Here is a 57671-nt window from a genome sequence, read left to right on the forward strand (position 1 = left end):
CCCGGGCACCCTGGCGGGTTTTTGCTTTTGCGCGGCAGTAAGATGAATGACTGTCCACGACGCTATACCCAAAAGAAAGCGGCTTATCGGTCAGTTTCACCTCTTCAACGAAAACCCGCCAGTGCAAACTGGCGGGTTTTTGCTTTTGCGCGGCAGTAAGATGAATGACTGTCCACGACGCTATACCCAAAAGAAAGCGGCTTATCGGTCAGTTTCTTTTTTTCAGTATAAATACTCTTTTTTCGTCACCCTTTTTGTCTCCCGAGATTACTTACCTGCAAATATGAATTATTAGTTTTGTGATCATCAACACAAAATGCTATCCGTGCATTATGATGACAGCAGAAACCATGGAAAACGATTGCATTCACAAAATGACATCCTGCTATGATGGTAAAAATTGACGTTAATAAATTGTTCGAGATGATCAATATCTGTATTCGACTTTTTAAAATATTGATAAAATAAATGTTTTGTGACCAACAAATTCCGCGAAAAAATGTGACGCGGCGCATTATTTACCTGTAAATATGATTTGTTTATAATAAAATTTGATAACTTGCTCATTAAATTTAACTTAAAATTCGACTGAGAAATACACGATATTTGCTTGAAATATCGTCGCAGGGCATTTTTAATAAGTTATATAAAGCGTGTTGTTATCGCCATAAAATATGGTTATCCCCCCCTTTGTTTTTTGATAAAAGTCAGGCTTTACGCGGATTTTATTATGTTAACTTATTGATATTAAAGATTTATATTGATTTAAGTAGATACCTGGAAAGCAATTGAAAGTTAATTTGTGAGTGGTCGCACATATCCTATTCATTCCATTTTGATACACTTCATGTCGTCAATGAGGTAATTAATGCAGGCCGATATGAGCACTATTCTTCTTCCTAAAACGCAGCACCTGGTAGTCTTTCAGGAAGTCATCAGAAGTGGCTCTATTGGCTCGGCTGCAAAAGAATTAGGTTTAACTCAACCTGCTGTAAGTAAAATCATTAACGATATTGAAGATTATTTTGGCGTGGAATTAGTGGTACGGAAAAATACCGGTGTAACGCTGACGCCAGCCGGTCAATTGTTGCTCTCACGTTCCGAATCCATTACCCGCGAAATGAAAAATATGGTTAATGAGATAAGCGGTATGTCCTCTGAAGCCGTGGTGGAAGTCTCATTTGGTTTTCCTTCGCTAATTGGCTTTACCTTTATGTCCGGGATGATCAACAAATTCAAAGAGGTGTTCCCGAGAGCGCAAGTCTCAATGTATGAAGCACAGTTGTCCTCGTTCTTACCTGCTATCCGCGACGGACGCCTCGATTTTGCGATTGGTACGTTAAGTGCAGAGATGAAGCTTCAGGATTTGCATGTTGAGCCGCTGTTCGAGTCCGAGTTTGTGCTGGTGGCCAGCAAGTCCCGAACATGCACCGGCACTACCACGCTGGAGTCGTTGAAAAACGAACAGTGGGTGTTGCCGCAAACTAATATGGGATACTACAGCGAACTTCTCACCACGTTACAAAGAAATGGCATCAGTATTGAAAACATCGTTAAAACCGACTCAGTCGTGACAATTTATAATCTTGTTCTCAATGCTGATTTCTTAACCGTTATTCCTTGTGATATGACTTCACCTTTTGGTTCTAATCAATTTATTACTATTCCGGTTGAAGAAACGTTGCCCGTGGCGCGATATGCCGCGGTATGGTCAAAAAATTATCGTATTAAAAAAGCAGCATCGGTTTTGGTTGAACTAGCCAAAGAGTATTCATCTTATAATGGGTGTAGACGAAGACAATTAATAGAAGCTGATTAGTTATTTGTTTTTCTCAAACATAAATAATCCACCTGTCTTTTCTCGGGTGTCGGTTACGGTTACCTACATATTTAATTCAGGTTAAGAGGTTTATCATGCATATTACATACGATCTCCCGGTTGCTATTAATGACATTATCGAAGCAAAACAACGATTGGCTGGGCGAATTTATAAAACAGGCATGCCTCGATCCAATTATTTTAGTGAACGTTGCAAAGGTGAAATATTCCTTAAGTTTGAAAATATGCAGCGTACTGGTTCATTTAAAATTCGTGGCGCATTTAATAAATTAAGCTCTTTAACTGATGCTGAAAAACGCAAAGGTGTGGTGGCCTGTTCTGCGGGTAACCATGCGCAAGGGGTTTCGCTCTCCTGCGCAATGCTGGGCATCGACGGGAAAGTGGTAATGCCGAAAGGCGCGCCAAAATCCAAGGTCGCGGCGACATGTGACTACTCCGCTGAAGTTGTTCTGCACGGCGACAACTTTAACGACACCATCGCCAAAGTTAGCGAAATTGTCGAAACGGAAGGCCGTATTTTTATCCCACCTTATGATGATCCGAAAGTGATTGCCGGTCAGGGAACGATTGGCCTGGAAATTATGGAAGATCTCTATGATGTCGATAATGTGATTGTGCCAATTGGCGGTGGCGGTTTAATTGCTGGTATTGCGGTAGCGATTAAATCTATTAACCCGACAATTCGTGTTATCGGTGTGCAATCAGAAAACGTTCACGGCATGGCGGCTTCTTTCCACTCGGGAGAAATAACCACGCACCGAACTACCGGCACCCTGGCGGATGGTTGTGATGTCGCCCGCCCGGGTAATTTAACTTACCAAATCGTTCGTGAATTAGTCGATGACATCGTGCTGGTCAGCGAAGACGAAATCAGAAACAGTATGATTGCCTTAATTCAGCGCAATAAAGTCGTCACCGAAGGCGCAGGCGCTCTGGCATGTGCTGCTTTGTTAAGCGGTAAATTAGACCAATATATTCAAAACAGAAAAACCGTCAGCATTATTTCCGGCGGCAATATCGATCTTTCTCGCGTCTCTCAAATTACCGGTTTCGTTGACGCTTAATCATCTCGTTGAGGATAGGATATGAGTACTTCAGATAGCATTGTATCCAGCCAGACAAAACAATCGTCCTGGCGTAAATCAGATACCACATGGACGTTGGGTTTGTTCGGCACAGCTATTGGTGCCGGCGTGCTGTTCTTCCCTATCCGCGCAGGTTTTGGCGGACTGATCCCGATTCTTCTGATGTTGGTATTGGCATACCCCATCGCGTTTTATTGCCACCGGGCGCTGGCGCGTCTGTGTCTTTCAGGCTCTAACCCTTCCGGCAACATTACGGAAACGGTGGAAGAGCACTTTGGTAAAACGGGTGGCGTGGTCATCACGTTCCTGTACTTCTTCGCGATTTGCCCACTGTTGTGGATTTATGGCGTAACCATTACCAACACCTTTATGACGTTCTGGGAAAACCAGCTTGGCTTTGCGGCGTTGAACCGCGGCTTCGTGGCGCTGTTCCTGCTGCTGCTGATGGCGTTCGTCATTTGGTTTGGTAAGGATCTGATGGTTAAAGTGATGAGTTACCTGGTATGGCCATTTATCGCCAGCCTGGTACTGATTTCTCTGTCACTGATCCCTTACTGGAACTCTGCTGTTATTGATCAAGTTGACCTCAGTGCGCTGACGTTAACCGGTCATGACGGTATCTTGATTACCGTCTGGCTGGGGATTTCCATCATGGTCTTCTCCTTTAACTTCTCGCCAATCGTCTCTTCCTTCGTGGTTTCTAAGCGTGAAGAGTATGAGAAAGACTTCGGTCGCGACTTCACCGAGCAGAAATGCTCACAGATCATCTCCCGTGCCAGCATGTTGATGGTTGCCGTGGTCATGTTCTTTGCCTTCAGCTGCCTGTTTACGCTGTCTCCGGCAAACATGGCGGAAGCAAAAGCACAGAACATTCCGGTGCTTTCTTATCTGGCTAACCACTTTGCTTCCATGTCCGGCGAGAAATCGACGTTCGCCACCGTACTGGAATATGCCGCTTCTATTATCGCACTGGTTGCTATCTTCAAATCTTTCTTCGGTCACTATCTGGGAACGCTGGAAGGTCTGAACGGTCTGGTACTGAAGTTCGGCTACAAAGGCGATAAGACGAAAGTGTCTTCCGGCAAACTGAACACCATCAGCATGATCTTCATCATGGGTTCCACCTGGGTAGTTGCTTACGCCAACCCGAACATTCTGGACCTGATTGAAGCCATGGGCGCGCCGATTATCGCTTCACTGCTGTGCCTGTTGCCGATGTATGCCATCCGTAAAGCGCCGTCGCTGGCGAAATACCGTGGTCGTCTGGATAACGTGTTTGTTACCGTGATTGGTCTGCTGACCATCCTGAACATCGTATACAAACTGTTTTAATCCGTAACTCAGGATGAGAAAAGAGATGAATGAATTTCCGGTTGTTTTGGTTATTAACTGTGGTTCGTCTTCAATTAAGTTTTCCGTGTTGGATGCCTCGAACTGTGATGTATTAATGTCAGGTATTGCCGACGGTATTAATTCGGAAAATGCATTCTTATCCGTAAATGGAGGAGAGCCAGCACCGCTGGCTCACCACAGCTACGAAGGTGCACTGAAGGCAATTGCGTTTGAACTGGAAAAACGGAATTTAAATGACAGCGTGGCCTTAATTGGCCACCGCATCGCCCACGGCGGCAGTATTTTTACCGAGTCCGCCATTATTACCGATGAAGTCATTGATAATATCCGTCGCGTTTCTCCACTGGCGCCGCTGCATAATTACGCCAATTTAAGTGGCATTGAATCGGCCCAGCAATTATTTCCTGGCGTAACTCAGGTAGCGGTATTTGATACCAGCTTCCACCAGACAATGGCCCCGGAAGCGTTTTTATACGGCCTGCCGTGGAAATATTACGAAGAGCTGGGTGTGCGCCGCTATGGCTTCCACGGCACGTCTCACCGCTATGTGTCCCAGCGTGCGCATTCTCTGCTGGATCTGGCGGAAGAAGACTCCGGCCTGGTGGTGGCGCATCTTGGCAATGGCGCGTCTATTTGCGCGGTTCGTAACGGGCAGAGTGTGGATACTTCAATGGGTATGACGCCGCTGGAAGGGCTGATGATGGGGACGCGCAGTGGCGATGTCGACTTCGGCGCGATGTCCTGGGTGGCCAGTCAAACCAACCAGAGTCTTAGCGATCTGGAACGCGTGGTGAATAAAGAATCGGGATTATTGGGGATTTCCGGTCTTTCTTCCGACCTGCGTGTACTGGAAAAAGCCTGGCATGAAGGTCATGAACGTGCACAACTGGCAATTAAAACGTTTGTTCACCGAATTGCCCGTCATATTGCCGGACACGCTGCCTCATTACATCGCCTGGATGGAATTATATTCACCGGCGGAATAGGTGAGAATTCAAGTTTAATTCGTCGTCTGGTCATGGAACATTTGACTGTATTAGGCGTAGAGATTGATGCAGAAATGAATAATCGCTCTAACGCTTACGGTGAAAGAATTGTGTCCAGTGAAAATGCGCGCGTAATTTGCGCCGTTATTCCGACTAATGAAGAAAAAATGATTGCGCTAGATGCAATTCATTTAGGCAAAGTTAAAGCACCCGCAGAATTTGCATAATTTAGTTGAAGTATTGTAGAGAGATTATTTTTCATGAAGGTAGATATTGATACCAGCGATAAGCTGTACGCCGACGCATGGCTTGGCTTTAAAGGTACGGACTGGAAAAACGAAATTAATGTCCGCGATTTTATTCAACATAACTATACACCGTATGAAGGGGATGAATCCTTCCTCGCTGAAGCGACGCCAGCCACCACGGCATTGTGGGAAAAGGTGATGGAAGGTATTCGTATCGAAAACGCGACCCACGCGCCGGTTGATTTCGATACCAATATTGCCACCACTATTACTGCCCATGATGCAGGTTATATCAACCAGCCGCTGGAAAAAATTGTTGGCCTGCAAACAGATGCGCCACTGAAACGTGCGCTGCATCCGTTTGGCGGCATCAACATGATTAAAAGTTCATTCCATGCCTATGGCCGTGAAATGGACAGCGAATTTGAATACGTGTTTACCGATCTGCGTAAAACCCATAACCAGGGCGTATTTGATGCTTACTCACCGGATATGCTGCGCTGCCGTAAATCTGGCGTATTGACTGGTCTGCCGGACGGTTATGGCCGTGGGCGTATTATCGGTGACTATCGCCGCGTGGCGTTGTACGGCATCAGTTATCTGGTCCGTGAACGCGAACTGCAATTTGCCGATCTCCAGTCTCGTCTGGAAAAAGGGCAAGATCTGGAAGCCACCATCCGTCTGCGTGAAGAGCTGGCAGAACATCGTCATGCGCTGCTGCAGATTCAGGAAATGGCGGCGAAATACGGCTTCGACATCTCTCGTCCAGCGCAAAATGCGCAGGAAGCGGTGCAGTGGCTCTACTTCGCTTACCTGGCGGCGGTGAAATCGCAAAACGGCGGCGCGATGTCGCTGGGTCGTACTGCATCGTTCCTCGATATCTACATTGAACGTGACTTCAAAGCCGGCGTGCTCAACGAGCAGCAGGCGCAGGAATTGATCGACCACTTCATCATGAAGATCCGCATGGTGCGCTTCCTGCGTACGCCGGAATTTGATTCGCTGTTCTCCGGCGACCCTATCTGGGCAACGGAAGTCATCGGCGGGATGGGGCTGGACGGTCGTACGCTGGTGACCAAAAACTCCTTCCGTTATCTGCATACACTGCACACCATGGGGCCAGCACCGGAACCTAACCTGACCATTCTGTGGTCGGAAGCATTGCCGATTGCCTTCAAAAAATATGCGGCACAAGTCTCCATCGTCACTTCTTCTTTGCAGTATGAAAACGACGATCTGATGCGTACTGACTTCAACAGCGACGATTACGCGATTGCCTGCTGCGTCAGCCCGATGGTGATTGGTAAGCAGATGCAGTTCTTCGGCGCACGCGCTAACCTGGCGAAAACGCTGCTGTACGCAATTAACGGCGGGGTGGATGAGAAGCTGAAGATTCAGGTCGGCCCGAAAACAGCACCACTGATGGACGACGTTCTGGACTACGACAAAGTCATGAGCAGCCTTGACCATTTCATGGACTGGCTGGCAGTGCAGTACATCAGCGCGCTGAACATCATCCACTATATGCACGACAAGTACAGCTACGAAGCCTCACTGATGGCGCTGCACGATCGTGATGTTTATCGCACGATGGCATGTGGTATTGCGGGCCTGTCGGTGGCGACGGATTCACTTTCCGCAATTAAATATGCTCGCGTGAAACCAATCCGTGACGAAAACGGCCTGGCGGTGGACTTTGAAATCGACGGCGAATATCCGCAGTACGGCAACAACGACGAGCGTGTAGACAGCATTGCTTGTGACCTGGTTGAACGCTTTATGAAGAAAATTAAAGCCCTGCCAACCTATCGTAACGCCGTACCAACTCAGTCGATTCTGACCATCACCTCTAACGTGGTGTACGGCCAGAAAACCGGTAACACACCGGATGGTCGTCGCGCCGGTACACCGTTCGCACCAGGTGCTAACCCGATGCATGGTCGTGACCGCAAAGGGGCCGTGGCTTCGCTGACCTCCGTTGCCAAGCTGCCGTTCACCTACGCTAAAGACGGTATTTCGTACACCTTCTCAATTGTCCCTGCGGCGCTGGGCAAAGAAGATCCGGTACGCAAAACCAATCTTGTCAGCCTGCTGGATGGTTATTTCCACCACGAAGCGGATGTGGAAGGCGGTCAGCACCTCAACGTCAACGTTATGAATCGGGAAATGTTGCTGGATGCTATTGAGCACCCGGAAAAATACCCGAACCTGACAATCCGTGTCTCTGGCTACGCCGTGCGCTTCAACGCACTGACCCGTGAACAGCAGCAGGATGTGATTTCACGTACCTTTACCCAGGCGCTTTGATGCCGGAGGATGTATGAAAAAGATTATCGAAACGCAACGTGCGCCAGGCGCAATCGGCCCATATGTTCAGGGCGTTGATTTAGGCAGTATGGTATTCACCTCCGGGCAAATTCCGGTTTGTCCGCAGACCGGGGAGATCCCTGCGGACGTGAAAGATCAGGCGCGTTTAAGTCTGGAAAACGTCAAAGCGATCGTGGTTGCTGCCGGGCTGACCGTTGGCGATATCGTGAAGATGACGGTGTTCATTACCGACCTTAATGACTTTGGCACCATCAATGAAGTCTACAAGCAGTTTTTTGACGAGCATCAGGCGACCTACCCGACACGCAGCTGCGTGCAGGTAGCGCGTTTGCCGAAAGATGTGAAGCTGGAAATTGAAGCTATCGCGGTACGCAACGCATAAAGCTCCTGAGCGGGGCGATCGCAGGGTCGCTCCGCTCCTCTTCACGAACGGCAATCCGAGGGTGTGGATATGATTAGTGCATTCGATATTTTCAAAATTGGGATTGGTCCCTCCAGTTCTCATACCGTGGGGCCAATGAATGCCGGAAAAAGTTTTATTGATCGACTGGAGAAGAGCGGCTTATTAACCGCGACGAGCCACATTGTGGTCGATCTTTATGGATCGTTGTCACTGACGGGCAAAGGTCACGCCACGGATATCGCTATCATCATGGGACTGGCAGGAAATAGTCCGCAGGACGTTGTTATTGATGAGATACCTGCATTTATGGAATTAGTGACGCGCAGCGGAAGGTTGCCGGTGGCAGCGGGCGCACATGTCGTTGATTTCCCAGTGGCAAAGAACATTATTTTCCATGCGGAAACGCTGCCCCGTCATGAGAATGGGATGCGTATTACCGCGTGGAAAAAGCAGGAAGAACTGTTAAGCAAAACCTATTATTCAGTCGGTGGCGGATTTATTGTCGAAGAAGAACAATTCGGCTTGTCACTGGATGTTGAAACGCTCGTCCCTTACGATTTCCATTCAGCAGGTGAGCTGCTGAAAATGTGTGATTACAACGGGTTATCTATTTCTGGTTTGATGCTGCAAAACGAGTTGGCGCTACGTAGCAAAGCCGAAATTGATGCTGGTTTTTCGCGTATCTGGCAGGTGATGCATGACGGTATTGAACGCGGTATGAATACCGAAGGTGTGCTGCCAGGCCCGCTCAATGTGCCACGTCGGGCGGTGGCGCTGCGGCGTTTGCTGGTTTCCAGCGACAATATCTCTAACGATCCGATGAACGTGATCGACTGGATCAATATGTTTGCTCTGGCAGTCAGCGAAGAAAATGCCGCTGGCGGGCGTGTTGTGACAGCGCCAACTAACGGCGCTTGCGGCATTATTCCTGCGGTGCTGGCCTATTACGATAAATTCCGCCGCCCGCTCAATGAGCGCTCCATTGCCCGTTTTCTGCTGGCGGCTGGCGCTATCGGTGCGCTGTATAAAATGAATGCCTCCATTTCCGGTGCGGAAGTGGGCTGTCAGGGCGAAATTGGCGTGGCCTGTTCAATGGCGGCGGCAGGGTTAACCGAACTGCTGGGCGGCAGCCCGGCGCAGGTGTGCAATGCGGCGGAAATCGCTATGGAACACAACCTGGGACTGACCTGCGATCCGGTTGCCGGGCAGGTGCAAATTCCGTGTATTGAACGCAATGCTATTAATGCTGTTAAAGCCGTGAACGCCGCGCGGATGGCGATGGGACGCACTTCCGCACCGCGTGTTTCTCTCGATAAAGTTATCGAGACGATGTACGAAACCGGCAAAGATATGAACGATAAATACCGCGAAACTTCACGCGGAGGACTGGCCATTAAAGTGGTCTGCGGCTGATATCTCATCTGCGTTTATACTGGGGTGCACAAAATGTGCACCCTTTTTTATTGTGATCTGCCGCAAATAGAGAATAACTATTTCTCTAAGATTGATTTGATAGAAAATTATTATCCATAATTGCTATTTCAAAGTCTTGATTGTGAAGATTTTCTCTGACCTCACGCGTATCATTTCTTCATTCTAATAACTCGCCTGCAAAAAAACGTAGACCGCGTATCGCCTTGATGCGGCTCGAAAAAAATAATAAGCCCTACAAAATATTGAGCGAGAACTTATGGAAATTGCAACGAATAAAGGCGTCATTGCAGACGCTTCGACCCCGGCGGGTCGTGCTGGAATGAGTGAAAGTGAATGGCGTGAAGCTATCAAATTCGACAGTACCGACACCGGTTGGGTGATTATGAGTATTGGGATGGCGATTGGCGCGGGGATAGTTTTTCTCCCGGTGCAGGTCGGATTGATGGGATTGTGGGTATTTTTGCTCTCATCAGTGATTGGCTACCCGGCAATGTATCTGTTTCAGCGATTGTTTATTAATACGCTGGCGGAATCTCCAGAGTGTAAAGATTACCCGAGTGTCATTAGTGGTTATTTGGGTAAAAACTGGGGCATTTTGTTAGGTGCACTTTACTTTGTGATGCTGGTTATTTGGATGTTTGTTTACTCCACCGCCATCACTAACGATAGCGCCTCCTATCTGCATACTTTCGGCGTGACGGAAGGATTGCTGTCTGACAGTCCGTTTTATGGCCTGGTACTGATTTGTATTCTGGTAGCTATCTCTTCACGCGGCGAGAAACTGTTATTCAAAATTTCGACCGGCATGGTGCTGACCAAACTGCTGGTGGTGGCGGCGCTGGGTGTATCGATGGTCGGGATGTGGCATCTGTATAACGTAGGTTCGCTGCCGCCGCTGGGGCTGCTGGTGAAAAACGCCATTATCACACTGCCGTTTACCTTAACCTCGATTCTGTTTATTCAGACGTTAAGCCCGATGGTGATTTCCTATCGCTCGCGAGAAAAATCGATCGAAGTAGCACGACACAAAGCGTTGCGGGCGATGAACATTGCGTTTGGGATCCTGTTTGTCACCGTCTTTTTCTACGCAGTGTCGTTCACTCTGGCGATGGGACATGACGAGGCAGTAAAAGCCTACGAGCAGAATATTTCCGCGCTGGCGATTGCAGCTCAGTTTATTAGCGGCGACGGTGCAGCATGGGTGAAAGTGGTTAGCGTCATCCTCAATATCTTTGCCGTAATGACAGCGTTCTTTGGCGTCTATTTAGGCTTTCGCGAAGCAACGCAAGGGATCGTAATGAACATCCTGCGCCGCAAGATGCCAGCTGAGAAGATTAACGAAAATCTCGTTCAGCGCGGCATCATGATTTTCGCCATTTTACTGGCCTGGAGCGCCATCGTACTGAATGCGCCAGTGTTGAGCTTTACCTCTATCTGTAGCCCGATTTTCGGCATGGTAGGGTGCCTGATCCCGGCGTGGTTGGTTTACAAAGTACCGGCATTGCACAAATACAAAGGTGCCTCTCTGTACCTGATTATCGTCACCGGTTTGTTGCTTTGCGTTTCTCCGTTCCTGGCATTTTCATGATTTACCTGAAATTTTAAGGTTTTTATTATGTTTGATTCGACTTTAAATCCGTTATGGCAGCGTTACATCCTTGCAGTTCAGGAGGAAGTAAAACCGGCGCTGGGATGTACTGAACCGATCTCACTGGCGCTGGCGGCGGCGGTTGCTGCGGCAGAACTGGAAGGTCCGGTTGAACGTGTAGAAGCCTGGGTTTCGCCAAATCTGATGAAGAACGGTCTGGGCGTCACCGTTCCCGGTACGGGAATGGTGGGGCTGCCGATTGCCGCGGCTCTGGGGGCGTTAGGTGGAAATGCCAACGCCGGGCTGGAAGTGCTGAAAGACGCAACGGCGCAGGCAATTGCTGATGCCAAAGCGTTGCTGGCTGCGGGGAAAGTCTCAGTCAAGATCCAGGAACCTTGCGATGAAATCCTCTTCTCACGCGCCAAAGTCTGGAACGGCGAGCAGTGGGCTTGTGTCACCATCGTCGGCGGACATACCAACATTGTGCATATCGAGACGCACAATGGCGTGGTTTTTACCCAGCAGGCGTGTGTGGCAGAGGGCGAGCAAGAGTCGCCGCTGGCGGTGCTCTCCAGAACGACGCTGGCCGAGATCCTGAAGTTCGTCAATGAAGTGCCGTTTGAGGCTATCCGCTTTATTCTCGATTCTGCGAAATTAAACTGCGCGTTATCGCAGGAAGGTTTGAGTGGGAACTGGGGGCTGCATATTGGCGCGACGCTGGAAAAACAGTGTGCACGCGGTTTGCTGGCGAAAGATCTCTCCTCTTCAATTGTGATTCGTACCAGCGCGGCATCCGATGCGCGTATGGGGGGCGCAACGCTTCCGGCAATGAGTAACTCCGGTTCTGGCAACCAGGGGATCACCGCGACAATGCCCGTGGTGGTGGTCGCGGAACACTTCGGGGCAGATGATGAACGGCTGGCGCGCGCGCTGATGCTTTCGCATTTGAGCGCGATTTATATCCATAACCAGTTACCGCGTTTGTCTGCGCTGTGTGCCGCAACGACCGCCGCAATGGGCGCCGCCGCTGGGATGGCATGGCTGGTGGATGGGCGTTATGAAACCATCTCGATGGCAATCAGCAGCATGATCGGTGATGTTAGCGGTATGATTTGCGATGGCGCGTCGAACAGTTGCGCGATGAAGGTTTCGACCAGTGCGTCGGCGGCGTGGAAAGCGGTGTTAATGGCGCTGGATGATACCGCCGTGACTGGCAATGAAGGGATTGTGGCGCATGATGTTGAGCAGTCAATCGCCAACCTGTGTGCGCTGGCAAGTCATTCAATGCAGCAAACGGATCGGCAGATTATCGAGATTATGGCCAGTAAGGCCAGGTAAGCACCGGATTTCGGAGGTCATACCTGATGCCGGATGCGATGCTGACGCATCTTATCCGGCCTACGGATTGTGCGATTTGTTGATGTTGTTGGGTTTTGTACCTGGTGCCGGATGCGATGCTGGCGCATCTTATCCGGCTTACGGGGTGTGCAATTTGTTGGTTTTGTAGGCCGGATAAGGCGTTTACGCCGCATCCGGCAATCTGTTTTTATGCGGTAGCTTCATCCTCGGCTAACCGTATTTCGGCGTCGGCTACTATCGCCTCCAACTCACTCAACATCTCTTCATAGCCAAAACTTTTGGTAGCGCGGGTGGTTTCTTTTGCTGCAACGGACTTTACTGGCTGACGTTTCTTCGCCGATTTTTTACTCATCATCTTCTCCCTGTAAAAAAACTAGACAGGTAAATCTATCAGCAAAGCGCGCAGCGGGGAATCAGCAACGAGTGTAATGTTAGCCTCGTCACGAATAAATGCGCCATCACCGCAGGTCAGCGCAGCTTTCTCTTCGTGATGCGTAAGCGCATGAAATTGACCGTGGATCGATTGCAAATAAGCGCGCGGACCGTGCAGTTGAAAGTTCGCGCTTTCTCCCTCGGCGAGCACAATATGATGCAGCCACACCTGCTGGCGCAGTTGCAGGCTACCTTTCGCGCCATCTGGCGAGGCGATTAATTGCTGCTTGTCCATATTCAGCGCCAGTTTTTGAATCAGCGGATTCTCCCGTTGCGGGCAGGCATCCAGCCAGAGCTGCATTCGCGTTAACGGTTTGTCCTTGCTGATATTATGTTCGCTATAACTCACGCCCGGCTGAGTAGAAAGCAATAAGGCTTCACCGGCGTGGGCCTGAACATGATTACCTTCGCTGTCCCGATACTCTGCTTCTCCGTCGAGAATCACATTCAAAATATCAACTTTTGGGTAGGTACGTGGCTGGAAGGCGGCTCCTGGGGCCAACACTTCCTGGTTAAGCACGCGCAGGGAGGCATAGCCTAACAATTTAGGGTCGAAGTAGTGTCCAAAGGAAAAAGTATACCGGGCCTGCAACCATCCGTAGTCTGCTTGTCCACACTGCCTGGCAGTTCGGGTAGTAATCATAATTCTTGACCTCTCTTTACTTCCTTTTATGGTAAGGGGCTGGACGCTACATTGTTAGCCAGATATTCTGCCCGGTATGTTCAAATTTCCTGAATGAGAACGAAATGGCCAAAGAAAGGGCATTAACGCTGGAAGCACTAAGGGTTATGGATGCGATCGATCGCCGTGGTAGTTTTGCGGCGGCGGCCGATGAGCTGGGACGCGTGCCTTCCGCGCTTAGCTACACCATGCAAAAACTGGAAGAAGAGCTCGATGTGGTGCTGTTTGACCGCTCGGGCCATCGCACCAAATTCACCAATGTCGGGCGGATGTTGTTGGAGCGAGGACGTGTTCTGCTGGAAGCCGCAGATAAACTGACCACCGATGCCGAAGCCCTCGCGCGTGGTTGGGAAACGCATCTCACCATCGTGACCGAGGCGCTGGTGCCCACGCCTGCCTTTTTCCCGTTGATCGACAAACTGGCGGCTAAAGCCAATACCCAACTGGCAATCATCACCGAAGTGCTGGCGGGGGCGTGGGAGCGGCTGGAACAGGGGCGAGCAGATATTGTTATCGCGCCGGATATGCATTTTCGTTCCTCGTCGGAGATCAACTCTCGTAAGCTTTACACCTTGATGAACGTCTACGTGGCAGCGCCTGATCACCCGATTCATCAGGAGCCGGAACCGCTTTCTGAAGTTACGCGCGTGAAATATCGCGGAATTGCAGTGGCAGATACTGCTCGTGAACGCCCGGTATTGACCGTACAGTTACTGGATAAACAACCGCGCCTGACGGTCAGCACCATTGAAGATAAACGTCAGGCATTGTTGGCAGGGCTTGGCGTCGCAACGATGCCGTACCCGATGGTAGAAAAAGATATCGCTGAAGGACGGTTGCGTGTAGTTAGTCCGGAATCGACCAGCGAAATCGATATTATTATGGCCTGGCGTCGCGACAGTATGGGAGAAGCAAAATCCTGGTGTCTGCGGGAAATTCCAAAGTTGTTCGCTGGAAAATAATCTATAAAGCACCTTTCACAAGGTGCTTAATTATTATTCCTGTTCCAGTTTTGGATCAGGTCCAAACCGGTTTTCGCCTGGTGTCCCCGGCTGGCAGTTAAAGATGATGATAATCAGCCAACCGATAAACGGAATTAAGAACAGTAGCACCCACCATGCTGAACGGTCGGTGTCATGCAGGCGACGGAACTGTACAGCCCACCACGGCAAAAATACCAGAATGCCGTAGATAGTCGTCAGGATGCCTTCGCCACCGGCACGTTGCCAGCCCAGCATTTTATCCAGCAGCCCCAGCACGAGCGTAAAGATGATGTTGACTAGAATAAACATCCAGTACTCTTTGCGCCGTGCACGTCCCCGGAAACCGACATAATTTTTTAGTACTTTCAGATACCAGTCCATTTTTGCCTCAATTTTGCTCAATCACTTGTTTTTAAAGCAGCAAATTAAGAATAGACATGAATGAATTTGCAGTAAATATTATCGCGATGAATTAATAAGGCGCTGTGAAGGATAAGGGCAAGCGCAAAATCGCCAGATGCGCTACGCTTATCTGGCTTGGGCGGGTTCTGCAATATATTGAATGTACAATGTTTTGTAGGTCAGATAAGGCGTTCCCGCCACATCCGACATGAACAACACGCACTTAGCCAACAACCAGAGGCACCACGAAGGGTGCCTTTGTTTAACCGAAGCGAACATCCCGCCCGTGCGGTTCATCGAGATCCTGCCACGGGCCAATCGAAATAATTCCTGTTGGGTTGATGGTCTTATGGCTGCGGAAGTAGTGATTACGGATATGGTCGAAATTGACGGTTTCAGCTATTCCCGGCATCTGATAGATATCGCGCAGGAAGCCATACAAATTCAGGTAATCGCTGATACGGTGCTTATCGCACTTGAAGTGGGTGACATACACCGGATCAAAACGGACCAGCGTGGTCCACAGGCGAATATCGGCTTCGGTTAGCTGGTTACCTGTCAGGAAGCGATGCTGCCCTAATATCTGTTCCAGACGCGCCAGTGATTCAAACACTTTCACCACCGCCTCGTCGTAGGCTTCCTGGCTGGTGGCAAAACCAGCTTTATAGACGCCATTATTTACGGTGTCGTATATCCAGCCGTTAAGTTCGTCAATTTTAGTTTGCAGAGCCGGGGGGTAATAATCGCCCGCTTTTGCGCCCAGCGCATCAAATGCGGTATTGAACATGCGGATGATTTCTGCTGATTCGTTGCTGACAATGGTGTGATTTTTTTTGTCCCACAGCACGGGGACAGTAACACGTCCGCTGTAGTGTGGATCAGCGTGGAGATAAAGCTGGTACAGGAATTCATGTTGATAGAGCGTATCGCCGGTTGCACCCGGGAAACTGTCATCAAAGGTCCAGCCGTTTTCCAGCATCAGCGGGTTCACCACGGATACGGAAATAAACGGTTCCAGTCCTTTGAGTTTACGCATGATCAGCGTGCGGTGCGCCCACGGGCAGGCGAGTGAGACATAGAGATGATAACGATCTTTCTCTGCGGCAAATCCACCTTTGCCAGTGGGGCCTGGTGCGCCATCGGCAGTGAGCCAGTTACGAAATGCGGAAGCTGAACGTTGAAATTTACCGCCAGTGGATTTGGTGTCGTACCAGGTGTCATGCCAGACGCCGTCAATCAGTTGACCCATTTTTCTCTCCTCCAATAGCAAAAACGAGGAGCGTTTCTCCTCGTTTGAGACTGATGGCAAACGCAAAACTGCCTGATGCGCTATGCTTATCAGGCCTACGAGGTTCTTGCAATATATTGAATTTGCATGTTTTTGTAAGCCGGATAAAGCGTTCACGCCGCATCCGGCATGAACAACGCGTACTTTGTCAACAATCTGAAACGAGGAGTTTCCCCCTCGTTTTTTATCGTTAAGTATAGCGCGTGCTTACCACTTTTTATTCAGCAGACGGTCGATGCTATACGCGCCCGGTCCGGTAATCGCCAGCAGCAGGAATCCGCCAGAAATTGTCAGGTTTTTCATGAACATCAGCGAGTTGACGCCTTCAGCAAAGTTGCTGTGAAATAAAAACGCCGTCAACAGTGTAAAGCCAGCGGTAAACAGCGCGGTGGTGCGAGTCAGGAAACCGAACAGGATTGCCAAACCGCCACCGAACTCAAGCAGGATCACCAGCGGCAGCATAAAGCCCGGGACGCCCATTGCTTCCATATATTGTTGAGTACCCGCGTAGCCAGTAATTTTCCCCCAACCTGCGCTAATGAACAGAATCGGCATTAAAATACGCGCTACCAGTACACCAACATCTTCTAATTTTTTCATCATACTCTCCACTGCGCCACTCAGGCTGCTGATTGTTTTTTTGTGCAAGGGCGCGGTATTAGCGTCATTGCTGTCGATGGAGAGAAGCATAAACGTAGTGAATGGTGATTGTTAGCAAGGAAAACTGTCAAAAATTTTCAAAAAATTTGAGGGATAAGGCCGGAATAGTTCCGGCCAGAGAGGAATTCAACCGCGAAGCTGTTGCTGATTGAGGGTGGTTTTAACCAGACGCCACGCACTCCAGACGCCAAAACCGCGCCTGGCCCATCGGACCAGCATATTCGGATGGCGAATCGTCCAGATAGCCATCACGCTGCTGCCGACCAGCGCCCAGGAACGCAGGCTCAACAGCATATTCCAACGACGATCGTAGGCGCCTGTCGCCTCCAGCCAGTCACGCCGACTGGCGGAAAGATCCAACCGTTGCTGCTGGATCTGACGAAGCAGCTGTGCCTTACGTTGTTCACGTTCGACTTTACCGCTCACGGGACTCCTCCTCGAGAAGTTGTCGATCGTTTGCCAGTTCGTGACGCGTATGGCGCAGCAAGGTGGATTTGCGCGACTTGCGTAATGTCCAGATACCGCCGATGAGTGCCAGAAGCAGCAACACCACAGTGGTGGCAATCATTGCATTCAGGCGATATTGCGGATCAACTGCCCAGATAATCAGCACCATCAGGCTCATAAGACCAAATGCAGCGAAAAGCATCGTCAGGCCGAGCATCAGTAAAAGCTGAAAGATATTGGCTTTTTCTTCTTCCAGCTCAACCACCGCCAGCCGCAGACGCGTCTCCACCATTTCGACCATGATGGTGACAATTCGCTGCCCGATTCCCAGAACGCTTTTACCGGGCCCTTGCGCGTGATGAGTGTCCGCCATAATTAACGACGCGACAGCAGAACGCCCAGCACCACGCCGATGGCTGCGCCAATACCAACTCCCGCCCACGGATTTTCACGCACATACTCATCGGCACGCGCCGCCGCTTCGCGGGTTTGTTTAGCAATCGCATCACCGGTTTCACCCAGACGATAGCGACTCTGCTTCAGTGCCTGTTCCGCTTTGCTACGAATCTTACTCAGCTCTTCTTTTGACTTTTCGCCAGAGGAGCTAAGCACCTCTTCCAGCGTATCGGACAGGGATTTCAACTCAGCACGCAGGTGTTCCGTAGTGTGTTCTTTCGACATAGTTTTCTCCAGGTGAGTAAGTATTAACTATTGGGGATTAGTAGTCGCGCGCTTCCAGCTTTTTCAGCTCTTCCTGCGCTTCTGCCAGTTTCCGTTCGCGTTTAGCAATCTTATCGGCATCGCCTTTTTGTTTCGCCTCGGCTAAATCATGCTTGCGTTCTGCCACTTCATCTTTCTGCTTCGCGATTTTCTTTTGATGATCGGCACGCAACTGGTTATCTGAACAATTCGCCCGCACTTCACTAAGGGCTTTGTTCAGGCCATTGATACGATTCTGGTTTTGGTGTTTTTCGGCATAGCTGATCTCCTTAAGGATATTTTGCTCCTTTTCCTGACAAAGGGTAGTGGCATAACTACTGACACTAAGAGCAAAAAGAGAAACAGCTAAAGCGATGCGGTATTTCATTCTTGAACCTTCCATTGTGACTCGGACCCATTACAGAGGAACGATTGTCCAGACAACGAGGCGGTGGTATTAACCACCGCCTTATTAATCATAGACAGTAACGGTGAAATCACCAAAGTGAGTGATATGTTTCGGATAACAGGAAGTTATCCGAAGCGATGAGAATTGTCCCGCAGCCGGGTCAGCCATTGCATGGCCTGATTATTATCGTCCTGCTGCGCAATGATGTAGCCATGAGGCAATGTTCTATCGAGGACCGCTTTGGCGGCGGCGCTTTGATCGCTGGAATCAAATGTAATCAACAGAGTGTCATTCTTAGGGGTGATGCTTTTGAAAGGAATTCCATGAGCGTCAAGGTGATGCCAGATGGAAAAACCGTCCGGCATCGTCGTCCCTTGATGAATGGCGCGGATCGCCAGCGTGGATTCTTGTTGACGAACCGCAGACCAGGCCAGCAGCAGCGTGCCAGCCAGCAATATAGCAGCGCCGAACCAGGCTAGCTGGCGAAGCGACATGCGAGGTATTTGCATCCTTTACCCCCGATTTCCATATTTCTTTTTCCATAACACAACCAGAGAACCTGCCAGGCCGAACACCAGCAGTACCACCGGGAGCAGCATCAGGCATGACATCAGCTGGTCCTCATACTTCAAAAATACCGGCGTCTTGCCGAGCATGTAACCTAAGGTTGTCAGAATCAACACCCACAGCAGGCCACTCATCCAGTTGAAGAACTGAAAGCGGGCGTTATTCAGCCCTGACAATCCGGCAATGGTTGGCAGTAATGTTCTGACAAATGCGATAAAGCGACCAATTAACAGCGCAGATAAACCGTGTTTATGAAAAAGATGGTGTGCGCGTTGGTGGTAGTGCGCAGGTAAATGGGATAGCCAGTTTTGTACGGTACGGGTGTTTCCCAGCCATCGCCCCTGTATGTAGCTGACCCAGCAACCGAGGCTGGCCGCAACAGTGAGCAGCATAATAGTCTGCGGGTAACCCATTGCGCCTTTGGCAATCAATACACCGACCAACACCAGCAAGCTGTCGCCTGGTAAAAAGGCCGCTGGAAGCAAGCCGTTTTCGAGGAACAAAATCACAAACAAGACAAAATACAACATGCCAATCATCGACGGATTGGCCAGGGTTTCAAAATCCTGCGCCCACAGGGCTTGCAGCAATTGGGTCAAAAGTTCCATTCATTATTCCTGGTGAATCGGTTAACGCCACGCCGGTTTTAAATGATGCACACCCGTCAGGTTATTGCTGTTGTTGTATATATTGCGGGTCGAGACACCAATACGGCCTGAACTATTCCCTGTTAAAACGTGAGATAAGAAAACATTTAATAGCATAAATTCAAATTGAATCTAATTGTAACAAAGGTCAACGTTGTTCGTTATCAAAATTACATGTCCGTGGAGTCTGATTTTGCTGATTGCAGAGGAGGGTGGCGAGAGGATTTACACAGGCTGACACTTTATACTTTTCGCTTACTGATAAAGCGAACAGGCGCGTTGCTGCGCCTGTCAGAAATGGGAGTTTATTTGCTGCTGTTGGCCACAGTATCCAGATGAACGACTGGATTCTCGGCGAACAAATAGCGGTCGGCATTGAACTCGAAATCGTCACTGGTTTCGTTAAACAACATAATTTTGGTATTTTCCAGATGCTGCCACATTGCAAGTTTGGCGGCATGAGGATCTTTGCGTATCAACGCTTTGAGGATCTGATCGTGGTCATCACACCAGTTATCGACGGTACGGGAATCAATGTGCTCGTGCAGCTTTTTCCAGTACGGGTTATGGCTACGCTGGGTCCACATTTTCTCTACGATGGCAGCCAGTGCAGAGTTCTGCGTCGCTAATGCGACCTGAATATGAAACTGCAAATCCCACTCGGAATCACGGAAGCATTGTTCGCCGCGCGCCTGCTCCTGGATGGCCATCAGTTTCATGATGTCCTGTTTCGTTACCTGGGTTGCAGCAAACTCGGCAATATTGCTTTCGATAAGTTGACGTGCCTGGAGCAGTTCAAACGGACCGTAATTGGCAAATTCCATATTCGCGTCCGCCGCCTGCTGATGGCGAGGCTGGTTGGAAACCACATGAATTCCCGAGCCTTTGCGTACTTCTACATAGCCCTCGACTTCAAGCATGATGATAGCTTCACGAACCACGGTGCGGCTGACGTTTTTTTCATCAGAAATAAAACGTTCGGCGGGCAGTTTATCACCCACCAGATAGACGCCCTGCTCGATGCGTTCTTTCAGGTCAGCGGCGAGCTGTTGGTACAAACGGCGTGGTTCAGTGATTTCCATATGCGCTCCAGGCATGATACGGCAGACTATATTTGTTATACCACTTTTGCGAGCTTAGCTCTACTCGCAGTGGTGAAAAAGCCGCCTGAGAAGGCGGCTTTGAAGGGAAACTAAAACTTACAGTTAGCGTTAATGTTGCGGTGCGGGGTCGTTATGTGATTCCTGCGCTACCTCAATTGCCGGTTTGTTCTGCAACACGGTCCAGATAACCAGCGCGCCTAACAGGTCGAACACTGCCAGTACTGCGAACAGCGGGCTGAAGCCGATGGTGTCAGCCAGTGCACCTACAACCAGCGCAAACAGCGTACTTGCCAGCCACGCAGACATCCCAGTCAGACCGTTTGCCGTTGCCACTTCGTTACGACCAAACACGTCAGAAGAGAGGGTAATCAGCGCGCCAGACAGCGCCTGGTGAGCAAAACCACCGATACACAGCAGCATAATCGCGACATACGGGTTGGTGAACAGACCGATCATACCTGGGCCAATCATCAGTACCGCACCCAGTGTTACCACCATCTTACGGGAAACAATCAGGTTCACACCAAACCAACGCTGGAACAGTGGCGGCAGGTAACCACCGAGGATACAACCAAGGTCAGCAAACAGCATTGGCATCCAGGCGAACATCGCGATCTCTTTCAGGTTAAAGCCGTAAACTTTAAACATGAACAGCGGGATCCACGCGTTGAAAGTACCCCAGGCCGGTTCAGCCAGGAAGCGCGGTAATGCGATACCCCAGAACTGACGGTTACGCAGGATCTGAGCAACGGACATTTTCTTCGCCGCGCCAACCTGGTGCTGGGCTTCCTGACCATTAATAATGTAGTCACGTTCTTCATCGGTCAGATGTTTCTGGTCGCGTGGATGTTTATAGAAAATCAGCCATGCCATCGCCCAGATAAAGCTCAACGCACCGGAGATAATAAATGCCATCTGCCAGCTGTGCATGACGATTGCCCATACCACCAGCGGCGGCGCAATCATCGCACCAATTGAGGAACCAACGTTAAAGTAACCTACTGCGATGGAGCGTTCTTTCGCCGGGAACCATTCAGAACTGGCTTTCAGACCTGCAGGGATCATCGCTGCTTCTGCCGCACCTACCGCACCACGGGCAATCGCCAGACCGCCCCAGCTACCAGCCAGTGCGGTTGCGCCACAGAATACCGCCCACAGCACGGCAAACATTGCGTAACCGATTTTCGTCCCCAGAACATCCAGTACATAACCCGCTACAGGTTGCATGACCGTATATGCAGCAGAATAGGCTGCGATGATGTAGGAATACTGTTGGGTGGAGATGTTTAACTCTTCCATCAGAGTTGGTGCAGCTGCCGCCACAGTGTTACGCGTCAGGTAACCGAGCACGGTGCCGAGCGTCACCAATGCGATCATGTACCAACGTAACCCTTTAATTTTACGCATGTAAAACCTCATCGTTTTGTTATATCCGCAATAAGCGCGGTCATCATCCTGCCTGGGGCAGAGGATGTTAGTTACGACCGGATGACCGAAAAAAAAACCGGTACACCCCGAACGCTGCCATGAAAGTTTCGTGCTAATTCGGCTTCCGTACCGGTCAACCCAATTCATCTAACAAATGAATGAATCGGCAATTTGCATTCCGTCGACTTATGATTCGCGACGGCAGAAAGATAACTTGTCATACAACTTTAAAAGGTGAGAGCCATCACAAATGTGGGAATATTTGTAGGGGCATTACTGGATGAGAGCGAAGCCAGAACTGGCGCGGCTTGCAGAGGGATTTACCACTTTGAGAGTAATTTTTTTAACTACGTTTATTGATCTAACTCACGAAAATATCTTCGGGCTCTGGAAATTGGTGTGATAACTTTGTCAGCATCGCACCCTAAGCAAGCTAGCTCACTCGTTGAGAGGAAGACGATAATGACTCCGTTTATGACTGAAGATTTCCTGTTAGATACTGAATTTGCCCGCCGTCTGTATCACGACTACGCAAAAGACCAGCCGATTTTCGACTACCACTGCCATTTACCGCCGCAGCAAATCGCAGAAGACTATCGCTTTAAGAATCTGTATGACATCTGGCTGAAAGGCGACCACTACAAATGGCGTGCAATGCGTACCAATGGTGTTGCTGAGCGCCTGTGTACTGGTGATGCATCTGATCGTGAGAAGTTTGATGCCTGGGCGGCGACCGTTCCGCACACGATCGGTAACCCGTTATACCACTGGACGCACCTCGAACTGCGTCGTCCGTTTGGCATCACTGGCAAACTGCTGTCTCCGTCTACTGCAGATGAAATCTGGAACGAATGTAACGAACTGCTGGCGCAGGACAAATTCTCCGCGCGCGGCATCATGCAGCAGATGAACGTGAAAATGGTCGGCACCACCGACGACCCGATCGACTCTCTGGAACATCACGCAGAGATCGCCAAAGACGGCTCTTTCAACATCAAAGTGCTGCCGAGCTGGCGTCCGGATAAAGCCTTCAACATTGAACAGGCGACCTTTAACGACTACATGGCGAAGCTGGGCGAAGTTTCCGATACCGACATTCGCCGCTTTGCAGACCTGCAAACTGCTCTGACCAAACGTCTGGATCACTTCGCCGCTCACGGTTGTAAAGTGTCTGACCACGCGCTGGACGTGGTGATGTTTGCCGAAGCGAACGAAGCGGAACTGGATAGCATCCTGGCACGTCGTCTGGCAGGCGAAACCCTGAGTGAGCATGAAGTCGCACAGTTCAAAACTGCGGTGCTGGTATTCCTGGGCGCCGAATACGCACGTCGCGGCTGGGTACAGCAGTACCACATTGGCGCGCTGCGTAATAACAACCTGCGTCAGTTCAAACTGCTGGGGCCGGATGTTGGCTTTGACTCCATCAACGACCGTCCGATGGCGGAAGAACTGTCTAAGCTGCTGAGCAAACAGAACGAAGAAAACCTGCTGCCGAAAACCATTCTCTACTGCCTGAATCCGCGCGATAACGAAGTGCTGGGCACCATGATCGGTAACTTCCAGGGCGAAGGTATGCCAGGCAAAATGCAGTTCGGTTCCGGCTGGTGGTTTAACGATCAGAAAGACGGTATGGAACGTCAGATGACTCAACTGGCACAGCTCGGTCTGCTGAGCCGTTTTGTTGGGATGCTGACTGACAGCCGTAGCTTCCTGTCGTACACCCGTCACGAATACTTCCGCCGCATTCTGTGCCAGATGATTGGCCGCTGGGTGGAAGCGGGCGAAGCACCGGCGGACATCAACCTGCTGGGCGAGATGGTGAGAAATATTTGCTTTAACAATGCGCGTGACTACTTCGCCATTGAACTGAACTAAGGTCTGGGGTTGATATGCAATACATCAAGATCCATGCGCTGGATAACGTCGCGGTCGCGTTAGTGGATTTGGCGGAAGGCACTGAAATCAGTGTCGATAACCAGACCGTAACGCTGCGCCAGGATGTTGCTCGTGGACATAAATTTGCGTTAACAGATATCGAAAAAGGGGCCAACGTCATTAAATATGGCCTACCGATTGGTTATGCATTGGCGGATATTGCGGCGGGGGAACACGTTCACGCCCACAATACGCGCACGAATCTGAGCGATCTGGATCAGTATCGCTATCAACCTGATTTTCAGGATCTGCCTGCGCAAGCGGCAGATCGTGAAGTGCAGATCTATCGTCGCGCTAACGGTGATGTCGGGGTGCGTAACGAGTTGTGGATCCTGCCGACCGTGGGCTGCGTTAACGGCATCGCGCGACAGATCCAGAACCGTTTTTTGAAAGAGACGAACAACGCTGAAGGTACTGACGGTGTGTTCCTCTTCAGCCACACCTATGGCTGCTCGCAGCTGGGCGACGATCACATTAATACCCGCACCATGCTGCAAAACATGGTGCGTCATCCGAACGCAGGCGCCGTGTTGGTCATTGGTCTGGGCTGTGAAAACAACCAGGTTGATGCTTTCCGTGAAACGCTGGGCGATATCGATCCTGAACGCGTTCATTTCATGATCTGCCAACAGCAGGATGATGAGATTGAAGCCGGGATCGAGCATTTACATCAGCTGTATAACGTCATGCGCAATGACAAGCGCGAGCCGGGCAAACTTAGCGAACTGAAGTTTGGTCTGGAGTGCGGCGGTTCCGACGGCCTTTCCGGTATTACTGCTAACCCAATGCTGGGGCGTTTCTCTGATTACGTCATCGCTAACGGCGGTACTACCGTGCTGACCGAAGTACCGGAGATGTTCGGTGCAGAGCAGTTACTGATGGACCATTGCCGTGACGAAGCGACGTTTGAAAAATTGGTCACCATGGTCAACGACTTCAAACAGTACTTTATTGCCCATGACCAGCCGATCTACGAAAACCCATCGCCGGGGAACAAAGCGGGTGGTATCACCACGCTGGAAGATAAATCACTCGGCTGTACGCAGAAAGCGGGCTCCAGCCAGGTGGTAGACGTGCTGCGCTACGGCGAACGTTTGAAAACACCAGGGCTGAACCTGTTAAGTGCACCGGGTAACGATGCCGTAGCGACCAGCGCCCTGGCGGGTGCGGGCTGCCACATGGTGCTGTTTAGTACCGGTCGCGGCACGCCGTACGGCGGATTTGTACCGACGGTGAAAATCGCTACCAACAGCGAACTGGCAGCGAAGAAAAAACACTGGATCGACTTTGACGCGGGTCAGCTGATCCACGGTAAAGCGATGCCGCAGTTGCTGGAAGAATTTATCGATACCATCGTTGAGTTTGCCAACGGTAAGCAAACCTGCAACGAGCGTAACGACTTCCGCGAACTGGCGATCTTTAAAAGCGGCGTAACGCTGTAAAGTCGAAATAAGTTGTGAATAAAAAACGGCGTTTCATAATATGAAGCGTCGTTTAAGATTGTTGATAAACGCATAATTGCCTGATGCGCTTCGCAATATAGTAAAGTTGCACGATCTTGTAGGCCGGATAAGGCGTTTACGCCGCATCCGGCAAGAAATGAGATGCACTTTGTCAGCAATCTGAAGCGGCGTTTCTAACTCGAAGCGCCGTTTGCTTTTCCATACCTGCTAAGGATTTATCATGACCGCGTATTGGCTGGCCCAGGGCGTGGGTGTCATCGCCTTTCTGATTGGTATTACAACATTCTTCAACCGCGATGAACGTCGCTTCAAAATTCAGCTTTCCATTTATAGCGTATTTATTGGCGTACATTTTTTTCTGATGGGCGTCTTCCCGGCGGGGGCTAGCTCAATCCTCAATGCTATCCGTACGTTAATTACTCTGCGTACCCGTAGTTTATGGATAATGGCGATCTTCATCGTGCTGACGGGAGGAGTTGGTCTGGCGAAGTTCCATCATCCGATGGAGCTGCTGCCAGTCATTGGCACGATTGTCAGTACCTGGGCGCTATTTCGCTTTAAAGGACTGACCATGCGCTGCGTGATGTGGTTTTCTACTTGTTGCTGGTTAACTCACAACATTTGGGCCGGGTCGATTGGTGGCACGATGATTGAGGGTAGTTTTCTGCTAATGAATGGCCTGAACATCATTCGTTTCTGGCGTATGCAGAGAAGGGGAATTGATCCGTTTAAAGTGGAGAAAACCCCTTCCGCCGTAGACGAAAGGGGCTAAGCATTAGTTTCGCAGGGCGCTATTTGCCAGACGTGCATCTTCAGCCTGGCAAGCCGCTGCGGTGAACAGCACGTCAGTTGAAGAGTTCAGCGCGGTTTCGCAGGAGTCCTGCAACACGCCGATGATAAAGCCGACGGCAACCACCTGCATGGCAATATCGTTCGGAATACCGAACATATTACAGGCCAGCGGGATCAGCAGCAGAGAACCACCTGCCACGCCTGATGCACCACAGGCACAAAGTGATGCAACTACGCTCAACAGCAGCGCCGTGGGCAGATCCACCGGAATACCCAGCGTATGGACCGCAGCCAGCGTCAACACGGTAATGGTAATGGCTGCGCCTGCCATATTGATCGTCGCCCCTAGCGGAATAGAAACGGAATAGGTATCGCGGTCCAGATTTAGCTTTTCACACAACGCCATGTTTACCGGAATATTCGCCGCCGAGCTACGGGTGAAGAAGGCGTATACACCGCTTTCGCGCAGGCACAGCAGCACCAGCGGGAATGGGTTACGACGAATTTTCCACCATACCAGCAGCGGGTTAACCACCAGCGCCACCAGCAACATACAGCCAACCAGCACCACCAGCAGTTGCGCATAGCCCCACAGGGTGGAGAAACCGGTGGTTGCCAGCGTTGAAGCTACCAGACCAAAAATACCGATTGGTGCGAAACGAATCACCAGTTTCACCATAAAGGTAACGGCATTCGACATATCGTTGACCAGGTTTTTGGTGGTTTCGTTACCGTGACGCAGAGCGAAACCAAGGCCAATGGCCCACACCAGAATCCCGATGTAGTTACCTTTCAGCAGGGCGTCGATGGGGTTGGAAACCATGCTCAACACCAGCCCTCGCATCACTTCCACAATGCCTGACGGCGGGGAAATATCGCTCGCGCTACTGGACAAATGCAGGGTCGAAGGGAAGGCGAAGCTGAAGACAACTGCAGCCAGCGCGGCAGAGAAAGTACCCAGCAGATAGAGGAACAGAATAGGGCGGATATTGGTTTTCTGCCCGTGCTGGTGGTTAGCGATGGAAGCCATTACCAGCATCAGCACCAGAATTGGCGCTACAGCTTTCAATGCACCGACGAACAAAGTGCCTAACAGACCGACAGCTTCAGCGGCCGGTTTTGAGATCCATGCCAGGAGAATCCCCAGAACAAGGCCGACCAGGATTTGTTTTACCAGGCTGCCCTGAGCCAGACGCCGGAATAGCCCCGGTGAACGTTGCGTAGTCATTTTTCGATCCTTTCGTTGTGTTGTCGCACATCCCTGGTGCGTTCTGTCGACGCATCTTTCAGGATGTAACAAAGTGTTTGCCAAGTCGAGTATAAGGAAAGTTACAGCTTCGGGAAGCGAAAAATGCTGGATTTTAAAGAGAGGTCATGTTTTGCAACTTAATGGTTACATTTATTTGACATAAGCAGAGGGAAGGACTGGCTACTAAGGCTGATTAGATGACATATGGGCAAAACAATTTGGAATATGAGAACGGTTGCGCTCCTTTAATGTGCAATGCCATATAAAGTCACTGGCGCGGGGAGCGCGCAGGGGGCGGGGAGCGCGCAGGGGGCGGCCAATCGCTGCCGCCCCCTGCACCCGTGCGGTCTTTTTGTAAAGAGCTATAAGCCGATTACATAATTAGTAGCTCATCTTTGTCTGGAATGAGTTATCTCCAGTAATGGCTTAATATACAGCGAATCATTCTCCCCGCTGCTTATCATGCCGATAATTCACCCACGCGTTGATAATAAACGTCATCACCAGAATGCCAAACACCACGCCCAGCGAAACGGCGATCGGAATATGGTAGAAGTCGACAATCAGCATCTTGATACCGATAAACACCAGAATCACTGCCAGACCATATTTGAGCATCGAGAAACGCTCTGCTACGCCCGCCAGCAGGAAATACATCGCACGCAGGCCGAGGATCGCAAACAAGTTTGAGGTCAGCACAATAAACGGGTCGGTGGTAACGGCGAAGATAGCCGGAATGCTATCCACGGCGAAAATCACGTCGCTCAACTCCACCAGAATCAGCACCAGCATCAGCGGCGTGGCATACAACAAGCCATTCTTACGCACAAAGAAATGCTCGTTGTCGATGGTGTCAGTCATACGCAAATGACCACGCAGCCAGCGCACCAACGGCTTGTCGCCAATCCCTGATTCATCTTCATGGGCGAGCGCCATCTTCACGCCAGTAAACAGCAGGAAGGCGCCGAAGATATACAGGATCCAGTCGAATTGCGAAATCAGCCAACTACCGGTGAAGATCATGATGGTACGCAGAACAATCGCCCCGAGCACGCCATATACCAGCACGCGGCGTTGTAATGCCGCCGGAACAGAGAAATAGCTGAACAACATCAGCCAGACAAAGACGTTATCGACCGCCAGCGATTTCTCAATCAGATAACCGGTGAGGAAGGCCAGTGCCTGCGGGTCCGCGACTTCGCGCCCCTGCGTCTGGACTAAATACCACCAGAAAGCGGCGTTAAACAGTAACGAAAGGGTCACCCACACCAGCGACCAGGCTGCAGCCTGTTTCATGGTCATGGCATGCGCGCCACGACGCCCCTGCAACAACAGGTCGATAGCCAGCATAATGGCGACAACAACAGCGAATCCGCCCCATAGCAACGGCGTGCCGACAGTATTCATAGAAGTTCCTTACACATAAAAAAACGGCCAACGTCGGAAGACGTCAGCCGCTGCTTTTTATGCATAGACCTCGCCTTCCGGCAAGGTCTCACTTACAACAAAAAAGGAATACGTCTGCGTATTCCTTTCGGGTTGCCCGGTGACCGGATGTGGTTTTTCACACATCGTAATGACGATCGACCGGCAATGAAGTTACTCCCCTTTGCAGGTAACAAAGTATGACAGACCATTCATCCAGTCAATGGTCTGTTACATGCCTTTTACACTGCTTTACGGTAACCATTATTGTTTTACGCTATCTGCCGGAAATATCACCCCAGTCTGGCGGCGGATCTCGGTCAGCAGTTTGGCGGTGATGCGACTAACCGCCAGCCCCGGATGATTAATCAGATGCTCATCCACCAGTTCAGCAAACAGCTCTGCTTCGTAGAGCATGGTATTAATATGCTGTGGCTGAGTGAGATCCTGCATCTGGCTGCCGCGCGGCACAAAGCAGACTTTCTGGCATTCAGAGAGTTTTTCAATCACCAGCGATCCCGCTTCGCCCTGAATCTCGCTCGCCAGGACAGAATCACTGACTTTTGAGTGCTGCAACGTAACGCTGAAATCACCGTAATCCATCACCACCACGCCGTGGGCATCCACGCCGCTTGCCAGCAAACTGGCGGTTGCCTGCACGCTTTTCGGTTCACCAAATAACGCCACCGCCGACGCCAGGCAGTAAAAGCCGATATCCATAATTGAACCGTTAGAGAATGCCGGATTAAAGGTGTTGGGATTCTCACCATCCAGATAACGTTGATAACGCGAGGAATACTGGCAGTAGTTGAAAAAGACTTTCCGCAGTTTGCCGACTTTTGGCAGCGCCTGGCGTAACAGATGAAAGTTAGGCAGGCAGGCCGTTTTAAATGCTTCAAACAGCACCACCTGATTTTCCCGCGCACAGGCAATGGCGGCATCCACTTCCGCCAGATTCGACGCCAGCGGTTTCTCGCAAATCACATGAATTTTGTGGCTAAGGAAAAGCTGCGTCTGGGCAAAATGCAGGGCATTCGGGCTGGCAATATACACCGCGTCAATGGCATCGCTTTCCGCCATCGCTTCCAGCGACGTAAACAGATGCTCGACAGAAAACTCATTGGCGAAGTGCTGGGCCTGTTCAAGGCTGCGGGAATAGACGGCGGTTAACTTATATTTACCGCTCTCATGTGCGGCCTCCACGAACTGGTGAGTGATCCAGTTCGTACCAATCACAGCGAAACGTATCATAACGCGTGGATACTCCATAAAGGGATTCTGCCGTCAATGTAGCACGCCTTTTTCATCTTCGACGTGCGCGGATACGCATTATTTCTGCGTCGGACAACCATGCTCGCTAAAGGGCCCAATCATGACCGACGGCCCGAGATATTTTGGCTGACGATGGAGGATTTTTGCGTCTATCACCGCTCTAACCCTGGCGAGTTTCTCCCGCAGCTGAGTATACAAACCGTGCTTCATATTCAGGTCTGGCGCGTTAAACCCGATAGCATCGATACCGTACTGTTTTGCCAGCCAGATGGCGCGTTGGTTATGAAATTCCTGCGAGATAATGGTGATATGGTTCTCCCCAAACACTTTATTGGCACGAACCACTGAATCAAGCGTTGAGAATCCGGCATAGTCACAGAAGATCACTTTTGCCGGTACGCCCTTAGCGATCAAAGCCTGCTGCATGCCTGACGCTTCATCGTAATTTTTACGTCCGTTGTCGCCACTGACCAGCAACCATTTCACTTTTCCTGCGTGGTACAACTCTGCGGCGGTATCAATACGTCGGGTAAAGTAGCGATTACCTGGCCTTGCTCCCAACAATAAACCCACGTTACGTGCCGGAATAGCGTTGACGTCACTCCAGGTGAGTTGTTGGCTGGCGTTGACCATTGCCCGATCGGCGATAAAAATCGTCGCGCCTGCCACAAGCAACAGAAAACAGGCAATTTTGAGAGTCCGGCGAGAAAAACAAATACGGCGAAGAAGGCGGGCGAATGCGCGCAGCATGGTCGTTATCCTTAACGATAGAGGGGAGGTCGATTTTAGGCGCTAAAGGAGGAAAAGATAGCGCCTGAGATCATTTTCAGATTTTGTCTTGTCCCAGTGACAGTTGCGTCAGCCACAGGCGAGTGTCGAACTCAAGCTGGTGGTACTGCGGTTCCATATGGCAGCACAACTGGTAAAACGCTTTGTTGTGCTCTTTCTCCTTCAGATGCGCCAGCTCGTGCACCACAATCATGCGCAAAAACGGTTCTGGCGCGTTGCGAAACACGGTGGCGACGCGGATCTCCGCCTTCGCTTTCAGCTTGCCGCCCTGCACACGTGAAACAGCGGTATGTAACCCGAGCGCGTTTTTCAGCACGTGGATCTTATTGTCATACATCACTTTATTGATCGGCGGGGCATTGCGCAGAAACTGATTTTTTAGATCCTGGGTATATTGCCAGAGGGCTTTATCGGTGGCGTAGTCGTGCGTTCCCGGATAGCGTTTTGCCAGCAGATCGCCCAGACGCTGTTCATTAATCAGCGTGCGCACCTGGGAAAGCAGCTGCTCGGGATAACCCTGAAGATAAGTAAGATTGCTCATAACCGCCCACGAAAAAGAGAAAAAGGGTATACTCACGCACCCTTTTCAGGGGCAACGTCGAAATTTTATCATTCAGGAGGGCCGATGAGCCACTTAGACAACGGTTTCCGTTCACTGACACTACAACGTTTTCCGGCGACGGATGACGTTAACCCGCTACAGGCGTGGGAAGCGGCAGATGAGTATTTGCTGCAACAGTTGGACGATACAGAAATCCGCGGCCCGGTGTTAATCCTGAATGATGCTTTTGGCGCGTTAAGCTGTGCGCTGGCGGAACATAAGCCGTACAGCATCGGCGACTCATACATCAGCGAACTGGCGACACGCGAGAATTTACGCCTCAACGGGATTGATGAGTCGAGCGTGAAGTTTCTTGACAGCACCGCTGACTACCCGCAACAGCCGGGCGTGGTGCTGATCAAAATACCGAAAACACTGGCATTGCTTGAGCAGCAACTGCGTGCGCTGCGCAAAGTGGTCACGCCGGAAACACGCATTATTGCCGGTGCCAAAGCCCGTGACATTCACACTTCCACGCTGGAACTGTTCGAAAAAGTGCTCGGCCCGACCACCACCACGCTGGCATGGAAAAAAGCGCGCCTGATTAATTGCACTTTCAATGAACCGCCGCTGGCCGATGCGCCGCAGACCGTTAGCTGGAAGCTGGAAGGTACTGACTGGACTATCCACAACCATGCGAATGTCTTCTCCCGCACCGGGCTGGATATTGGCGCGCGCTTCTTTATGCAACATCTGCCGGAAAATCTCGAAGGGGAGATTGTCGATCTCGGCTGTGGTAACGGCGTTATTGGCCTGACGCTGCTTGATAAAAACCCGCAGGCGAAAGTGGTGTTTGTCGATGAATCACCGATGGCGGTTGCTTCCAGCCGTTTGAACGTCGAAACCAACATGCCAGAGGCGTTGGATCGCTGCGAGTTTATGATCAACAACGCGCTCTCCGGCGTGGAGCCTTTCCGCTTTAATGCTGTGCTCTGCAACCCGCCGTTTCATCAGCAACATGCGCTAACCGATAACGTCGCCTGGGAAATGTTCCACCACGCCCGCCGCTGCCTGAAAATCAACGGCGAGCTGTATATCGTTGCCAACCGTCACCTGGATTACTTCCATAAACTGAAGAAAATTTTTGGCAACTGCACCACTATTGCGACGAATAATAAATTTGTGGTGCTGAAAGCAGTGAAGCTGGGGCGTCGTCGATAAGATTGGGAGTTACCTGCCGGATGCGGCGTAAACGCCTTATCCGGCCTACGTTCAGCACATTACCCGTAGGCCGGATAAGACGCGGCAAGCGTCGCATCCGGCAATGTCTGCCCAGTTCTGGAATCGCGCTTCCATAAAACAAAAAATCCCAGTCACATCCTCTGCATTCTCTTGTTTAGCGTTGTTCAACGTTTATTCTTCCGTCACGCAGATAAAATCATCCGTTGCCAATCTGTCAACGGGTGTTATCATATTGCCAATTTGTCAACGGATGTGATGAAGAATGCACCTGATAACTCAAAAAGCATTGAAAGATGCTGCGGAAAAATACCCGCAACATAAAACGGAGTTGGTGGCTCTGGGGAACACGATTGCTAAGGGATATTTCAAAAAACCTGAGTCATTAAAAGCAGTATTCCCATCTCTGGATAACTTCAAATATCTGGATAAGCATTATGTTTTCAATGTTGGGGGCAATGAATTACGTGTTGTAGCAATGGTCTTTTTTGAATCGCAAAAGTGCTACATACGTGAAGTTATGACGCACAAAGAATACGATTTCTTTACCGCCGTTCATCGTACTAAGGGGAAAAAATGATTGCGATTGCCGACATCTTGCAAGCAGGAGAAAAGCTAACCGCTGTGGCACCTTTTCTGGCGGGTATCCAGAACGAAGAACAATACGCCCAGGCGCTGGAACTGGTCGATCATCTGCTGCTCAACGATCCTGAAAACCCCTTGCTGGCTCTGGTGTGTGCCAAAATAACCGCGTGGGAAGAATCAGCGCCTGAATTTGCTGAATTTAATGCCATGGCTCAAGCCATGCCTGGCGGTGTTGCTGTGATTCGTACACTGATGGATCAATACGGTTTAACCCTTTCTGATCTGCCGGAAATTGGCAGTAAATCGATGGTGTCACGCGTTTTGAACGGAAAGAGAAAATTAACGCTGGAACACGCTAAAAAACTGGCAACGCGATTCGGCATTTCCCCTGCATTGTTTATTGATTAACGCGGCCTGCCGGATGTGGCGTAAACGCCTTATCCGGCCTACGTTCAGCACATTACCCCCAGGCCGGATAAGACGCGGCAAGCGTCGCATCCGGCACTTCAATGCACGATTTAAATCTCCAGCGCCAGCCGTGTCCCCTGCGCGATCGCCCGTCGCGCGTCCAGCTCCATAGCCACATCGCAGCCGCCGATTAAATGCACAGTTTTCCCACTATCAATCAGCGGTTGCGCCAGCGCGCGGTTTGGCTCTTGCCCTGCGCAGATCACCACATGATCCACTGCTAACACCTGCGTTTCGCCATTTATCACCACATGCAGCCCGTCATCGTCGATCTTCTGATAACTTACGCCAGGGATCATTTTCACGCCGCGCGAGAGCAGGGTGGTGCGATGGATCCAGCCCGTAGTTTTGCCCAACCCTTGTCCTGGTTTGCTGGCTTTGCGCTGGAGCATCACAATTTGCCGTGGGCTACGAGGGATCTGCATGCCTTGCTGACTCAAACCTCCGGCCTGTTGCAGGCTACTGTCGATCCCCCACTCATTACAGAACTCGGCGATATTCTGGCTGGTGGATTCGCCCGGCTGACTTAAATACATCGCCGTATCAAAACCAATCCCACCACAACCGATGATGGCAACTTTGTTGCCCACCGGCGCTTTGTTGCGCAGTACATCGAGATAACTCAACACCTTCGGGTGATTGATCCCGTCAATGGGCGGAATTCGCGGTACGATCCCGCTAGCGAGGATCGTTTCATCGAACGGCTGTAACTGATCCGCCGTCACGGTGTGATTGAGTTTTAGCGTCACGCCCGTCACTTCGATCATGCGGCGGTAATAGCGCAGCGTTTCGTAAAACTCCTCTTTGCCGGGGATCTGTTTGGCGATATTAAATTGCCCGCCGATCTCGCTGTGAGCGTCAAACAACGTTACCTGATGACCACGCGCCGCCGCGTTAATGGCAAACGCCAGCCCTGCCGGACCTGCACCGACTACCGCCAGATTTTTTTTCTGCATGGCGGGAAGGATTGGCATTTTGGTTTCGTGGCAGGCGCGAGGATTCACCAGGCACGAGGTGACTTTGCCAACGAAGATCTGATCGAGACAGGCCTGATTGCAGCCAATACAAGTGTTGATCTCATCGGCTCGTCCCGATTGCGCTTTTGATAGCAGCTCGGCATCAGCAAGGAACGGTCGCGCCATCGACACCATATCGGCATCACCGCGCGAGAGAATGTCGTCGGCAACCTGCGGATCGTTAATCCGGTTGGTGGTCACCAGCGGCAGCGAAACGTGGCCTTTCAGTTTGCGCGTGACCCAGCTAAAGGCACCGCGCGGCACGGGCGTGGCGATGGTCGGAATCCGCGCTTCATGCCAGCCAATGCCGGTGTTGATAATGGTCGCGCCCGCCGCTTCAATGGCCTGCGCCAGCTCTACCGTTTCGGCAAAAGTACCGCCGCCTTCGACCAGGTCGAGCATCGACAGTCGGTAGATAATAATGAAGTCGTTGCCAACAAGTTCGCGCACCGCACGCACTACTTCTACGGCAAATCGCATCCGATTGCGGTAATCGCCGCCCCACTGGTCACTACGCTGATTGGTGCGCAGCGTCAGAAATTCGTTGATCAAATACCCTTCGGAACCCATTACCTCTACACCGTCGTATCCCGCCTCCCGCGCCAGTTGTGCGCAGCTGGCGAAATCGTCGATCAGTTGCAGGATCTCTTCATGGGTGAGTTCGTGAGGAACGAAACGGTTGATGGGGGCCTGCAATGCGGAGGGAGCGACCAGATGCGGTTGGTAGCTGTAGCGCCCGGTATGCAAAATTTGCAGGGCGATTTTGCCGCCTTCCTGATGTACCGCTTCGGTAATGGTGCGATGGTGTGGGATCTGGCTGGCGTCGTTGAGCATTGCGCCGCCTTCCATGCCAACGCCTGTTAAATCTGGTGCAATGCCGCCGCTGACGATCAGCGCCACGCCGTGACGGGCGCGTTCGGCATAAAACGCTGCCAGCCGCTCGGCACCGTCCGGGTATTCCTCCAGCCCGGTGTGCATTGAGCCCATCAGCACGCGGTTTTTTAACGTGGTAAAACCTAAATCAAGCGGGGCGAACAGCGACGGGTAGCTCATAAAATTGTCCAGTATGTAAAATAATTGTTATGTGGTCGGATGAGTTCTAATTTAGCCGTCGCCGGAGAAAAGGGAAAAGGGGAGTGCGGGGTTTGTGATGGGATTCAAAAAGAATACGCCCGGTGGTAACGCCGGATGCGACGCTTGCCGCGTCTTATCCGGCCTGGGGGATTGCACATGTAGGGCGGATAAGGCGTTTACGCCGCATCCGCCAGCCGTTGCAAATTACTGCTTACGGAAAAAATCGTTATACAACATATACAAATGCGCGGCACTCCAGGAGAAATTTGGTGCGCCTTGCTGTGCGCCGGTCAGCGGATTGTAATTCTCCTGAATTGGGCCATCGGCGGTTAATCCTTTGGCGTGCTGGAAGAACGTATCCGCCAGCTTCAGGGCATCATCGCGATAACCGTAACGCTCCATCCCTTTCAGACCAAACCAGAACTGATCCACCCATACGCGCCCGCGCCAGTAGATATCCGCGCCAAAGGCCGGGTTGGTTAACGCCGCCGTTCCCAGCGGGACAAAGGTGTTGAACTCTTTAGGATCGAGCATCACCTTCACCACCGCGTCGGCGTTGGCCTGCGTTGCCGCACCGTTAAACAGCGGCGACCAGCCTTCCGGCCCTTTACCGCGCTCGACAATCGGTTTGCCCGCGCAGCCGTTCGCCAGCGGTTTATCTTCAATGCGCACGTCATAGTAGAACTGTGTAGTCGGGTCGAACATACAGGTGTTGATGTAGTCCGCGAGCTGCTGTGCCAACTGGCGATAGTGCTTAGCCTCTTCCGACTTACCGAGGATGGTTGCCATCTCCGCCAGATAATGATTATCGCTGTACATATAGCTGGCCTGATCCACCGACTCCTGCAATAGCGAGTAGCCCAGCAACGTTCCGTCCTGACTGCGGTTTTCGGCGAATTTCACCGTCCAGTCGCTACGTTTGCCACCATTAGCGACATATTTATCCAGCTGTTCTTTGTCGATAAAACCAAAGACGGCGGCATCATCACGGCCCGATTCCCACGACGCAGCGACCTGTGCCGGAATTTCCAGACTGTCGTATTGGCCTTTCTCCACCACGTGGGCGTAGTTGTTCAGCCCAGACTGCGTCTCTTCTTTGTCACCTTTTTTCACCGTAAACAGCATCTCGCCATTCTCAGTGTTGTGGGCTTTGTCGCGGGTCGCGCCATATTCCGGCACGCCGTTGCCGTTATGATCGCGGTTACGTAACCACCAGTCGTGATAGGCCACCAGTTTCGGGTACATCTCTGCCAGCCAGGTTTTATCCTGGGTGACGTTATACACTTCCATCACCGACCAGGCGGCAAGGCTGGGTTTGGTGTTACGTTCGTTCCAGTTGCCGCCATCGCCGCCACGCTCGGGGCTAAGGTTCCACGCTATCAGGTCGGGGACAAAGCCCACATCCTGTGGACGCACGGTGTCGCCGGGCTGGATCTGCCAGGAGAAGACCGCGCGGATATTCTCTTTGGCGATGTCCGGATTGAAATGCGCCATCGCAAACGCCTGCTTCCAGGTATCCCACGGCCAGGTCTGATTGCCGGAGAACCAGCGTCCGGTCACCGACGGCGTGACGGTGTTATATTTCACCGCGCCGCCCGGTGAGCGCCAGTTACCGTTGAGCGTTTCGATTGCTTTTACCGCGACGCGCGTCTGTTCCGGCGTCGCATCCGGATTGGTTAACCCTTTCTTCAGGTACTCTTCCCAGCGTTGCTGCGAGGCGGTGAGATAAAACGCCGGACGCGCCAGAATATCGCGGATCTGCATTTGCTCTTTGCTAACTTCCTGAGCGGTCAGCAGGTGGGAATAGGTGGTATAGAGCGTCGTTGAACCGTTGATATGCGCCTTACTGGTAAAGCGATTGCCGTTGATTTCAGTCTGCACCGGCAGGGATTTATGCACCTGATATTCCGATTCGCCGGAGGTCAGCAGATCCCAGGTGGCGCGCACTTTGCCAAAGGTGACTTTCAGGCCATCACGGGTGGCGCTGATTTTGCGCTGATAGTCAGGGTACTCGCCAGCAATGGTTTTATCGGAAAGCGGTTTCCCTTCTTTCGCTTCCAGTTTTTCCAGCAGTTCGCCGTCCCACACCAGATCCAGAGGTTTATTGCTGATGATTTTAGTTTCCAGTAGTGACGTGCGCGGCGTGGCGAAGCGCAGAGTCATTTCGACCTGCACATCTTTTGCTGTCAGTTTTTGCACCAGCGCGCCGGGAATACTGTATGCCTCCAGCGTGAAGTCGACTTTCTTGCCGTCCTGCCAGACGGTCAGGCGGTCGAAATTGCTGGCCATAAAGTTGATGTATTCTTCTGTCAGCAGCGCTACGCCCGGAAAACCGCCCATGGTGTTCGGGCCGTCTGGCAACAAGTGACCATGCCAGGCTCCGAGATCGAAAAACGGATTAAAACGCTGGTGGTCGTCGTAATCGTAATCCTTCATGTACTGCGGCGCGCCGGTACGGTTAATCACGTTTTTATAATTGTCGGCGTTGGCGGCATGGGCGGAAAAACTCATCAGCAGGGCACAGGCTACTGGTGTTAAAATAGTTTTGATTTTCATGAGATTACTGTCCTTATTACCAGTAGAAATATTGCATCAGGAAGATTTGGTCGCTGGGATCGTGAGAGGCATTTTTCATGTAGAAGCGGCTATCAAAAGCCGTTGCGAAACGTCCGCCGCCGTATTCGTACCAGATACCAAACTGCATGAAAGAGGTGGTTTCATCATCAGCGTGGTCAGGGCGATGTTTGGCGTAGGTGTAAGCGGTGGAGAGATAAACGCCCTTTAACGCTTCATACATGGCGCTCACCATCATCCCGCTCTCATTTCCCGGTACGTCCAACCCGTCGGCGCGTCCGGTATGGTGCCAGGCGCGAGCGGCAAAGTTAGGGGTAAGCAGGCCCGTCAGATAGAGTTGTCCGGTGCCGTCGGTGATTTCCAGACCGTTCATCCAGGTGATGCCTTCGGCAAGGTCATACTGGATGTAACCGTTCATCATTGCCGGATAGGTGTATTTGTCGTCGTAGCGATCGTACTTGCCAAAATGTAGCCAGGCTTTGCTTTCGTCATGATGTCCGGCAGGTGTGGCGGTGACGCTATAACGAAAGTTGCCGCTTAAGTTCTGTACCTTCAGCGCGGTCATAATGTCGCGGGTATTGGGAATGACGTAGCCCAGATCGGGCGTGAAATCGCCCCACCATTGCAGGTCATCCAGCGAGGAATCCTGACGCAGACTGAGCATGATTTCGGTGCCATCGTTGGTACGATAACCGCCATAAAAACGGTTAATCCCACCTTCGAAACCGCCCCAGCTATGGTCAGGCACCCAGGCATTACCGTCGTGGTCGGCCTGCACGGTCCAGCCTTCGCCGTAAATCAGGCCGAACCAGGAGCCGTACTTCATCTCCAGGCCTCCTTCAATATAGGTGCCGTCGCTGTATTTATGTTTATTCTCACCCTCTAAATCCATATATCCACCAACCCCTAATTCGCCGTAAAAACGAAATGAAGGAGAAGATGTTGAGGTAATTGCGGGTGTTTTTGTGTCGTCATGTTCTGCCGGACGTACTTCTTCGCCCATCGCAGAAAAGGCATAGCAAAACGGCAGAACAAGTAATGCTCTGCATGGTGCAGTGATTAATTTCATTGTGTTAATCCATGAGCTAAAGAAAAAGTACAGCCTTTTATCGTTGTAATTATAAAAATAGAAAGGCAGAAACTATTTTCCCTCTCCCCATCCAGGAAGAGGGAAAATGCCTGCTCATTTTTTATTAGTCTGCTTAATCAACATTGCTGGCTGGCGTCGCTTCAATATGGCGCTCTTCAGCCGTTAATCCCTTTATATATTTACTGTATTTCCACCACGCAAATCCGAGGAAGATAACAATACCGCCGACGTTATAAAAAATGATGGTCAGAATATTCGCGCCAGTCGGGAATGTCGAAGCGACAAACCCTACGGTAAATATCGCAATCAGCATTGAAACAATGATAATACCGGTGCGGCGGGAACCCATACGGAAATCGCGTGGCAGGTGATCTAATTTGGCGCGTAAATTCAGGTAAGCCAGCATGATGAATAACGGCGGAAGCATGGACGCTGCGGCAGTCATATTAATAATGGTATTCATCAGATCCTGCACGGTATTGGAACCGAGCATCGGGATAATCATCAGCGGGATGACGATCAGGAACTGGATCCACGCCGCGCGCGCCGGAACGCCGTTTTCGTTAAGTTCGACGGTTTTCTTACCAAAGATGCCTTCCGGGATTTCGGAGAAGAAAATTTTCACCGGTGTTGCAGTCCACATCAGCAGGGAGCCGAACATCGCGGTAAAGGACACCAGACCGACAAAGCGATTCATCAGCGCTTCCGGCAGACCAAAATACGCCGCCATGCCGTGGAATACCTGCACCGATCCACCGGTAAATTTCAACTCTTTGCTGCTGACGAAGACGTTAATCAGCACTGAGGAGACGGAATACAGTACGCCGATAAAAATCCCGGCGAGGATGATCACTTTAACGAACGATTTCGAACCGCCTTTGACGTCGTTAACGTACACCGCGACGGACTCCGCGCCACCTGCGGCCATAAAGATCCAGGTGGTAACGCCGAGGAACGCCCAGTTGAAGTTCGGGATCATCGCGTCAACGGTGATCGGATCGGCAGGCTGTACGCCGCCAACCAGTGCCGTACCTGCCAGTAAAATGTAGGAGAGCGTTAACAGCAGCATCAGCGTTGAAGTGACGGAGGTGATTGGCCCCAGCATTTTCGCCCCGTTGGTGGAAACCCAGGTGGAGAAGGCGAACAGCACCATACTAATAATAGTGGTGGCAATCGGCGTCATAATATATTCGTAGCCGAGGAAGGCATACGAAGCATAAGCAATAACGCGCGGCAACAGCGAGGTGAAAAAGAACAGATTTACGAACCAGTAGGTATAGGCAGTAATAAATGCCCAACGTCCGCCCAGCGAACTTTTTACCCATGCGTAGACACCAGCTTCTGAGTTTTTATTTAACGAAACAAATTCTGCGATGATCAAGCAGAAGGGAATAAAATAAAAAATCGTCGCAAGGAAAAACATCGGTGCCGAGGCCAGTCCAAGCTCAATATTATTATTGATAACGTTGTTAAAGCTGTAAACGGCGGCAAAAGTCAGCGAGAGCAAGCCGAATTTGCCGATTGTATTACGTTTGGTATCAGACATAACACATCTCCGAAAATGAGTAGGGTAGAGGTGGTGGCAAACTCCTTTTGCCGCCGTAGTTGTTATTTGTTATGGAAATAACCATCTTCGATGGTGACTTTGAGAACCACTTTTTTGACCGCGTTATTGCAGATAAACCGATATGCTTCATGGATATCGCAAATAACGATTTGCCCTTCGTGGACCTCTACGGTTTCTCCGCAGCCTTTTAAATATTCACGGTCAGTTTCATCGCGATAATATTCCACTACCTGTAACGTCTCTTTCGGCGCATATTCAATTTTTTGCTGCCCTTGCAGGTAGTAATGCACTTCAAAATAGCGACGATGCCCGGTAAATAGCGCATCGGTCGCGGAGTCTGTCTCCACGCGGTAAGTCAATGAGTCACCGATGGAGTGGGCGACGCCAGGCTGAATGTTGTCGATATTTTCAATCGCTTCAACGCAGCGTTGCCACTTCTTGCCAGAGGCGTAAATCTGGCGGAACTGTTCTAAGTTATCGATGATCCTCATTGCTTATTCTCGCTGTGCAAATTCGTGGAAAAGAACTCTGCGCCGAACTCATACGACGCCAGGCTTTGCGCGGTAGCTTCTCCGCCAGAAACCGGCAGCAACGTAAAGCCGTAGCTGAAGTCACGGAACCAGACGCGCCAGGAGTCCAGCACCTCGCTGCCCCAGGAGTTGGAGCCGAGGCCAAGCAACTGGTGGTCAAGATTCAGGGTGATGTCATCACTGCGCTGCAGCTCATTACAGTGCTGGGCCGCGTGGATGTTTTCCTGGGTATAGTGCCAGGCGCTGAAGTTAATTGGGCGCTGCGGAACCACCAGCAGACCGTTGCCGTGGCGGTTAGTCAGTGCTGTCCAGCGGACATGCTGACGGTTGCCGTTGTTCTGCGGGAAGGGATAGTTCTCGAACATGGCATCGACGGTGCTGCGCCAGATATCGATGATGTTAGCCTGCTGGCTGTCGGCGTAGTTTTCGCCCGGTCCACGACCGTAATACGCCACCTGGTCGTATTCGCCGTTAATCCCCATGGTGAAACCGATGCACGGAATGATGTGCGGATAGTCGCCGTAACGCTCGCCGGAAAGCGCCACGTTAACCTGGCCATCGGCAGCGATGCGCCAGATGTAGGTGCAGCGCATTCCGAAGTCAAACACCGGCGGGGCTATAACCGTGCGGCTGATGATCAACACCTCGCTATCGCTCTGTTCTACGGCAAAGTCGCGCAGATGTTCCTGCATGATCTGCAAATGATTCGGCTGCCACAGCCCTTCGTATTCCTGCTTGTGGTTGTCGATCATTGGCTTGAAGAAGTTGATCTTTGGCTCGCGGGTCAGCAGCGATTCGCCATTCACCTGCCAGGATGTCGGTTTGCCACTCATTTTTGAGAAGGTGATCGCGAAGTTGTAGCCGCGAACGGTGCAGCTCAAACGATCGTCTTCCAGCGTCAGCGGACGCGCATTATTCGGCGCGAAAGGCACTGGCTGCGCGGTGTTTTCCTTCAGCGGGAACTGATACGTGGCGATAGGGTGTCCGGCTTCGCTGTAGCGGGTGCGGGAATCTTTGGTCACCGTAATGTTGAGAAACGCTTCGCGGGCGTCCAGCTGCGGCAGCGTGATCTGCAAGGGGGCTTCGCTGTTCGGCGCAACGTCGCGCAGTTTAATCTGCTGCGTCGCGAGCGTTTCACCTTCGGCGCGCACCTCTGCGTGCAGGGTGTAGTCATCAAGCGTGGTAAACCACAGTTTATTTTCGACTTTCAACTCGCCGCGAGTCAGATCCAGCGCGTGGATTTTTACCGGCGCGATAACCTGTTTGTACTCTTTCAGGCCCGGTCCCGGCGTCTGATCGGAATAGATCAAACCATCAAGACAGAAGTTATAGTTGTTGGGATAGTCGCCGTAGTCGCCGCCGAATTTATACCAGACATTGCCGTTGTCATTCTGCGCCTGGATCCCGTGGTCGCACCATTCCCAGACATAATGGCCCTGAATGCAATCGTGCTTATAGAAAACGTTCTGGTATTCCGTCAGCCCACCAGGTCCGTTCCCCATCGCATGAGCGTATTCGCAGATGATGCGCGGCTTCGGATGCGGGTATTCACCAAACTCATTCATCAGCGGCACGCGGGTGTACATGGTGGAAATAATATCGACCACTTCAGCGTCGCGATCTTCTTCGTAGTGCACCAGTCTCGTGTCATCCAGCGCCTTCGCTGCGTGGTACATCGCGCGGATGTTACAGCCGTAGCCGGATTCATTGCCCAGCGACCAGATGATGATCGACGGATGGTTTTTCTGCGCGTGAATATGGCGAACAATGCGCTCGACGTAGACTTTTTCCCACTGCGGATCGTCGGTAATGCGGCTGATATCGCCGACATTAGCAAAGCCGTGCGATTCGACATCGGTTTCCGCCATCACAAACAGGCCGTAGATATCACACAGTTCGTAAAAACGCGGATCGTTGGGGTAGTGAGCGGTACGCACGGAGTTGATGTTGTGCTGCTTCATCAACTGGAGATCTTTTTCTACGCGATCCATTCCAACGGCGCGGCCTTTGCGATGATCGTTGTCGTGGCGGTTGACGCCGTGCAGCATCACATAACGGTTATTGATCCAGAACAGACCGTCGCGCACTTTGATATCACGGAAGCCAACGCGTTGTGGCACCACTTCCAGAACGTTGCCGTCGGCGTCTTTCAGCGTCATGACCAGATGGTAAAGATAAGGGGATTCTGCTGACCATTGCTGCGGCTGTTCGACAGTAAAAGCAAAGCTGGCGCTGGTCAGTTTTTCAATTGCCAAATGATCAATGGCGCTGCTGTGTACCACGCGTTCGCCATCAAACAGGGTATATTCCAGCGTCGTGACGACAGGGGAGGCAGCGAGATTTTCCAGTACCACTTCGCAGGACAGCGTGGCATCGCAATAGGCTTCGTCAAAGTCGGTGCGCACGGTGAAATCGTTAATATGCGTGAGTTGTTTTCCGATCAGATAAACATCGCGGAAGATCCCCGCTGACCACCACATATCCTGGTCTTCCACGTAGGTAGAGTCCGCCCACTGCATCACGCGCACACACAACAGGTTGTCGCCGGTTTTAACCATCGCGCTGATGTCAAACTCTGCGGTCAGGCGACTGCCCTTGCTGAAACCAACATACTGACCGTTAACGTAGACTTCAAAATAGGTTTCGACGCCGTCAAATTTAATCAGGGTCTGTTTACCCTGCCAGCCATCGCTGAGGGTGAAAATACGTTGATAGGCACCGGTTGGGTTATCGCTGGGGACAAACGGCACATCGATGGGGAACGGAAAACCTTCGTCGGTATATTGCAGTTTGCCGTGACCTTCCATTTGCCACATGGCGGGGACGGTAATATGCCCCCAGTCAGCCATTAACTCAGAGGTGAAGGCTTCTGGTACTTGCAGCGGATGGTCAAAAAAGTGGAAATTCCACTGACCGCTTAAGGGCAGAAACAGGCTGCTGGTTTCACGGGCAAAAGTACGCGCCTGCGCAACAGAGTCATATGAAAAAAAGTACGCACGCGGCGCAAGTCGGTTTTCGTGGGTGAGCTGAATGTTTTCCCAGCGATTCATAGGGCCTCCCGGTAGAGAGAAATCGGAACCATTCATGGTGATGGTAGTTTGTGTAATTGCTGGGGAGTTTAGTAAAATTTTTACTAAAAAGTAGCAGGTAAATGCATTTACTTTAACTGGATCACGAAAATAAACGGCAGCACTGTCCGGCAAAAAAGATTGCCGGACAGTGTGTAAGGGGATTTAACGGGTCGTGCCGCGCAGTTTTAATTTGCTGGGAACGAAGACTAATAGCGGCAGCGCGCGACCATCGCGGGCTTTTTCATACACCAGGTTAACGCCCTGGCTTCCCATCATTTCGGAATGGATGCGCACGGTGGAGAGCGGCGGAAAGGTAAATCGCGCGGTGGGGATGTCGTTCACGCTGATAAGCGAAATATCCTGTGGGATGTTCAGACCACGTTCATGAATTGCCCGCAGTACGCCGATAGCAATGGAATCGGAAGCAACAAACAGTGCCTTCGGATAGTCTTCCCGCGCCAGCATCTGTTTTGCCAGTTCATAGCCCGACGAACTGGAAAAACCGCCGCGCCAGATATCCTCTTCGCGTACCACTTGTTTCAGTCGGCCATATTCCGCAAAGGCGACCTCACGAATATCCGCCTTGCCAGGCAAGTCCTCGCCGCCAATAAAACCAATGCGATTAACGCCCTGATCGATATAGAAGTCGATGATTTCTTTACTGATGCGTGCCAGATCGATATCTACAGCATCGTAATTACTGCCGGGTTCGTGAAAGTCGATAAAACAGATATTGTCGGTCAACGCGCTGGCAGCGGCGCGCAGGGCGGGCGTGGGTTTGCCGACAATTAAAATACCGGTGACGTTTTTAATGTCTGGTAAGCCGCTGTGTTCATAACAATTGGTCAGTTCGATCGCCAGCTTTTCGCACTGGGTTTCAATGCCGTGGCGGATCGCCAGATAGTAAGGATCGTTGATCTCCAGCTCCTGCTGGTAGCTGTAGATAGCCAGAATATGGTGTTGGTTGACTGCACCTGTCTGGAGTTTACGGGCACTACTGGTCTTGTACTCCAGCTTTTCGGCGATCTCGAGAATGCGATGTTTCGTCTCTTCTTTCACATTCAATGTCGGATCGTCATTTAAGACCCTGGATACTGTCGCCAGGGATACGCCAGCTTCGATTGCGATGTCTTTTAGTGTTGCCATGTTTACCTTTTTTACTTTCCCTGATGTGCGCCCCCATTGTAGAGGAAGTGCTTATCGGGTCACCTGTTTTCAGTAAATAAAGCGCGTTTCTTTGACGCTGTAACGGTAACACAGCGGCTTACGAATGTGATCACGCCTGCATTCTCCATTTTTAGCCTACAGGATTGAGAAAAACTTTTGCTATAGTTTAGTAAAATTTTACTCGAAGGGAGGAAGCAATGGAAACCGTGGCTTACGCTGATTTTGCACGTCTGGAAATGCGCGTCGGAAAGATTGTGGAAGTGAAACGCCATGAAAACGCCGACAAGCTGTACATCGTACAGGTTGATGTGGGTGAAAAAACGCTGCAAACCGTGACCAGCCTGGTGCCGTACTACAGCGAAGAAGAGCTGATGGGGAAAACGGTGGTGGTCTTATGCAATCTGCAAAAAGCGAAAATGCGCGGTGAAACGTCGGAATGCATGCTGTTGTGTGCGGAAACCGATGACGGCAGTGAAAGCGTGCTGTTAACGCCGGAGCGGATGATGCCTGCGGGCGTACGTATCGTATAAATAGATCGGATGGCGACGTCGTATCGCCATCCGATTTGATATTACACTTCTTCGACACTTACTCGCATGGCCGCCAGCGCCTTACGCGCCGCTTTGATCACCAGTTCACACTGTTCAATGGTCAGTGTCAGTGGCGGTTCAATGCGGATCGTTTTGGCGTTATTGAGCGTTCCGGCCACCAGTACGCGCTGGCGGAACATCTCGCTGGCAAAGTTATAGCCGATTTCGTTATCAACAAACTCAATCGCCATCAACATCCCTTTACCACGCGCTTCCTGTACCAGATCGGGATATTCCCGCGCCAGTTGACGGAAACCGTCCAGCAACATATCGCCTTTTTGTTCAGCCTGAGCCGGTAAGTTCTGCTCCAGCAACACATTGATGGTCGCCAGCGCCGCCGCACAGGCCAGCGGGTTGCCGCCAAAGGTGGTGGTATGCAGGAACGGGTTGTCGAACAGGACAGAGAACACCTCTTCAGTGGCGATGGTTGCGCCAATCGGCATCACGCCGCCGCCGAGGGCTTTTGCCAGACACAGGATGTCCGGCTGTACGTTCTCATGCTCGCAGGCAAACATTTTGCCCGTGCGCCCCATGCCCGTTTGTACTTCATCGAGGATCATCAGTGCGCCGAACTCATCGCACAGCTTACGCACGGCGGTGAGATAGCCTGGCGGCGGCAGAATTACGCCACCTTCGCCCTGAATCGGTTCGAGGATCACCGCAGCCACATCATCACCGGTTTTTTTGCACTCGTTAAGAGCCGTGCGCATGGCTTCGATATTGCCAAACGGCACATGACGGAACCCTGGCAGCAGTGGCATAAACGGTTTGCGGAAGGTCGATTTCGCCGTGGCCGACAGCGCGCCAAGTGATTTACCGTGGAACGCGCCGCTGGTGGCAATAAAAGTAAATTTGCCGCGCGGCGACTGATAAGCCTTCGCCAGCTTCAGCGCCGCTTCAACGGACTCGGTGCCGCTATTACAGAAGAAGCTGTATTTCAGTTTACCGGGCGTTAGCGCAGCAAGAGTTTTCGCCAGCATCGCCCGTAACGGATCGAGCAGCTCCTGGCTGTGCAGCGGTTGTTTCGCAAGTTGATTCTGTACGGCGGAAACCACAACTGGATTACGGTGCCCCACGTTGAAAATTCCAAAACCTCCCAGGCAGTCGATAAACTCCTGTCCCTGGGTGTCGACAAGCGTATTTAAACCTCCCGCTTGCCACTCTACGGCTCCGTAATCCCCGCCGGCGGTAACAGATTTGCGATACTCTAAAAACCCCGGATTGACATGCTCTTTGAAGTATTCAATCACTTCTCGGTTAAGTGCTTTCATCTCCTCATGATCCAGCGTTCGCTTCTCAATGAGATTCAGGGCGTGGGCGCTGCACGCTAAAGCCGATGCGCTCGAAGGTAACCTGTTCAAAATATGCTCCGGAGGCTCGCGTATCACATGATACCGATTTAAGTATTGCAGGGATTGCGCCACTCCGGCTGCGATCGCGAAAATCGGGATAAACACAAATCGTATTATCATTTGTGTAACATTTAATGCTAAACGTTAACTGTTGTCGTTATTTTGCACGATTTTATCGGGGGGGGAATTTTGCTATCGCTGCGCAAATGCACTCTTTCAGGGCAATAAATGCCTGATTTTTGGGCAAGATAATTAACGGCTTCGGATAATAACAGAGTGAAAGTATTTTAAATCAATGGATTAGAGCTTGTGCTTAGATCGCAAATTGCGATCTAAATCAAATTAAAGTGCTAAAGATAACCGCGCCGGGGCCGACATAACCTCCGACAAGAAGTTAACAACCATATAACCTGCACAGGACGCGATTATGTCTTCTCATCCGTATGTCACCCAGCAAAATACCCCGCTGGCTGACGATACTACCCTGATGTCCACTACCGATCTGCAAAGCTATATCACCCACGCCAATGATTCTTTCGTGCAAGTGAGCGGCTATACCTTGCAGGAGTTACAGGGTCAGCCGCACAACATGGTGCGTCACCCGGATATGCCAAAAGCGGCGTTTGCGGATATGTGGTACACCCTGAAAAAAGGGGAACCCTGGAGCGGTATCGTGAAAAATCGCCGCAAAAATGGCGACCATTATTGGGTACGTGCGAATGCGGTGCCGATGGTGCGCGAGGGCAAAATCAGTGGCTATATGTCGATTCGCTCCCGGGCGACGGATGAAGAGATCGCGGCGGTAGAGCCGCTGTATAAGGCGCTGAACGCTGGACGTACCAATAAACGTATGCATAAAGGGCTGGTGGTACGTAACGGTTGGTTGGGAAAACTGCCGTCATTACCGCTTCGCTGGCGAGTGCGTGGGGTGATGACACTGATGTTTATCGTGCTGGCGGCCATGCTCTGGTTTGCCGCTGCCCCGGTGGTGACGTATTTCCTCTGTGCGTTAGTGATGTTGTTGGGAAATGCCTGTTTTGAAAGGCAAATTGTACGCCCGATAGAAAATGTCGCCAGCCAGGCACTGAAGGTGGCGACCGGAGAACGTAATAGTGTTGAGCATTTGAATCGCAGCGATGAGCTGGGGCTGACATTACGCGCGGTAGGGCAGCTTGGCCTGATGTGTCGCTGGTTGATTAATGATGTCTCAAGCCAGGTTTCCAGCGTCAGAAACGGTAGTGAGGCGCTGGCAAAAGGCACTGATGAACTGAACGAGCATACTCAGCAGACGGTAGATAATGTCCAGCAAACTGTAGCGACCATGAACCAGATGGCGGCGTCGGTGAAACAGAACTCAGCCACAGCATCGGCTGCCGATAAACTTTCTATCACCGCCAGTAATGCGGCTGTGCAGGGCGGGGAAGCGATGACCACGGTGATCAAGACGATGGACGATATCGCCGACAGTACCCAGCGCATTGGCACCATTACTTCGCTGATTAACGATATTGCGTTTCAGACCAATATTCTCGCCCTGAATGCGGCGGTGGAAGCGGCGCGTGCCGGAGAACAGGGCAAAGGTTTTGCAGTGGTGGCAGGGGAAGTGCGTCATTTAGCCAGCCGCAGCGCCAATGCTGCCAACGATATCCGCAAGCTGATTGATGCCAGTGCTGATAAGGTGCAATCCGGTTCGCAGCAGGTACACGCCGCCGGACGGACGATGGATGATATTGTGGCGCAGGTAAAAAACGTCACGCAGTTGATCGCCCAGATTAGCCATTCAACGCTGGAACAGGCCGATGGGCTTTCCAGCCTGACCCGTGCGGTGGATGAACTTAACCTGATCACGCAGAAAAACGCCGAGTTGGTGGAAGAGAGTGCGCAGGTGTCGGCGATGGTGAAACACCGCGCCAGCCGACTGGAAGACGCGGTGACGGTGCTGCATTAATCGGTATGCCGCATCCGGCGGTTGGAGCACGATGCCTGATGCGATGCTGGCGCATCTTATCAGGCCAACGGGGCGCGTAGGCTGGATAAGGCGTTTATGCCGCATCCGGCAGTTGGTGATTAATCCAATTGCGTAATATCAAAAGCGGCGCGGTCGATCACCGCAATGATCTTTTTTATCTGCGCGTCGCTGATGTCGCTCTGATTGACGCGTAAATCCAGCACCGCTTTAAAATTATCCAGCGCTCGCTTCATTTGCGGGTTCTGGCGCAGCGCCGCACCAACGCAACGTGCTTTGATGCGTTCTTCAATCATCTCCACCTGTTCGCGGTTTTCTTCCAGCCACTGCGCGCCCTGTTCGGTCAGCGCAATCTGCTTCTTACCACCTTCCTCTTCGCGGATGGTAATCAGTGACTGCTCCTGCAGAAAATCCAGCGTCGGGTAGATGACGCCTGGGCTTGGGGTGTAATTCCCCTGGGTCAGATTCTCAATCGCTTTAATCAACTCGTAACCGTGGCTGTCATCGCGCGAGAGAATATCCAGAATCACCAGACGCAATTCACCGTGACCAAAGAAACGTTGCCGACGACCGCCGCCGCGACGCCCCCCGCAGCATTGACCGTGTTCATGCTGGTGACCGTGTCCGCAGTGCTCGTGTTCTGACTTCTCACCTTTGCAGCAGCCTTCATGGCGTGGCTGGCCTTCATGTTTACAACACCCTTCGTGATGATGGCTCATATCAGCCTCCTTTTGCTTAATTAGATATATCTAATTTATATCTAGTGTGAGAGTTCTTGCAAGTGTAAAAATGATTTTTGAACGCAGATGTACTCAACATGTCGGCCGGATAAGGCGTTCACACCGCATCCGGCAGCCTTGCTATGGCGCTGAATGCCTTCACATACTTCAGATATATCAGTTCTACAAATCGCTTGCATTTATCATGATTAACAATCATTATCATTTGCGAAATTTATTTAGATATATCTGATTACCATCACGAAGGCGATAACAATGAATAACTCCCCCCGCTACCCGCAGCGCGTTCGCAATGATCTGCGCTTCCGTGAACTGACTGTGTTACGCGTTGAGCGCATTAGCGCCGGTTTTCAGCGCATTGTCCTCGGCGGCGAGGCGCTGGACGGCTTTACGTCGCGCGGCTTTGACGATCACAGCAAACTCTTCTTTCCTCAATCTGACGCTCACTTTGTGCCGCCAACAGTAACGGAAGAGGGGATCGTCTGGCCGGAAGGACCACGTCCACCGTCGCGTGACTATACGCCGCTGTATGACGAACAACGCCATGAACTGGCGATCGATTTCTTTATTCACGACGGTGGGGTCGCCAGCGGCTGGGCGATGCAGGCGCAACCGGGTGATAAACTCACGGTGGCAGGACCGCGCGGTTCGCTGGTGGTGCCGGAAGATTACGCGTATCAGCTGTATGTTTGCGATGAGTCCGGGATGCCCGCACTACGCCGCCGCCTGGAAACGTTGAGCAAACTTGCTGCTAAACCGCACGTTACCGCGCTGGTCAGCGTGCGGGATAACGCCTGTCAGGATTATCTCGCGCACCTTGATGGTTTTAATATCGAATGGTTGGCGCATGATGAGCAGGCGGTAGATGCGCGTCTGGCGCAGATGCAAATCCCTGCCGATGATTACTTCATCTGGATAACCGGTGAAGGGAAGGTGGTGAAGAATTTAAGCCGTCGCTTTGAAGCGGAACAGTATGACCCTCAACGGGTACGCGCAGCGGCTTACTGGCACGCGAAGTAACTGATATATGAAAAGAAAAAGGCTGACGATTTCTCGTCAGCCTTTACTGTATTTGGTGGCCCCTGCTGGACTTGAACCAGCGACCAAGCGATTATGAGTCATGAGGCAAGTCCATTCTATATTGTTTTGGTTTGTTCGTAATTGTTTTATTAATTGTTTATAATCAAGTGATTATGTAATTGCTTCTGTTTCCGCTTGGTTCCGTTTTTTCTCCATTGTACGATCGTTACCTGACCCATTACCTGACCCAAATTTACGAGTTATTTTGATTGTTACTGGTTTAGAAAAGAGGTTCTATGGCCGTCAATCTAACTGAAACAGCTATCCGAGCATTGAAAGCAAAAAAGACATCGTTCTATGTCTGGAGCAACAGTTCTCAACGTGGCACTGGACGACTTGGCGTCAAAGTTCAGTCTTCTGGCAGCAAAATTTTCTATTTCCGCTATTACGTGGAAAAAGGGAAAAAAGAAAGATTCATTCAATTGGGTATATGGCCTGAGATGAAACTGGCTACAGCGAATGAACTGGCAAAAAAGTATGGTGCCTGGCTCATTGAAGGAAAGGATCCCCAGACAGAACTGGAGCGACAACAGCTTGCAGAACAGCAGCGGATACAACTCCATCAATCACAGGGCTCATTTGAAGCATTGATTCATGGTTATGTTAACAAAATGAAAATTGATAATAAGAGAACATGGCAGGATGTTCTGAAACGCCTTGAAAATGAATGCTATACAGTGATCCCCCGTGAGACTAAAGCTAAAGATGTGACTTCCGGACAGATTAAACATATCCTGGCCGGGATCATTCAGCGCGGTGCAGTGGTTCACTCTAACCGGATCCGTTCTTACCTGATGGCTGCATTTAACTATGGTCTGAAAGCTGATAACGATCCGATGAACACAAGTGTAGGGATTACTTTTGGGCTGGAGGCTAATCCGGTATCAGTGATACCGAAACAGTCATCTGCTGAAAAAGTCGGTGACACCTGGCTGACACTCGAAGAGTTGCGTTTTCTAATGGAACATTTTGCTGAAGCAACCAACGTTGGATTATTGATGCAACATTTGATCCGATTCTGTATCTATACCGGGGGGCAACGTCCCTTCGAAATGATCGCCAGTCAGTGGTGTGATGTTGATTTTCAGCAAAAAACGCTGCTGGTGACTGCGGATGTCTCTAAAAATAAGCGAGAACATTTGATACCGTTGACTGAATCAGCATTACAGGAATTATCTTGTGTGCAGGAGTTAACAAAAGAAAAATCGAGCCCTTACATTTTCCCGCTTTCGACTAATGGTAAGCGTCCGGTTCGTACGGACAGTCTGGCTCGCGCTATCATGTATTTCCGGGCTTGTAATCCTGACTTTAAAATTTTTACAGCACGTGACTTACGTCGGACCTGTAAAACGTTAATGGGAGAAGCTGGAATCAGTAAGGAAATCCGCGATCGTATTCAAAATCATGCGTTGAACGATGTCAGTTCAAAACATTATGATCGATACGATTATTTGCCAGAAAAACGCAGAGCACTTGAGATCTGGGAGGACCGAGTTAATAACCACCAACAGCAGACAGGTAATAATGTTGTTAATCTGTTTGGTAGAAGGTGAGGGCGTTCCTGATCGTTGTACGACTTGAGTACAATTGATGAGTATTGTTGATGCGCCTGGCTCTGGTATTGTTTACTATAATTATTGAGGTAAATTTTCGTGCCTGTATTACTCAGAGGGGATTCTAAAATGGCTGTAATTCCAATGTCTTACTCCCCTGCTACTGTAGCCCGTCGTTTTTCGATACTGGATGGAGTAACTATTCAGGGCGTGCTTTACCAGATCATCTGGGATCCAAAGACTCCGTTTGCTGCGGTAATCGAAGCTGCACCTTCTGTTATTGATGGTGATGTTCGCCATAAGGTTGTTGCCACTCTGGAGCTTCAGCGTCGTCCCCGACTTGAAGGCGTGTTTGTCCAGAAATTCTGGGAAGAACAGGATGTTGCTCAGATTGAAGGGATTGTTGTCGATGGAGCTGTACGCGATGTTGGTCTTGCAACGTTTGTTTATGAAACGATAGTCACAAAAGCGGGCGTTGTACTATTAAGTGATAACGAGCAATATGAAGGAGGAAAAGCTCTCTGGCAGCATATTGCGCGTCGTTCAACGAATCTGAAGGTGTTTATTTTAGATACTGATTCCGCACGGTATTACCCGTTTGATGGCGAACGGATCAGTTATGACGGGGAAAGCATCCCGGAATCAGAAATCTGGAGTGAACATCCTGAGCGAAACAAACACGCTGTCGTTCTTGTGGCCGAATCTGTTAATGGAAAAGCCGCATAATTTGCCGATTGCCTCGTGTTCCTAGAGCTCTGGCAACCTGAAGCAGAACAAACAGGGGATAACCGGGCTGTTATCCCCTCAGTGATCTACTGCCCGGTCAGGCATTTTCCCCATAAAGGTCGAATCACATCTCTATCTTCACTGTAGGGAAATCTTTTATTTTTTTTCTTCTGTTCCAACAGGAATGCGTCGATTTCGTTATTGATAATCTCCTTAACAGTGCGGCGATAACGGTTTAGCGACGTATCACTTATATTTGTCTTTGGCAGGCGTAAACTGGTATCGGCTTTGATGTCTTCATTTATGCCATCTTTAACTTTTCGTTTTGGACTATCCGGAATCCCTTCATGCAGATCATAGGCTTTCAGCCCTACAAGTCGTACGGCAACGTCAATCTTCTCTGTTCGTTTTTGTTTATGACTTTCTAACAAAACTTTATTTTTTTCATACCATTTTTGAAATGTTTCCAGCCGCCTCTCATTATCTTTACTGAGCTCCAGGAGAGAATAAAATTCAAAACTATCTGTTATATTAATTTCACTCTCTGATGCCGGAGGTTTTATTCCTAGAAACTCTATCTCATTTTGGGATGATTTCTTGTATTTCTTCTGCAGACAATGGCAAAGATAAATTACTGCATCCTGAAGGGTATTCGTGTGAATCAATCTCAGAAGTTCATCACGTTGTATAGTTATCTGGCAATAATCCTTTTCCCATGCAGTTGTATGCTTGGTTTCTGTCTCTTTATCTGGAGTAACTGTTGCGAATTTCCATGTATATCGGATAAAATCTGTTGGTTTAAAATATTCCATGGTTTTGTTGAACCAACCAATGATTTCATTGGCATAAAGACGGACATATTCATCGTATATTGACTTAATTTCATACCAGTTGGCGACCCGACACAAATTATTCACGAATTCTGAACGTCCTGTTTTCAACAGTTGTTCTTTCAGTCTGATTACATCCTCGGTCTTTTGCTCCAGACAATCTCTGAATATTTTATGTTCCTCTTTAAAGGGGGATAGCCATTCTGGGAGGTCTGTATTATTTTTCTTGTAGAATCCGTTAACCGTCATACCAATAACTCTGGCAAGTATTGCTGATTCATCAATTTCATGGTATTGATTCAGGTGTGCCAGTAACTCTGAGGTGCAGGAGTGTGCAACAGACAGATCCTGATGGCAATAGCCCTGTCGGGTTTCTGCTGGAATTGGTGAACTCCAGGCTTTACATTCAGTCAGAATATTAAATAAATCATCTCCTACAAACTTTGCCAGTTCAGGTGTTTTCCAGGTTCTCGGTCCCGGGCTGATAAAGGTTGATGTTGTCTGTACCTCTTGCATCGCCCCCCAGGTTTTCAGACTGATATTTCCTTCATCAAAACCATTGTATAAATGGCACATAATATTAAGCGCATCTGTAAGATTAGAATTAGTGAGTAGGGGTAATGTAGATTCTTTAATAATAAGCTCTGGTTCTTCCGCGTTTCTTTGTTCTCTAAATATTCTCAAGAGCTCTGTATTAGCACGTAATGCAGAGAGAACTCTGTGCTGTTCTTCAAACCAGGGGCAATATTCTGGATTCTGATATAGCTGACGAGCCTTAAAGATGAGCAAAAGGAGTTGTTCGGAAACCGCCTCGTATATGCCAGGGAATGGATGGGATTCGCCAGATAAAACACGATCATACTTTTGTTGCATTGTCCGAGTTACCATGATGTCAGAAGTTTTCTGCTTGCCACATATTGGCCCACTGTCAGACAGAATCGATGTCGTCCACTGAAATGAAACGTTAATCCTGAGCCAGCCGCAGATTACGTGGATAGCTTGTGTACATTTGTTTATATCCTGAGATTTTATACATTATTTACGATCATTTTCTCCTGATTGTGATTGTCTCCGTCAGTTACCCCTGCGTCTTCTGTATAAGCGTATTTACTTCATTTTCCGATCATTCGTAGCCTGCTTCTGTCTGTTCAGCAACAGATTGTCTTTTCCTCCGCTTGTTGTAGCTTATTTTTGTGATGATTATCACAAATTAGATGGAAATATTTCACCTTCCTGCGACTCCTCCATGCCTTGTTTGAATTTTACATGGATTTATTTATATATCCCAACCTGATTTTAGTCAATAGAAATCGTCATAATGGATTTTTAATATTAATTTTTTGTTTTTATTTGTCGTAGTTTATTTTTATTTGGCTCTATATGTCTTTATTTTTTCTATTAAAAGCCATTTTAACATTGCAATTCAGTATTTTGACCTATAAAAATCATAGTATTACATTTATTTGCAAGGTGTTGGCTGGATGAATGACAGTGACTTTCACTCATTGTTTATCCGGGAAACTTAGTCATTTCATGCTCATGCCGGAAATAAAAAGTATTGATATATCAGGAGGGTAGTATGTGGCTTCCATTAACAGATGAACAGCGTCTGGTCATTTTGAAAGCTTATGGGATTGAATGCGACAGACTGGTACGTGAAAAGGAACGATATGAGATCACGTCAATTTCTCGTACACAAGCGTGGAAACTTGAACGGGAGGGAACATTTCCATCACGTAAGTCTATCGGAAAGAAATCTTGCGGATGGTTGTTAAGTGACCTTCTCTGCTGGATACAGACCAGATGAACTGTCTGTATTTTCAGTATATCCAGTCTGTATAGCAGCTATTGTTGCTATTGTAGCGGAAATAGCTGCTATAACCGAAAGTTATTACGAAAAAAGGAAATATTTATGTCTTACATCAAACCGGATACTCCGTATCCAGTATATGCGCAACCATCAATGACTGGAAATGCAATAATTGAAACTCAACACAATGAAAAAGCATCTCTGACTATGACTACCACATCATTATTAACAGCGATGTCAATTGCCTGTCAGAATCAGATTGACGTGTGCAACCCCGGAAATTTACGTGGGCCTGTTAATATTTACACTATGGTTCTGGCTGATTCCTGAGAAAGGAAAAAGACCGGGGGGAAGGTGTTAGTGAAATAATTTTAGGAGGTGTTAAGAATGAGAAACATGAATGATATTTCGTGGTAAATAACACAGTATGAACTGAATTAACCTTATCGGTTTATTAAACATCAGATCTACAGATATTCTGTATTTCTCAGAACATTAGGTCTGAACAGCAGCTATTTCGCTATTATAGCGGGAGTTGCTGCTACTTTACTAACCCATTAATGAAAAGAGAGGCTTTTATGTGCTTACTTGCACCAGAAAATCCTTATCCGATATATGCACTACCACCGCTGGTGAGAAATGCAATAATTGAAACTCAAAAAAATACACAGGCACCTTTGGCTATGGTGGCGACATCCGCATTAACAGCGTTCTCAAGTGCCTGTCAGAATCAGATTGACGTGTGCAGACCTGGAAATTTACGTGGGCCTGTTAATCTTTACTCTCTGATTCTGGCTGATTCCGGT

The 57671-nt window shown here is 50.2% G+C and carries 53 protein-coding genes and 1 pseudogene (1 of these 54 running past the window's edge); 24 read left to right on the forward strand and 30 right to left on the reverse strand.

The window, feature by feature from the left end:
• Together FEK50_RS24320 and tdcR are read right to left on the reverse strand one after the other, a co-directional pair.
• On the reverse strand, positions 1 to 190 hold a 190-nt coding region (locus tag FEK50_RS24320; protein ID WP_205713609.1), incomplete at its 3' end, for a hypothetical protein.
• A gap of 140 nt (positions 191 to 330) precedes the next feature.
• Positions 331 to 567, reverse strand: a complete 237-nt coding sequence (tdcR, locus tag FEK50_RS24485) for a transcriptional activator TdcR (RefSeq protein WP_131160922.1) — start codon at positions 565 to 567, stop codon at positions 331 to 333.
• A gap of 313 nt (positions 568 to 880) precedes the next feature.
• Here tdcR and tdcA point away from each other — a divergent pair, with 313 nt between their 5' ends.
• The 9 genes from tdcA (at position 881) to cyuA (ending at position 12603) form a co-directional block, all read left to right on the forward strand.
• Positions 881 to 1819: a transcriptional regulator TdcA gene (gene tdcA, locus FEK50_RS09480; protein WP_130210820.1), complete on the forward strand. Its 939-nt coding sequence runs from the start codon at positions 881 to 883 to the stop codon at positions 1817 to 1819.
• A 95-nt stretch (positions 1820 to 1914) separates the two neighbouring features.
• On the forward strand, positions 1915 to 2904 hold the full coding sequence (gene tdcB / locus FEK50_RS09485; RefSeq protein WP_130210804.1) for a bifunctional threonine ammonia-lyase/L-serine ammonia-lyase TdcB: 990 nt from the start codon (positions 1915 to 1917) through the stop codon (positions 2902 to 2904).
• A 21-nt stretch (positions 2905 to 2925) separates the two neighbouring features.
• A complete protein-coding gene (tdcC, locus tag FEK50_RS09490; RefSeq protein ID WP_130210806.1) occupies positions 2926 to 4257 on the forward strand; it encodes a threonine/serine transporter TdcC in 1332 nt (443 codons plus the stop codon).
• A gap of 25 nt (positions 4258 to 4282) precedes the next feature.
• Positions 4283 to 5491, forward strand: a complete 1209-nt coding sequence (gene tdcD, locus FEK50_RS09495) for a propionate kinase (RefSeq protein ID WP_131160923.1) — start codon at positions 4283 to 4285, stop codon at positions 5489 to 5491.
• Between the two features lie 33 nt (positions 5492 to 5524).
• Entirely contained in the window at positions 5525 to 7819 is a 2295-nt protein-coding gene (gene tdcE / locus FEK50_RS09500) for a 2-ketobutyrate formate-lyase/pyruvate formate-lyase (protein WP_131160924.1), read from the forward strand.
• Between the two features lie 13 nt (positions 7820 to 7832).
• Positions 7833 to 8222, forward strand: a complete 390-nt coding sequence (locus FEK50_RS09505) for an enamine/imine deaminase (RefSeq protein WP_064529572.1) — start codon at positions 7833 to 7835, stop codon at positions 8220 to 8222.
• Positions 8223 to 8291: 69 nt separating this feature from the next.
• Positions 8292 to 9656: an L-serine ammonia-lyase gene (tdcG, locus tag FEK50_RS09510; RefSeq protein ID WP_131160925.1), complete on the forward strand. Its 1365-nt coding sequence runs from the start codon at positions 8292 to 8294 to the stop codon at positions 9654 to 9656.
• Positions 9657 to 9933: 277 nt separating this feature from the next.
• The gene (locus FEK50_RS09515; protein WP_130210814.1) at positions 9934 to 11265 is read left to right on the forward strand and encodes an amino acid permease; all 1332 of its coding nucleotides are present in this window, start codon (positions 9934 to 9936) and stop codon (positions 11263 to 11265) included.
• A 27-nt stretch (positions 11266 to 11292) separates the two neighbouring features.
• Positions 11293 to 12603 carry a cysteine desulfidase gene (cyuA, locus tag FEK50_RS09520; RefSeq protein ID WP_130210816.1) on the forward strand — a complete coding sequence of 437 codons (1311 nt, stop codon included), beginning with the start codon at positions 11293 to 11295 and terminating at the stop codon, positions 12601 to 12603.
• 208 nt (positions 12604 to 12811) lie between these two features.
• On the opposite strand, the gene yhaL is transcribed toward cyuA, so the two are convergent.
• Positions 12812 to 12976: a protein YhaL gene (yhaL, locus tag FEK50_RS09525; RefSeq protein ID WP_130210466.1), complete on the reverse strand. Its 165-nt coding sequence runs from the start codon at positions 12974 to 12976 to the stop codon at positions 12812 to 12814.
• Between the two features lie 21 nt (positions 12977 to 12997).
• Positions 12998 to 13699 carry a pirin family protein gene (locus tag FEK50_RS09530; protein WP_130218287.1) on the reverse strand — a complete coding sequence of 234 codons (702 nt, stop codon included), beginning with the start codon at positions 13697 to 13699 and terminating at the stop codon, positions 12998 to 13000.
• Positions 13700 to 13803: 104 nt separating this feature from the next.
• Between FEK50_RS09530 and yhaJ the strand changes: the two genes are divergently transcribed.
• Positions 13804 to 14700 (forward strand): DNA-binding transcriptional regulator YhaJ, encoded by an 897-nt coding sequence (gene yhaJ, locus FEK50_RS09535; RefSeq protein WP_001041008.1) that lies wholly within the window; start codon positions 13804 to 13806, stop codon positions 14698 to 14700.
• A 33-nt stretch (positions 14701 to 14733) separates the two neighbouring features.
• On the opposite strand, the gene FEK50_RS09540 is transcribed toward yhaJ, so the two are convergent.
• The 11 genes from FEK50_RS09540 to exuT form a co-directional block, all read right to left on the reverse strand.
• Entirely contained in the window at positions 14734 to 15102 is a 369-nt protein-coding gene (locus FEK50_RS09540) for a DUF805 domain-containing protein (RefSeq protein WP_130218283.1), read from the reverse strand.
• A gap of 283 nt (positions 15103 to 15385) precedes the next feature.
• Positions 15386 to 16372, reverse strand: coding sequence for a glutathionyl-hydroquinone reductase YqjG (gene yqjG / locus FEK50_RS09545; protein ID WP_130210378.1), 987 nt, complete (start codon positions 16370 to 16372; stop codon positions 15386 to 15388).
• A 246-nt stretch (positions 16373 to 16618) separates the two neighbouring features.
• Entirely contained in the window at positions 16619 to 17011 is a 393-nt protein-coding gene (locus FEK50_RS09550; protein WP_063100739.1) for a DoxX family protein, read from the reverse strand.
• 186 nt (positions 17012 to 17197) lie between these two features.
• Positions 17198 to 17497: a YqjK-like family protein gene (locus FEK50_RS09555; RefSeq protein ID WP_130210382.1), complete on the reverse strand. Its 300-nt coding sequence runs from the start codon at positions 17495 to 17497 to the stop codon at positions 17198 to 17200.
• Positions 17487 to 17891: a phage holin family protein gene (locus FEK50_RS09560; RefSeq protein WP_130210384.1), complete on the reverse strand. Its 405-nt coding sequence runs from the start codon at positions 17889 to 17891 to the stop codon at positions 17487 to 17489. The genes FEK50_RS09555 and FEK50_RS09560 overlap by 11 nt, the downstream gene beginning before the upstream one ends.
• A gap of 2 nt (positions 17892 to 17893) precedes the next feature.
• Positions 17894 to 18199, reverse strand: coding sequence for a YqjD family protein (locus FEK50_RS09565; protein ID WP_130210386.1), 306 nt, complete (start codon positions 18197 to 18199; stop codon positions 17894 to 17896).
• 37 nt (positions 18200 to 18236) lie between these two features.
• Positions 18237 to 18605: a DUF1090 family protein YqjC gene (yqjC, locus tag FEK50_RS09570; protein ID WP_130210388.1), complete on the reverse strand. Its 369-nt coding sequence runs from the start codon at positions 18603 to 18605 to the stop codon at positions 18237 to 18239.
• A gap of 146 nt (positions 18606 to 18751) precedes the next feature.
• Entirely contained in the window at positions 18752 to 19135 is a 384-nt protein-coding gene (mzrA, locus tag FEK50_RS09575; RefSeq protein WP_130210390.1) for an EnvZ/OmpR regulon moderator MzrA, read from the reverse strand.
• A gap of 3 nt (positions 19136 to 19138) precedes the next feature.
• A complete protein-coding gene (gene yqjA / locus FEK50_RS09580) occupies positions 19139 to 19801 on the reverse strand; it encodes a DedA family general envelope maintenance protein YqjA (RefSeq protein WP_064529586.1) in 663 nt (220 codons plus the stop codon).
• Positions 19802 to 20145: 344 nt separating this feature from the next.
• Positions 20146 to 20922, reverse strand: coding sequence for a transcriptional regulator ExuR (gene exuR / locus FEK50_RS09585; protein ID WP_064529587.1), 777 nt, complete (start codon positions 20920 to 20922; stop codon positions 20146 to 20148).
• Between the two features lie 129 nt (positions 20923 to 21051).
• Complete coding sequence (gene exuT / locus FEK50_RS09590; protein WP_130210392.1) at positions 21052 to 22350, reverse strand: hexuronate transporter ExuT; 1299 nt, start codon at positions 22348 to 22350, stop codon at positions 21052 to 21054.
• 483 nt (positions 22351 to 22833) lie between these two features.
• Between exuT and uxaC the strand changes: the two genes are divergently transcribed.
• The 3 genes from uxaC to FEK50_RS09605 all read left to right on the forward strand — a co-directional run bounded on the left by uxaC (position 22834) and on the right by FEK50_RS09605 (position 26541).
• The gene (gene uxaC, locus FEK50_RS09595) at positions 22834 to 24246 is read left to right on the forward strand and encodes a glucuronate isomerase (RefSeq protein ID WP_130210394.1); all 1413 of its coding nucleotides are present in this window, start codon (positions 22834 to 22836) and stop codon (positions 24244 to 24246) included.
• 14 nt (positions 24247 to 24260) lie between these two features.
• A complete protein-coding gene (gene uxaA, locus FEK50_RS09600; protein WP_130210396.1) occupies positions 24261 to 25748 on the forward strand; it encodes an altronate dehydratase in 1488 nt (495 codons plus the stop codon).
• 241 nt (positions 25749 to 25989) lie between these two features.
• Entirely contained in the window at positions 25990 to 26541 is a 552-nt protein-coding gene (locus tag FEK50_RS09605) for a YgjV family protein (RefSeq protein WP_131160926.1), read from the forward strand.
• A gap of 3 nt (positions 26542 to 26544) precedes the next feature.
• On the opposite strand, the gene sstT is transcribed toward FEK50_RS09605, so the two are convergent.
• From sstT to FEK50_RS09630, 5 genes are all read right to left on the reverse strand, one after another.
• Positions 26545 to 27789, reverse strand: coding sequence for a serine/threonine transporter SstT (gene sstT, locus FEK50_RS09610; protein ID WP_130210400.1), 1245 nt, complete (start codon positions 27787 to 27789; stop codon positions 26545 to 26547).
• Positions 27790 to 28251: 462 nt separating this feature from the next.
• Complete coding sequence (alx, locus tag FEK50_RS09615; protein ID WP_001098819.1) at positions 28252 to 29217, reverse strand: TerC family membrane protein Alx; 966 nt, start codon at positions 29215 to 29217, stop codon at positions 28252 to 28254.
• Between the two features lie 282 nt (positions 29218 to 29499).
• Positions 29500 to 30486 (reverse strand): Gfo/Idh/MocA family oxidoreductase, encoded by a 987-nt coding sequence (locus tag FEK50_RS09620; protein WP_130210402.1) that lies wholly within the window; start codon positions 30484 to 30486, stop codon positions 29500 to 29502.
• Positions 30487 to 30564: 78 nt separating this feature from the next.
• A complete protein-coding gene (locus FEK50_RS09625; protein ID WP_131160927.1) occupies positions 30565 to 31257 on the reverse strand; it encodes a vancomycin high temperature exclusion protein in 693 nt (230 codons plus the stop codon).
• A gap of 76 nt (positions 31258 to 31333) precedes the next feature.
• A complete protein-coding gene (locus FEK50_RS09630) occupies positions 31334 to 31837 on the reverse strand; it encodes a M48 family metallopeptidase (RefSeq protein WP_131160928.1) in 504 nt (167 codons plus the stop codon).
• Between the two features lie 84 nt (positions 31838 to 31921).
• On the opposite strand from FEK50_RS09630, the gene rlmG reads away from it, so the two are divergent.
• The 3 genes from rlmG to higA all read left to right on the forward strand — a co-directional run bounded on the left by rlmG (position 31922) and on the right by higA (position 34069).
• Positions 31922 to 33058: a 23S rRNA (guanine(1835)-N(2))-methyltransferase RlmG gene (gene rlmG, locus FEK50_RS09635; RefSeq protein WP_130210408.1), complete on the forward strand. Its 1137-nt coding sequence runs from the start codon at positions 31922 to 31924 to the stop codon at positions 33056 to 33058.
• A 283-nt stretch (positions 33059 to 33341) separates the two neighbouring features.
• Positions 33342 to 33656: a type II toxin-antitoxin system toxin HigB gene (gene higB / locus FEK50_RS09640; protein WP_000550189.1), complete on the forward strand. Its 315-nt coding sequence runs from the start codon at positions 33342 to 33344 to the stop codon at positions 33654 to 33656.
• Positions 33653 to 34069: a type II toxin-antitoxin system antitoxin HigA gene (gene higA / locus FEK50_RS09645; RefSeq protein ID WP_130210410.1), complete on the forward strand. Its 417-nt coding sequence runs from the start codon at positions 33653 to 33655 to the stop codon at positions 34067 to 34069. Before higB ends, higA begins: the two co-directional genes overlap by 4 nt.
• Before the next feature lie 110 nt (positions 34070 to 34179).
• On the opposite strand, the gene fadH is transcribed toward higA, so the two are convergent.
• From fadH to ebgR, 7 genes are all read right to left on the reverse strand, one after another.
• Entirely contained in the window at positions 34180 to 36198 is a 2019-nt protein-coding gene (fadH, locus tag FEK50_RS09650) for an NADPH-dependent 2,4-dienoyl-CoA reductase (RefSeq protein ID WP_131160929.1), read from the reverse strand.
• Between the two features lie 225 nt (positions 36199 to 36423).
• Positions 36424 to 38775 (reverse strand): alpha-glucosidase, encoded by a 2352-nt coding sequence (ygjK, locus tag FEK50_RS09655; protein WP_131160930.1) that lies wholly within the window; start codon positions 38773 to 38775, stop codon positions 36424 to 36426.
• Between the two features lie 16 nt (positions 38776 to 38791).
• Positions 38792 to 39862, reverse strand: coding sequence for a protein YgjJ (gene ygjJ / locus FEK50_RS09660; protein WP_131160931.1), 1071 nt, complete (start codon positions 39860 to 39862; stop codon positions 38792 to 38794).
• Positions 39863 to 39995: 133 nt separating this feature from the next.
• Positions 39996 to 41429: an amino acid permease gene (locus FEK50_RS09665; RefSeq protein WP_130260144.1), complete on the reverse strand. Its 1434-nt coding sequence runs from the start codon at positions 41427 to 41429 to the stop codon at positions 39996 to 39998.
• Between the two features lie 62 nt (positions 41430 to 41491).
• Positions 41492 to 41941: a beta-galactosidase subunit beta gene (locus tag FEK50_RS09670; protein WP_001219954.1), complete on the reverse strand. Its 450-nt coding sequence runs from the start codon at positions 41939 to 41941 to the stop codon at positions 41492 to 41494.
• Positions 41938 to 45030, reverse strand: a complete 3093-nt coding sequence (ebgA, locus tag FEK50_RS09675; protein ID WP_138211665.1) for a beta-galactosidase subunit alpha — start codon at positions 45028 to 45030, stop codon at positions 41938 to 41940. The genes FEK50_RS09670 and ebgA overlap by 4 nt, the downstream gene beginning before the upstream one ends.
• A 183-nt stretch (positions 45031 to 45213) precedes the next feature.
• Entirely contained in the window at positions 45214 to 46197 is a 984-nt protein-coding gene (ebgR, locus tag FEK50_RS09680) for a transcriptional regulator EbgR (RefSeq protein ID WP_130210420.1), read from the reverse strand.
• A 218-nt stretch (positions 46198 to 46415) separates the two neighbouring features.
• Between ebgR and FEK50_RS09685 the strand changes: the two genes are divergently transcribed.
• Positions 46416 to 46748: a tRNA-binding protein gene (locus FEK50_RS09685; protein WP_000450588.1), complete on the forward strand. Its 333-nt coding sequence runs from the start codon at positions 46416 to 46418 to the stop codon at positions 46746 to 46748.
• Between the two features lie 41 nt (positions 46749 to 46789).
• Here the strand turns inward: FEK50_RS09685 and ygjG are convergent, their stop codons facing one another.
• On the reverse strand, positions 46790 to 48169 hold the full coding sequence (gene ygjG, locus FEK50_RS09690) for a putrescine aminotransferase (protein WP_130210422.1): 1380 nt from the start codon (positions 48167 to 48169) through the stop codon (positions 46790 to 46792).
• A 418-nt stretch (positions 48170 to 48587) separates the two neighbouring features.
• Between ygjG and aer the strand changes: the two genes are divergently transcribed.
• Positions 48588 to 50108 (forward strand): aerotaxis sensor receptor Aer, encoded by a 1521-nt coding sequence (aer, locus tag FEK50_RS09695; RefSeq protein WP_131160934.1) that lies wholly within the window; start codon positions 48588 to 48590, stop codon positions 50106 to 50108.
• A gap of 119 nt (positions 50109 to 50227) precedes the next feature.
• Here aer and nfeR read toward each other — a convergent pair whose 3' ends face one another.
• Positions 50228 to 50845 carry a DNA-binding transcriptional regulator NfeR gene (gene nfeR, locus FEK50_RS09700; RefSeq protein WP_130260140.1) on the reverse strand — a complete coding sequence of 206 codons (618 nt, stop codon included), beginning with the start codon at positions 50843 to 50845 and terminating at the stop codon, positions 50228 to 50230.
• Between the two features lie 276 nt (positions 50846 to 51121).
• Here nfeR and nfeF point away from each other — a divergent pair, with 276 nt between their 5' ends.
• The 3 genes from nfeF to FEK50_RS09715 all read left to right on the forward strand — a co-directional run bounded on the left by nfeF (position 51122) and on the right by FEK50_RS09715 (position 54225).
• Complete coding sequence (gene nfeF / locus FEK50_RS09705; RefSeq protein WP_131160935.1) at positions 51122 to 51886, forward strand: NADPH-dependent ferric chelate reductase NfeF; 765 nt, start codon at positions 51122 to 51124, stop codon at positions 51884 to 51886.
• A gap of 296 nt (positions 51887 to 52182) precedes the next feature.
• Complete coding sequence (locus tag FEK50_RS09710) at positions 52183 to 53499, forward strand: site-specific integrase (RefSeq protein WP_023486172.1); 1317 nt, start codon at positions 52183 to 52185, stop codon at positions 53497 to 53499.
• Between the two features lie 129 nt (positions 53500 to 53628).
• On the forward strand, positions 53629 to 54225 hold the full coding sequence (locus FEK50_RS09715) for a hypothetical protein (RefSeq protein WP_032228599.1): 597 nt from the start codon (positions 53629 to 53631) through the stop codon (positions 54223 to 54225).
• An 86-nt stretch (positions 54226 to 54311) separates the two neighbouring features.
• On the opposite strand, the gene FEK50_RS09720 is transcribed toward FEK50_RS09715, so the two are convergent.
• Complete coding sequence (locus FEK50_RS09720; protein WP_171025402.1) at positions 54312 to 55943, reverse strand: hypothetical protein; 1632 nt, start codon at positions 55941 to 55943, stop codon at positions 54312 to 54314.
• A gap of 691 nt (positions 55944 to 56634) precedes the next feature.
• Here FEK50_RS09720 and FEK50_RS09725 point away from each other — a divergent pair.
• The 3 genes and pseudogenes from FEK50_RS09725 to FEK50_RS09735 all read left to right on the forward strand — a co-directional run.
• Positions 56635 to 56862: an AlpA family phage regulatory protein gene (locus FEK50_RS09725; RefSeq protein ID WP_109955253.1), complete on the forward strand. Its 228-nt coding sequence runs from the start codon at positions 56635 to 56637 to the stop codon at positions 56860 to 56862.
• A 105-nt stretch (positions 56863 to 56967) separates the two neighbouring features.
• Positions 56968 to 57192 (forward strand): annotated as a pseudogene (locus FEK50_RS09730) (DUF3987 domain-containing protein); the annotation flags it as partial.
• A gap of 251 nt (positions 57193 to 57443) precedes the next feature.
• A protein-coding gene (locus FEK50_RS09735; protein WP_000335694.1) for a YfjI family protein crosses the window boundary here: on the forward strand, positions 57444 to 57671 show its beginning. 1206 nt of this gene lie beyond the right edge of the window; 228 of the gene's 1434 nt are visible here — the first part of the coding sequence; its start codon is at positions 57444 to 57446; its stop codon lies off the right edge, out of view.

Origin of the sequence: Escherichia sp. E2586 (assembly GCF_005781105.1) — a bacterium.
GTDB lineage: Bacteria > Pseudomonadota > Gammaproteobacteria > Enterobacterales > Enterobacteriaceae > Escherichia.

Bases quoted from the DNA above. Each gene is read 5' to 3' on its own strand.
- mzrA (WP_130210390.1), bottom strand. From the start codon at position 19,135: ATGCAAATACCTCGCATGTCGCTTCGCCAGCTAGCCTGGTTCGGCGCT.
- higA (WP_130210410.1), top strand. From the start codon at position 33,653: ATGATTGCGATTGCCGACATCTTGCAAGCAGGAGAAAAGCTAACCGCT.
- yqjC (WP_130210388.1), bottom strand. From the start codon at position 18,605: ATGAAATACCGCATCGCTTTAGCTGTTTCTCTTTTTGCTCTTAGTGTC.
- yhaJ (WP_001041008.1), top strand. From the start codon at position 13,804: ATGGCCAAAGAAAGGGCATTAACGCTGGAAGCACTAAGGGTTATGGAT.
- tdcG (WP_131160925.1), top strand. From the start codon at position 8,292: ATGATTAGTGCATTCGATATTTTCAAAATTGGGATTGGTCCCTCCAGT.
- FEK50_RS09565 (WP_130210386.1), bottom strand. From the start codon at position 18,199: ATGTCGAAAGAACACACTACGGAACACCTGCGTGCTGAGTTGAAATCC.
- FEK50_RS09515 (WP_130210814.1), top strand. From the start codon at position 9,934: ATGGAAATTGCAACGAATAAAGGCGTCATTGCAGACGCTTCGACCCCG.
- FEK50_RS09605 (WP_131160926.1), top strand. From the start codon at position 25,990: ATGACCGCGTATTGGCTGGCCCAGGGCGTGGGTGTCATCGCCTTTCTG.
- FEK50_RS09630 (WP_131160928.1), bottom strand. From the start codon at position 31,837: ATGAGCAATCTTACTTATCTTCAGGGTTATCCCGAGCAGCTGCTTTCC.
- FEK50_RS09665 (WP_130260144.1), bottom strand. From the start codon at position 41,429: ATGTCTGATACCAAACGTAATACAATCGGCAAATTCGGCTTGCTCTCG.
- FEK50_RS09620 (WP_130210402.1), bottom strand. From the start codon at position 30,486: ATGATACGTTTCGCTGTGATTGGTACGAACTGGATCACTCACCAGTTC.
- yqjA (WP_064529586.1), bottom strand. From the start codon at position 19,801: ATGGAACTTTTGACCCAATTGCTGCAAGCCCTGTGGGCGCAGGATTTT.
- tdcC (WP_130210806.1), top strand. From the start codon at position 2,926: ATGAGTACTTCAGATAGCATTGTATCCAGCCAGACAAAACAATCGTCC.
- tdcD (WP_131160923.1), top strand. From the start codon at position 4,283: ATGAATGAATTTCCGGTTGTTTTGGTTATTAACTGTGGTTCGTCTTCA.
- uxaA (WP_130210396.1), top strand. From the start codon at position 24,261: ATGCAATACATCAAGATCCATGCGCTGGATAACGTCGCGGTCGCGTTA.
- FEK50_RS09550 (WP_063100739.1), bottom strand. From the start codon at position 17,011: ATGAAAAAATTAGAAGATGTTGGTGTACTGGTAGCGCGTATTTTAATG.
- cyuA (WP_130210816.1), top strand. From the start codon at position 11,293: ATGTTTGATTCGACTTTAAATCCGTTATGGCAGCGTTACATCCTTGCA.
- FEK50_RS09720 (WP_171025402.1), bottom strand. From the start codon at position 55,943: ATGGTAACTCGGACAATGCAACAAAAGTATGATCGTGTTTTATCTGGC.
- ebgA (WP_138211665.1), bottom strand. From the start codon at position 45,030: ATGAATCGCTGGGAAAACATTCAGCTCACCCACGAAAACCGACTTGCG.
- ebgR (WP_130210420.1), bottom strand. From the start codon at position 46,197: ATGGCAACACTAAAAGACATCGCAATCGAAGCTGGCGTATCCCTGGCG.
- FEK50_RS09670 (WP_001219954.1), bottom strand. From the start codon at position 41,941: ATGAGGATCATCGATAACTTAGAACAGTTCCGCCAGATTTACGCCTCT.
- ygjJ (WP_131160931.1), bottom strand. From the start codon at position 39,862: ATGAAATTAATCACTGCACCATGCAGAGCATTACTTGTTCTGCCGTTT.
- FEK50_RS09560 (WP_130210384.1), bottom strand. From the start codon at position 17,891: ATGGCGGACACTCATCACGCGCAAGGGCCCGGTAAAAGCGTTCTGGGA.
- FEK50_RS09715 (WP_032228599.1), top strand. From the start codon at position 53,629: ATGGCTGTAATTCCAATGTCTTACTCCCCTGCTACTGTAGCCCGTCGT.
- exuR (WP_064529587.1), bottom strand. From the start codon at position 20,922: ATGGAAATCACTGAACCACGCCGTTTGTACCAACAGCTCGCCGCTGAC.
- FEK50_RS09710 (WP_023486172.1), top strand. From the start codon at position 52,183: ATGGCCGTCAATCTAACTGAAACAGCTATCCGAGCATTGAAAGCAAAA.
- exuT (WP_130210392.1), bottom strand. From the start codon at position 22,350: ATGCGTAAAATTAAAGGGTTACGTTGGTACATGATCGCATTGGTGACG.
- uxaC (WP_130210394.1), top strand. From the start codon at position 22,834: ATGACTCCGTTTATGACTGAAGATTTCCTGTTAGATACTGAATTTGCC.
- FEK50_RS09505 (WP_064529572.1), top strand. From the start codon at position 7,833: ATGAAAAAGATTATCGAAACGCAACGTGCGCCAGGCGCAATCGGCCCA.
- yhaL (WP_130210466.1), bottom strand. From the start codon at position 12,976: ATGAGTAAAAAATCGGCGAAGAAACGTCAGCCAGTAAAGTCCGTTGCA.
- tdcB (WP_130210804.1), top strand. From the start codon at position 1,915: ATGCATATTACATACGATCTCCCGGTTGCTATTAATGACATTATCGAA.
- tdcR (WP_131160922.1), bottom strand. From the start codon at position 567: ATGAGCAAGTTATCAAATTTTATTATAAACAAATCATATTTACAGGTA.
- aer (WP_131160934.1), top strand. From the start codon at position 48,588: ATGTCTTCTCATCCGTATGTCACCCAGCAAAATACCCCGCTGGCTGAC.
- ygjK (WP_131160930.1), bottom strand. From the start codon at position 38,775: ATGAAAATCAAAACTATTTTAACACCAGTAGCCTGTGCCCTGCTGATG.
- tdcE (WP_131160924.1), top strand. From the start codon at position 5,525: ATGAAGGTAGATATTGATACCAGCGATAAGCTGTACGCCGACGCATGG.
- tdcA (WP_130210820.1), top strand. From the start codon at position 881: ATGAGCACTATTCTTCTTCCTAAAACGCAGCACCTGGTAGTCTTTCAG.
- fadH (WP_131160929.1), bottom strand. From the start codon at position 36,198: ATGAGCTACCCGTCGCTGTTCGCCCCGCTTGATTTAGGTTTTACCACG.
- yqjG (WP_130210378.1), bottom strand. From the start codon at position 16,372: ATGGGTCAACTGATTGACGGCGTCTGGCATGACACCTGGTACGACACC.
- FEK50_RS09725 (WP_109955253.1), top strand. From the start codon at position 56,635: ATGTGGCTTCCATTAACAGATGAACAGCGTCTGGTCATTTTGAAAGCT.
- sstT (WP_130210400.1), bottom strand. From the start codon at position 27,789: ATGACTACGCAACGTTCACCGGGGCTATTCCGGCGTCTGGCTCAGGGC.
- alx (WP_001098819.1), bottom strand. From the start codon at position 29,217: ATGAATACTGTCGGCACGCCGTTGCTATGGGGCGGATTCGCTGTTGTT.
- nfeF (WP_131160935.1), top strand. From the start codon at position 51,122: ATGAATAACTCCCCCCGCTACCCGCAGCGCGTTCGCAATGATCTGCGC.
- higB (WP_000550189.1), top strand. From the start codon at position 33,342: ATGCACCTGATAACTCAAAAAGCATTGAAAGATGCTGCGGAAAAATAC.
- FEK50_RS09625 (WP_131160927.1), bottom strand. From the start codon at position 31,257: ATGCTGCGCGCATTCGCCCGCCTTCTTCGCCGTATTTGTTTTTCTCGC.
- rlmG (WP_130210408.1), top strand. From the start codon at position 31,922: ATGAGCCACTTAGACAACGGTTTCCGTTCACTGACACTACAACGTTTT.
- nfeR (WP_130260140.1), bottom strand. From the start codon at position 50,845: ATGAGCCATCATCACGAAGGGTGTTGTAAACATGAAGGCCAGCCACGC.
- FEK50_RS09685 (WP_000450588.1), top strand. From the start codon at position 46,416: ATGGAAACCGTGGCTTACGCTGATTTTGCACGTCTGGAAATGCGCGTC.
- FEK50_RS09530 (WP_130218287.1), bottom strand. From the start codon at position 13,699: ATGATTACTACCCGAACTGCCAGGCAGTGTGGACAAGCAGACTACGGA.
- FEK50_RS09540 (WP_130218283.1), bottom strand. From the start codon at position 15,102: ATGGACTGGTATCTGAAAGTACTAAAAAATTATGTCGGTTTCCGGGGA.